This window comes from Pseudomonas sp. HP_12, from assembly GCF_055283955.1.
Map to the genome: position 1 here is coordinate 1 of NZ_JBTOQG010000014.1, position 57,671 is coordinate 57,671.

47 protein-coding genes and 4 pseudogenes (1 of these 51 running past the window's edge) are annotated in these 57,671 nt (G+C 61.2%); 15 read left to right on the forward strand and 36 right to left on the reverse strand.

What is annotated here, in order from left to right:
- Positions 1 to 390 precede the first annotated feature (390 nt).
- The 3 genes from ACYASU_RS12450 to xopAW all read left to right on the forward strand — a co-directional run bounded on the left by ACYASU_RS12450 (position 391) and on the right by xopAW (position 3,310).
- Positions 391 to 1,143: a response regulator gene (locus ACYASU_RS12450; protein ID WP_133771586.1), complete on the forward strand. Its 753-nt coding sequence runs from the start codon at positions 391 to 393 to the stop codon at positions 1,141 to 1,143.
- Positions 1,140 to 2,222: a sensor histidine kinase gene (locus ACYASU_RS12455; RefSeq protein ID WP_463582989.1), complete on the forward strand. Its 1,083-nt coding sequence runs from the start codon at positions 1,140 to 1,142 to the stop codon at positions 2,220 to 2,222. Before ACYASU_RS12450 ends, ACYASU_RS12455 begins: the two co-directional genes overlap by 4 nt.
- 287 nt (positions 2,223 to 2,509) lie before the next feature.
- Positions 2,510 to 3,310, forward strand: coding sequence for a XopAW family type III secretion system calcium-binding effector (gene xopAW, locus ACYASU_RS12460; protein WP_463582990.1), 801 nt, complete (start codon positions 2,510 to 2,512; stop codon positions 3,308 to 3,310).
- A gap of 69 nt (positions 3,311 to 3,379) precedes the next feature.
- Here xopAW and ACYASU_RS12465 read toward each other — a convergent pair whose 3' ends face one another.
- From ACYASU_RS12465 to ACYASU_RS12505, 9 genes and pseudogenes are all read right to left on the reverse strand, one after another.
- Positions 3,380 to 4,432 (reverse strand): AI-2E family transporter, encoded by a 1,053-nt coding sequence (locus ACYASU_RS12465; RefSeq protein WP_192174903.1) that lies wholly within the window; start codon positions 4,430 to 4,432, stop codon positions 3,380 to 3,382.
- 162 nt (positions 4,433 to 4,594) lie between these two features.
- Positions 4,595 to 5,515 (reverse strand): cation diffusion facilitator family transporter, encoded by a 921-nt coding sequence (locus ACYASU_RS12470; protein WP_463582991.1) that lies wholly within the window; start codon positions 5,513 to 5,515, stop codon positions 4,595 to 4,597.
- A 75-nt stretch (positions 5,516 to 5,590) separates the two neighbouring features.
- The gene (locus ACYASU_RS12475) at positions 5,591 to 6,409 is read right to left on the reverse strand and encodes a DUF4892 domain-containing protein (protein WP_346626376.1); all 819 of its coding nucleotides are present in this window, start codon (positions 6,407 to 6,409) and stop codon (positions 5,591 to 5,593) included.
- A gap of 198 nt (positions 6,410 to 6,607) precedes the next feature.
- Positions 6,608 to 7,462 (reverse strand): alpha/beta hydrolase, encoded by an 855-nt coding sequence (locus ACYASU_RS12480; RefSeq protein ID WP_463582992.1) that lies wholly within the window; start codon positions 7,460 to 7,462, stop codon positions 6,608 to 6,610.
- Complete coding sequence (locus ACYASU_RS12485; protein WP_463582993.1) at positions 7,459 to 8,292, reverse strand: alpha/beta fold hydrolase; 834 nt, start codon at positions 8,290 to 8,292, stop codon at positions 7,459 to 7,461. The genes ACYASU_RS12480 and ACYASU_RS12485 overlap by 4 nt, the downstream gene beginning before the upstream one ends.
- A gap of 646 nt (positions 8,293 to 8,938) precedes the next feature.
- Positions 8,939 to 9,382 carry a hotdog fold thioesterase gene (locus tag ACYASU_RS12490; RefSeq protein ID WP_074884934.1) on the reverse strand — a complete coding sequence of 148 codons (444 nt, stop codon included), beginning with the start codon at positions 9,380 to 9,382 and terminating at the stop codon, positions 8,939 to 8,941.
- Between the two features lie 79 nt (positions 9,383 to 9,461).
- On the reverse strand, positions 9,462 to 9,920 hold the full coding sequence (gene sixA, locus ACYASU_RS12495) for a phosphohistidine phosphatase SixA (RefSeq protein WP_463582994.1): 459 nt from the start codon (positions 9,918 to 9,920) through the stop codon (positions 9,462 to 9,464).
- A 224-nt stretch (positions 9,921 to 10,144) separates the two neighbouring features.
- Positions 10,145 to 10,465: pseudogene (locus ACYASU_RS12500) on the reverse strand (DUF4389 domain-containing protein); the annotation flags it as partial.
- 19 nt (positions 10,466 to 10,484) lie between these two features.
- On the reverse strand, positions 10,485 to 11,510 hold the full coding sequence (locus tag ACYASU_RS12505) for an NAD(P)H-dependent glycerol-3-phosphate dehydrogenase (protein WP_463582995.1): 1,026 nt from the start codon (positions 11,508 to 11,510) through the stop codon (positions 10,485 to 10,487).
- Positions 11,511 to 11,823: 313 nt separating this feature from the next.
- Here ACYASU_RS12505 and ACYASU_RS12510 point away from each other — a divergent pair.
- The 4 genes and pseudogenes from ACYASU_RS12510 to fabB all read left to right on the forward strand — a co-directional run.
- Positions 11,824 to 13,312: pseudogene (locus ACYASU_RS12510) on the forward strand (ATP-binding protein); the annotation flags it as partial.
- Positions 13,313 to 13,377: 65 nt separating this feature from the next.
- Positions 13,378 to 13,764: pseudogene (locus ACYASU_RS12515) on the forward strand (response regulator); the annotation flags it as partial.
- Between the two features lie 207 nt (positions 13,765 to 13,971).
- Positions 13,972 to 14,487: a 3-hydroxyacyl-[acyl-carrier-protein] dehydratase FabA gene (gene fabA, locus ACYASU_RS12520; protein WP_192174895.1), complete on the forward strand. Its 516-nt coding sequence runs from the start codon at positions 13,972 to 13,974 to the stop codon at positions 14,485 to 14,487.
- Between the two features lie 10 nt (positions 14,488 to 14,497).
- The gene (gene fabB / locus ACYASU_RS12525) at positions 14,498 to 15,724 is read left to right on the forward strand and encodes a beta-ketoacyl-ACP synthase I (RefSeq protein WP_133771614.1); all 1,227 of its coding nucleotides are present in this window, start codon (positions 14,498 to 14,500) and stop codon (positions 15,722 to 15,724) included.
- Positions 15,725 to 15,843: 119 nt separating this feature from the next.
- Here fabB and ACYASU_RS12530 read toward each other — a convergent pair whose 3' ends face one another.
- Both ACYASU_RS12530 and ACYASU_RS12535 read right to left on the reverse strand, forming a co-directional pair.
- On the reverse strand, positions 15,844 to 16,707 hold the full coding sequence (locus ACYASU_RS12530; RefSeq protein WP_463583019.1) for a methyl-accepting chemotaxis protein: 864 nt from the start codon (positions 16,705 to 16,707) through the stop codon (positions 15,844 to 15,846).
- Positions 16,702 to 17,469 (reverse strand): annotated as a pseudogene (locus tag ACYASU_RS12535) (MCP four helix bundle domain-containing protein); the annotation flags it as partial. The gene ACYASU_RS12530 and the pseudogene ACYASU_RS12535, both read right to left, overlap by 6 nt.
- A gap of 190 nt (positions 17,470 to 17,659) precedes the next feature.
- On the opposite strand from ACYASU_RS12535, the gene ACYASU_RS12540 reads away from it, so the two are divergent.
- On the forward strand, positions 17,660 to 18,532 hold the full coding sequence (locus tag ACYASU_RS12540; protein ID WP_463582996.1) for a pirin family protein: 873 nt from the start codon (positions 17,660 to 17,662) through the stop codon (positions 18,530 to 18,532).
- Between the two features lie 70 nt (positions 18,533 to 18,602).
- On the opposite strand, the gene ACYASU_RS12545 is transcribed toward ACYASU_RS12540, so the two are convergent.
- Complete coding sequence (locus ACYASU_RS12545; protein WP_463582997.1) at positions 18,603 to 19,328, reverse strand: dienelactone hydrolase family protein; 726 nt, start codon at positions 19,326 to 19,328, stop codon at positions 18,603 to 18,605.
- Between the two features lie 78 nt (positions 19,329 to 19,406).
- The gene (gene htpG / locus ACYASU_RS12550) at positions 19,407 to 21,311 is read right to left on the reverse strand and encodes a molecular chaperone HtpG (RefSeq protein WP_463582998.1); all 1,905 of its coding nucleotides are present in this window, start codon (positions 21,309 to 21,311) and stop codon (positions 19,407 to 19,409) included.
- 327 nt (positions 21,312 to 21,638) lie between these two features.
- Here htpG and ACYASU_RS12555 point away from each other — a divergent pair, with 327 nt between their 5' ends.
- Positions 21,639 to 21,890, forward strand: a complete 252-nt coding sequence (locus tag ACYASU_RS12555; RefSeq protein WP_065986299.1) for a hypothetical protein — start codon at positions 21,639 to 21,641, stop codon at positions 21,888 to 21,890.
- Positions 21,891 to 21,991: 101 nt separating this feature from the next.
- Here ACYASU_RS12555 and brnQ read toward each other — a convergent pair whose 3' ends face one another.
- The 10 genes from brnQ to sdhC all read right to left on the reverse strand — a co-directional run bounded on the left by brnQ (position 21,992) and on the right by sdhC (position 35,103).
- Positions 21,992 to 23,305, reverse strand: a complete 1,314-nt coding sequence (gene brnQ / locus ACYASU_RS12560) for a branched-chain amino acid transport system II carrier protein (RefSeq protein ID WP_463582999.1) — start codon at positions 23,303 to 23,305, stop codon at positions 21,992 to 21,994.
- Between the two features lie 313 nt (positions 23,306 to 23,618).
- A complete protein-coding gene (gene sucD / locus ACYASU_RS12565; protein ID WP_037009399.1) occupies positions 23,619 to 24,506 on the reverse strand; it encodes a succinate--CoA ligase subunit alpha in 888 nt (295 codons plus the stop codon).
- Positions 24,506 to 25,672 (reverse strand): ADP-forming succinate--CoA ligase subunit beta, encoded by a 1,167-nt coding sequence (sucC, locus tag ACYASU_RS12570; RefSeq protein WP_004882574.1) that lies wholly within the window; start codon positions 25,670 to 25,672, stop codon positions 24,506 to 24,508. The genes sucD and sucC overlap by 1 nt, the downstream gene beginning before the upstream one ends.
- Positions 25,673 to 25,871: 199 nt before the next feature.
- Complete coding sequence (gene lpdA / locus ACYASU_RS12575; RefSeq protein WP_346626384.1) at positions 25,872 to 27,308, reverse strand: dihydrolipoyl dehydrogenase; 1,437 nt, start codon at positions 27,306 to 27,308, stop codon at positions 25,872 to 25,874.
- 172 nt (positions 27,309 to 27,480) lie between these two features.
- Entirely contained in the window at positions 27,481 to 28,731 is a 1,251-nt protein-coding gene (gene odhB / locus ACYASU_RS12580) for a 2-oxoglutarate dehydrogenase complex dihydrolipoyllysine-residue succinyltransferase (protein WP_282372571.1), read from the reverse strand.
- 42 nt (positions 28,732 to 28,773) lie between these two features.
- Entirely contained in the window at positions 28,774 to 31,605 is a 2,832-nt protein-coding gene (locus ACYASU_RS12585; protein WP_192174890.1) for a 2-oxoglutarate dehydrogenase E1 component, read from the reverse strand.
- A 269-nt stretch (positions 31,606 to 31,874) separates the two neighbouring features.
- On the reverse strand, positions 31,875 to 32,579 hold the full coding sequence (locus ACYASU_RS12590; protein WP_122538402.1) for a succinate dehydrogenase iron-sulfur subunit: 705 nt from the start codon (positions 32,577 to 32,579) through the stop codon (positions 31,875 to 31,877).
- Positions 32,580 to 32,590: 11 nt separating this feature from the next.
- Entirely contained in the window at positions 32,591 to 34,363 is a 1,773-nt protein-coding gene (sdhA, locus tag ACYASU_RS12595; RefSeq protein WP_192174889.1) for a succinate dehydrogenase flavoprotein subunit, read from the reverse strand.
- A 3-nt stretch (positions 34,364 to 34,366) separates the two neighbouring features.
- Complete coding sequence (gene sdhD / locus ACYASU_RS12600; RefSeq protein ID WP_122538398.1) at positions 34,367 to 34,735, reverse strand: succinate dehydrogenase, hydrophobic membrane anchor protein; 369 nt, start codon at positions 34,733 to 34,735, stop codon at positions 34,367 to 34,369.
- Positions 34,729 to 35,103, reverse strand: coding sequence for a succinate dehydrogenase, cytochrome b556 subunit (sdhC, locus tag ACYASU_RS12605; RefSeq protein WP_133771634.1), 375 nt, complete (start codon positions 35,101 to 35,103; stop codon positions 34,729 to 34,731). Before sdhC ends, sdhD begins: the two co-directional genes overlap by 7 nt.
- A gap of 362 nt (positions 35,104 to 35,465) precedes the next feature.
- Here sdhC and gltA point away from each other — a divergent pair, with 362 nt between their 5' ends.
- A complete protein-coding gene (gene gltA, locus ACYASU_RS12610) occupies positions 35,466 to 36,755 on the forward strand; it encodes a citrate synthase (RefSeq protein WP_037009384.1) in 1,290 nt (429 codons plus the stop codon).
- Positions 36,756 to 36,840: 85 nt separating this feature from the next.
- On the opposite strand, the gene ACYASU_RS12615 is transcribed toward gltA, so the two are convergent.
- The 9 genes from ACYASU_RS12615 to ACYASU_RS12655 form a co-directional block, all read right to left on the reverse strand.
- Positions 36,841 to 37,449: an START domain-containing protein gene (locus tag ACYASU_RS12615; protein ID WP_192174887.1), complete on the reverse strand. Its 609-nt coding sequence runs from the start codon at positions 37,447 to 37,449 to the stop codon at positions 36,841 to 36,843.
- A gap of 45 nt (positions 37,450 to 37,494) precedes the next feature.
- Positions 37,495 to 37,752: a YkgJ family cysteine cluster protein gene (locus tag ACYASU_RS12620; RefSeq protein ID WP_346629726.1), complete on the reverse strand. Its 258-nt coding sequence runs from the start codon at positions 37,750 to 37,752 to the stop codon at positions 37,495 to 37,497.
- Positions 37,753 to 37,847: 95 nt separating this feature from the next.
- A complete protein-coding gene (locus tag ACYASU_RS12625; protein ID WP_463583000.1) occupies positions 37,848 to 38,564 on the reverse strand; it encodes a translation initiation factor 2 in 717 nt (238 codons plus the stop codon).
- A gap of 114 nt (positions 38,565 to 38,678) precedes the next feature.
- A complete protein-coding gene (locus ACYASU_RS12630; protein ID WP_463583001.1) occupies positions 38,679 to 40,118 on the reverse strand; it encodes an aminotransferase-like domain-containing protein in 1,440 nt (479 codons plus the stop codon).
- 151 nt (positions 40,119 to 40,269) lie between these two features.
- Positions 40,270 to 41,085, reverse strand: a complete 816-nt coding sequence (locus ACYASU_RS12635; protein WP_346629724.1) for an OmpA family protein — start codon at positions 41,083 to 41,085, stop codon at positions 40,270 to 40,272.
- Positions 41,082 to 41,435, reverse strand: coding sequence for a DUF4398 domain-containing protein (locus ACYASU_RS12640; RefSeq protein WP_192174908.1), 354 nt, complete (start codon positions 41,433 to 41,435; stop codon positions 41,082 to 41,084). The genes ACYASU_RS12635 and ACYASU_RS12640 overlap by 4 nt, the downstream gene beginning before the upstream one ends.
- Before the next feature lie 21 nt (positions 41,436 to 41,456).
- On the reverse strand, positions 41,457 to 42,278 hold the full coding sequence (locus ACYASU_RS12645; protein ID WP_463583020.1) for a substrate-binding periplasmic protein: 822 nt from the start codon (positions 42,276 to 42,278) through the stop codon (positions 41,457 to 41,459).
- A gap of 128 nt (positions 42,279 to 42,406) precedes the next feature.
- Positions 42,407 to 43,336, reverse strand: a complete 930-nt coding sequence (locus ACYASU_RS12650; protein WP_192174882.1) for an electron transfer flavoprotein subunit alpha/FixB family protein — start codon at positions 43,334 to 43,336, stop codon at positions 42,407 to 42,409.
- On the reverse strand, positions 43,336 to 44,085 hold the full coding sequence (locus ACYASU_RS12655) for an electron transfer flavoprotein subunit beta/FixA family protein (protein ID WP_282372558.1): 750 nt from the start codon (positions 44,083 to 44,085) through the stop codon (positions 43,336 to 43,338). Before ACYASU_RS12655 ends, ACYASU_RS12650 begins: the two co-directional genes overlap by 1 nt.
- On the opposite strand from ACYASU_RS12655, the gene ACYASU_RS12660 reads away from it, so the two are divergent.
- Positions 44,084 to 44,380, forward strand: coding sequence for a hypothetical protein (locus ACYASU_RS12660; RefSeq protein WP_463583002.1), 297 nt, complete (start codon positions 44,084 to 44,086; stop codon positions 44,378 to 44,380). The two genes, ACYASU_RS12655 and ACYASU_RS12660, sit on opposite strands and share 2 nt — an antisense overlap.
- Positions 44,381 to 44,632: 252 nt before the next feature.
- On the forward strand, positions 44,633 to 46,297 hold the full coding sequence (locus ACYASU_RS12665) for a 4Fe-4S dicluster domain-containing protein (RefSeq protein ID WP_192174880.1): 1,665 nt from the start codon (positions 44,633 to 44,635) through the stop codon (positions 46,295 to 46,297).
- Between the two features lie 169 nt (positions 46,298 to 46,466).
- Here the strand turns inward: ACYASU_RS12665 and ACYASU_RS12670 are convergent, their stop codons facing one another.
- Positions 46,467 to 47,372 carry an AraC family transcriptional regulator gene (locus tag ACYASU_RS12670; RefSeq protein ID WP_192174879.1) on the reverse strand — a complete coding sequence of 302 codons (906 nt, stop codon included), beginning with the start codon at positions 47,370 to 47,372 and terminating at the stop codon, positions 46,467 to 46,469.
- 178 nt (positions 47,373 to 47,550) lie between these two features.
- Here ACYASU_RS12670 and ACYASU_RS12675 point away from each other — a divergent pair, with 178 nt between their 5' ends.
- The gene (locus ACYASU_RS12675; protein WP_463583003.1) at positions 47,551 to 48,603 is read left to right on the forward strand and encodes an NAD(P)-dependent alcohol dehydrogenase; all 1,053 of its coding nucleotides are present in this window, start codon (positions 47,551 to 47,553) and stop codon (positions 48,601 to 48,603) included.
- 43 nt (positions 48,604 to 48,646) lie between these two features.
- Here ACYASU_RS12675 and ACYASU_RS12680 read toward each other — a convergent pair whose 3' ends face one another.
- Both ACYASU_RS12680 and ACYASU_RS12685 read right to left on the reverse strand, forming a co-directional pair.
- Positions 48,647 to 49,333: an AlgP family protein gene (locus tag ACYASU_RS12680; protein WP_463583004.1), complete on the reverse strand. Its 687-nt coding sequence runs from the start codon at positions 49,331 to 49,333 to the stop codon at positions 48,647 to 48,649.
- Between the two features lie 217 nt (positions 49,334 to 49,550).
- Positions 49,551 to 50,354, reverse strand: a complete 804-nt coding sequence (locus ACYASU_RS12685) for an IclR family transcriptional regulator (RefSeq protein WP_463583005.1) — start codon at positions 50,352 to 50,354, stop codon at positions 49,551 to 49,553.
- Positions 50,355 to 50,872: 518 nt separating this feature from the next.
- Between ACYASU_RS12685 and eprS the strand changes: the two genes are divergently transcribed.
- The gene (gene eprS / locus ACYASU_RS12690) at positions 50,873 to 53,875 is read left to right on the forward strand and encodes an autotransporter serine peptidase EprS (protein WP_463583006.1); all 3,003 of its coding nucleotides are present in this window, start codon (positions 50,873 to 50,875) and stop codon (positions 53,873 to 53,875) included.
- Between the two features lie 151 nt (positions 53,876 to 54,026).
- Positions 54,027 to 57,137, forward strand: coding sequence for an autotransporter domain-containing protein (locus ACYASU_RS12695; protein WP_463583007.1), 3,111 nt, complete (start codon positions 54,027 to 54,029; stop codon positions 57,135 to 57,137).
- 263 nt (positions 57,138 to 57,400) lie between these two features.
- On the opposite strand, the gene ACYASU_RS12700 is transcribed toward ACYASU_RS12695, so the two are convergent.
- Positions 57,401 to 57,671 carry the 3' end of an MFS transporter gene (locus ACYASU_RS12700; RefSeq protein ID WP_463583021.1) on the reverse strand. 977 nt of this gene lie beyond the right edge of the window, so 271 of the gene's 1,248 nt are visible here — the last part of the coding sequence; its start codon lies off the right edge, out of view — the gene reads right to left on this strand; the stop codon is at positions 57,401 to 57,403.

Here is a 57,671-nt window from a genome sequence, read left to right on the forward strand (position 1 = left end):
CAGGTCTCGCGGAGTGGGCCGAGCCGCATGGATGCGGCGAGAGCGCCGTCAGGGCATGGATGCCCGTTCGGCGCGGGCCCACGGAGCGAGACCGGAGTGAAGGAACCCTGAGGAACGAAGGGCCCAACCAGGAGCAAGCACCCTTGGTTACTTGGGGTGCTTTTCCAAGTAACTCGCCGAAGGCGAAACAGTCTGCCCCCAGGCAGACGCCCTTGATCTTGATCTTGATACGAAGCACGGCAGGTCAGCCGTGTACCGACCTTGATACATTCAAGACAATCCACCGACACCTGCCCCCCTCACCCTTCCGCCCCGCTCGCCAGCGAAGTAGCATGGCAGCGTCGACTCCTACCCGCGGCCCACTCGGCAGCACCACACGGCGGCAGCACCATGCAGACAACACCCGACAGCACCACCGCCACCGCGCCGAGCGAAGAGCGCCGCTGGAACACCCGCGCCCTCATCGTCGACGACGACATCCCCATCCGCGAACTGCTCTGCGACTACCTCGCCCGCTTCAACATCCACAGCACCGGCGTCACCGACGGCAACGCCATGCGCCTGGCCCTCACCGAAGACACCTACGACGTCGTCGTCCTCGACCTCATGCTCCCCGGCGAAGACGGCCTCTCCCTCTGCCGCTGGCTGCGCAGCACCTCCGACATCCCCATCCTCATGCTCACCGCCCGCTGCGAACCCACCGACCGCATCATCGGCCTGGAACTGGGCGCCGATGACTACATGGCCAAACCCTTCGAGCCCCGCGAACTCGTCGCGCGGATCCAGACCATCCTGCGCCGCGTCCGCGATGACCGCACCGAAGAACGCACCACCCTGCGCTTCGACAACTGGCGCCTGAACAGCGTCCTGCGCCAACTCACCGCGCCGGACGGCCTCGTCGTGCCCTTGTCCAACGCCGAATTCCGCCTGCTGCGGGTCTTCCTCGAACGGCCGCGTCGCGTGCTCAACCGCGAACAACTGCTCGACGCCGCCCGGGGCCGCTCCATCGAAGCGTTCGATCGCAGCATCGACCTCCTCGTCTCGCGCCTGCGGCAGAAGCTCGGCGATGACCCGAAATCACCGCAACTGATCAAAACCGTGCGCGGCGAAGGCTACATGTTCGACGCCCGGGAGATTGGTTGATCCGCTCGGCCGATACCCTGTTTGCCCGGCTGTTTGGCGGGGCAATGCTGGCGATCGTCCTGGCGCACCTGCTCGCATTCGTCTGGTTTCACCACTACGGCCCCAGAATGCCGCCCCCGCCCGGTTGCGATCGGCCGATGGCAAGCCAGATGCAACCGCCACCCGAACGCGACGCTGCAACGGACGACGACCTTCAGCGCCCTCCTCCACCGCAAGGATGCCGCCCACCGATGCTCGGCATTCCGCTGGTGCCCTTGCTGTTCCAGCTGATCAGCCTGGTGCTCGCCGCCTGGTTCGGCGCCAAGGCCCTGAGCCGGCCGATCCGCCGACTGAGCGAAGCGGCCGAGCGCCTCAGCGAAAACCTCGACAGCCCGCCCCTGGCCGCCAATGGCCCTCGCGAGGCACGTCAGGCGGCGCAGGCGTTCAACCTGATGCAGGAGCGCATTCGCGAACAGGTGCAACAGCGCGGGCGCATGCTCGCCGCCGTGTCCCATGACCTGCGCACGCCGCTGGCGCGTCTGAAACTGCGGGTCGAGCAGATCGACGAGCCGCGGCTGCACGGGCAGATGAGCCAGGACCTCAACGACATGATCGGCATGCTCGACGCGACCCTGACCTACCTCAACGAACAGCGCACCAGCGAAGCGCTGCAGTATTTCGACGTGCAGGCGCTGATTGAATCCCTCGCCGAAAACGCCCAAGACAACGGTGACGACATTCAGGCGAGCGGCACATGCCGGCCACTGAAATCCCAGCCCATGGCCCTGCGTTCGTGCCTGAACAACCTCATCGACAACGCCCTGCGTTACGCCGGGCACGCGCGGGTGGAGATCGAAGACGCCAGCGATCGCCTGCGGGTCAGCGTCATCGATCACGGCCCCGGCATTCCTGAAGACCTGCGTGAAGTGGTGTTCGAGCCCTTCTATCGCGTCGAGAGCTCGCGCAATCGCAACTCGGGCGGCGTCGGCATCGGCATGACCATCGCCCGGGAAGCCGCGCGCCGAATGGGCGGCGACCTGCGCCTCGAAAAAACCCGCGGCGGCGGCCTGACCGCCGTGCTGGATCTGCCGCGAATCTGACCCGGAGCCATCAGCAGGATGGGACCGGGTGAGTTCGGTGGTACTGGCGATGGAGCCCATTGTGGGACCGGCTTTAGCCGGGAATTCGTCAGGCGTCACACCCTAAATCTGACGGTGTTCTGACTGGCCTCTTCCCGGCTAAAGCCGGTCCCACTGAGCGAAGCCTGACGCAAGCGCTCAGGTAACTCCGCCGGTACAAACCCAACACACCCACGACACGCCTTGCCCTGACGCTGCATAAGCCGGAGCACCGCCCGGCATTATCCATCTGATGGGGAGTCAGTCCGATGATCACAGGCGTCAGCGGCAGCAGCAGTTATTCCAGCTACACCAGTGCCAGCACGAGCAGCACCACCAGCACAGCCAACAGCAAGAAGTTCGCCGACGAATTATTGAAGAAACTCGACGCGAACGGCGACGGCAGCATCGACAAGGACGAGCTGAGCTCGTCGCTTTCCTCGGATTCCAAAGACGGCATTACCGTCAGCTTGAGCAAGGCGTTCGGCGATCTCGACAGCAATGACGACGACAGCCTCGACGCCGACGAACTGGCTGCGTTGACGCCTCCGCCGCCACCGCCGATGCAGATGGACGCCGCGTCCTCCGAAGACGAAGCGCAAAACCTGCTCAGTGCGCTGGACAGCGACGGCGACGGGACGGTCAGCAGCGCTGAACTGACCACAGCGTTGAGCAGTTCGGACAGCAGCGCCGACAGCAGTAAGGTGTTCGACGCCCTCGACACCAACAAGGACGGCACCGTCAGCCTCGACGAACTGACCGCCAGCCTGCAGGCCCAACAACCGCCGCCTCCGACCCCTGCTGAAGACGCCAGTGACCTGTTCAGCAGCCTGGACAGCGACAGTGACGGCAGCATCACCGCGGCCGAACTGACCAGCGCGTTGCAGGGCACGACGAATTCCGCCAGCACCTCGTCCTCCAGCAACCAGACCGCCGCTAGCCAAACAGCCACTTCGCAAACCACCACACAGGCCACCGAAGCCTTGAACCGCATGGTCGCGGCCCTCAGTGACCGTTACAACCTCAACAGCAACGCCACGTCCGGCAAATACGTCAGCACCTCGGCCTGACGAAAAAAAACCGCCGCCGGGCTGAGCTCGGCGGCGGTTTTTTATGCCCGTGCTTTTTACGGGTGTGAATTACTTGACCGGCTGCCGCGCGCGGCTGTCGCCGACCCAGTCCAGCAGCAAGCTGTAGGCCACCGCCAGCAAGGTCGGGCCGATGAACAGGCCGATGAAGCCGAACGCCAGCAACCCGCCAAACACCCCGAGCAAGACAATCACCAACGGCAGGTTGCCGCCCCGACTGATCAGGTACGGCTTGAGCACGTTATCGACGCCACTGACGATGAAGGTGCCCCACAAGCCGAGAAAAATCGCCATGCCGTAATCGCCTCTCCAGGCCAGCCACGCCGTGGCGGGTATCCAGATCAGCGGCGGGCCCATGGGCACCAGGCTCAGCAGGAAGGTGCCGATGCCCAGCACCAGAGCGCCCGGCACGCCGGCAATCAGGAAACCGATCAGGGCCAGCACCGCTTGCGCCGCAGCCGTGCCGATCACACCGTTGACCACCCGTTGCACCGTGCCGGCCACCAGATCGAGGTAGTACTGCGCGCGATCGCCGATCAGCCGTTCCAGCAGACTCAGCACGAACGCCGCCACCCGCGGCCCGTCGCGGTAGAAAAAGAACACGAAGACGATACTCAGGGTCAGCTCAAGAATGCCGCCGCCGATCTGCGCACTGCGCGCCAGCAGCCAGTTGCCTACTTGCCCGAGGTAAGGCCGGACGCTGACCAGCAGCGCCGCGCCTTGTTGGTCGATGGTGTTCCAGTAACCCACCAACCGCTCGCCCACCAGCGGAACGCCCGCCAGCCAAGTGGGTGGATCCGGCAGGCCGTCCACTTGCACGTCCTTGACGAACGCCGTTGCGTCGCGCACGTGGTCCGCCAGATTGAAACCCAGCCAGACCAGCGGCGCGAGCACCAGCACCATCCACCCCAGCGTCAGAATCGCCGCCGCGAGGGACTCACGCCCCTTGAGCGCGCGGGTCAACAGACGCATCAGCGGCCAACTGGCAAACGCCAGCACCGCACCCCAGAACAGCGCCGACCAGAACGGCACCATCACCCACAGGCAGGCGCCGAGCAGCGCGAGCAGGAGAATCTGCACCAACAGGCGATCGTTATTGAACATCGTTCATTCCGCAAAAGAGGGGGGTTAATCCGAGCAGCATACCGTCTAACCACGCAGCCCGCCGCGCGCTCACACCCACGCCAGCCTTCAGGACGGAACCGAGACGGGTCTATGCGTGCTTAAGACCTGTCCACCGGTGTTTGCGAGCGAATTGACCTTCTATCACTCAGCCCATTCTTTATTAACGGTAAAAGCGATTGTCAGCCAACGATCAGGGCCGGTACCTCCGACCTCTTCGCCAATTTCATCCCGGATCAGATCCCATGCCTCCAGGGAGCGTGGCGGCAAGCCCGGTGGAACGATGAAGTAAATCTCGATCTGCCTCCCGCGCCCCACCCGGGCCACATAGGCACGGTAGGAAAGGAAGCCATGTCGCTGGACAGCATCGCTGGCAACGTCATCGACTCTTTTCTTCATTTCTGGCGGGGTCACCAGCAGAACATCTGCGAGAGCGTCACGAATCGTCGGCAGAGGCAAGGGTAAAACGATGAGGCAGACAAGCGCCAACACCGCTGGATCTATGTAAGGCGATAACCATTCCAGCTCTGTGCCCCTGATAATCGAGCCGGTCAGGAACGCGACTAACAGAGCGCCGGTCATTGCAGCGGAGATTGTCCAGGCTTTTATGTCCAGGGCGATGAAGCTTGAATTGAGGCGTTTGTTTGCTCGTCGGCCATAGATGATCATTCCGACCGCGCTGACAAGGGCCACAAAAGCAAAAATGAGCGCGAGATCGAAGTCCAGGTGTCGCCCGCCCGCCATCAGGCTGCCGACGGCCATGATCAGGCCATAGCCAGCGGTGCCAACCAATAAAGTCCCGGACAAACCAAGCACAATGGGCTCAAGGTGCCAGAACCCCATCGTGAAATTCTTGGTCAGCCGGGCGCGACCGACATCGTTGTGAGAGAAGGCAATCAGCTTGGCAACGACCAGTGCAAAGCTCGTCATGATTGCGTCGATAAGGGTGTATACGCCGTCAAAAATAATCGACGCAGACCCGGTCAGCAGACCGAACACCACCCCAAAAATAGCCAGAGCAAACGTCACAATAATGGAAAGGCGAAGCACGCTTGGCTCTGTCATCTGACTCACGGGTACGATTGGAGGGCTGCATTGTAAACACACGGTGAAGTCAGACCAAACCTGGCTCTGCGGTCTTCAGCGGATGAGTTCGAGGGTCAGGCCGGGATTTTTCCGGTCGCCCGCTTCCATTCGTGCAGCGCGTACGCCTTTGGCCACCAGCGCCTGACGCCACGCTTCGCGCTGATCCCCGGAAAGCGTAACCCGCAAGGTGCTGTCCAGATTCAGGCCACGGGACAGCAAGGTGATCCACGGCTCCTGCGGCTCAGCGGTCAGCATCGGCAGTTCGAGCTCGCCGGTGCTTTTCAGCTCGCGCAACAGGGTCGCGGAAGTCGGCAGCAAGTCCCCCAACGGCGTGCTCGACTGAAACTGCTCGACGTGAAGGAAAGCCCGGCGGTTGCCCCGGGTGATGCCGTACAACGCCACGAGTGTGTTGTCCGCCGGCGCGGCCAGGCGCAGCAGCAAGTAGGACTGACCGTTGTCGGCGCCATACAGCTTGGCATTGCCGAACACCTCGTTGGCCCACAGGCTGCTTTCGCCGCAATCCCGCGCCTGGCACCAGAACAACAGCTGCGCGCCCTGCTGCTGTAGCGCTTCGCGGGCGGCGGTGAACGCTTCGTCGGCGCTGTGCTCGACCGGCAATTGGTAGGTGATGGCGGTGACGTTGCCGCGCCCGGACACTTGCCCGTCGAAGCGCAACTGGCCGCTGATCTTGCGAATCGAGCCCAGCGGGTAAATGCGTTCCAGCTCAACGGCAGGCCGATAATCAACGATTTCCGCGTCTGTCAGTCGCGGCAGATTGGGCAAATCCTGACTGCCGGGAACGTCGGCCGCCTGGATGGCGGCGCTGAAGCCGGTCAGCAGCAGCGTCAGCGCGAGCGTGCGGGTGAACGTCATGGAGGCGCTCATGGCAGGGCAATCGGCGAGGCGGCGGCGAATGCAGCAGGCAAAGCACCCGTGGACGTAATCGGCAGGCAAAACAAAGCCGCGACAACGCGCGGCGAGCATGAAAATAAAACGGTGCGGCGTGGGCAGTGGTCCATCGTGCAGTCTCCTGTTTCAACTGCCCCAGCCTCGGCAGTTGCAGGTCGCAAGTCAAGGCACGGCGAAGAAGCGATTGAAACAGTCTGCAACAGAGCGCGCCCCCGCCTCGTCGTTGAGGTGCAGATGGTGCCCGCCCGGCAAGGACGTCACCGTAAAAGGAACGCTGGCGAGCAGCTCCCGGTTCTGCGCAAGCATGCCCTCCTCGGCCACGATCAACTGTGCCGGACAGCGCACCGCCGTGACGAAAGCCAGCGCCTGCGCTCGCGTCAGACGAATCGACGAGGGCAAGGTCAGTCGGCTGTCGCTGCGCCAGGTGTAACCACCCGGCACCGGCATCAAGCCACGCAGGGCCAACAGCTCGGCGGCCTCACGACTGACCGCGACCATGCCTTTCATCCGCGCCTCCACCGCCCGGTCCATGTCCGGGTAGACGGGCTTACGCTTGCTCTGCTGGGTCAATTGCGCCTGCAGCGCCGCGCCCATGCGCTCGACCACAGACTCGGGCTCGCCCACCGGCGGAACCAACCCGTCGATCAAGGCCAGACGATTAACTCGTTCGGGGACCGCCGCCGCGACGATCACCGAAATAATTGCCCCGAGGGAATGCCCCAGCAGAGAAAACCGCTCCCAGCCCATCTGCCCCGCCACCTGCAACACGTCGTGGGCGTAGTCCGGCAAACCGTACGCCGAACCCGGCGGGCGGTGGTCGGAGTGGCCATGCCCGGCCATGTCCAGTGCCAGGATCCGCAGCCCTTCAAGCTTGGGCGCCAGCCGCGCGAAGCTGTTGGCGTTGTCCAGCCAGCCATGCAGAGCGATTACCGGAATGCCGTCCTGGGGACCGAACAGATGAGCGGCCAGCTCGATATGGGGCAGGCTCAGGCGGATCTCTTCCACCGAGCAGGTCATGCACGGGCTCGTTGCAGGGCGGCGTCAGTGGTTGCGCCTTCAGCTCTGGCCGTCCAGCGGGAAAACAGCGTTTTGAGCATGTGGGCGGTGTCCTCGGGATGTTCAAGCGGGAACATATGCCCGCCGGGCACGGAAAGATACTCGCCTTCGCGCATGCTTTTGACCGACAGCGCATGGTGGCGCCGCACCACATCGCTGCTCTCGCCGCGCACCATCGCCAACGGTACTCGCAACTGACGGGCCAGACCGGGGCTGGTGTGGGGCACGCTGCGGTAGATGCTGATTTCGGTGGCAGGGTCGAAACGCAAGCGCAGCCCGTCGCCATCGGCTTGCAGCCCGTGAAGCAGATACGCCTCGAAACACTCGGGATCGAAACGCCGGAACAGCGACTTGCCGGCAAAGTAATCCCGCGCCGACTCGACGCTGCTGAACACCTCACGACGCCCCAATGTCCGGCCGGCAGGCGTGATGCGGTCGATAAACCCGAAGCGCTTGGCCGCCCGAATCATCCACTGATCGAACCGGGTCAGCACCGGTGAATCCAGCATCACAACGCCGCGGTACAACTCAGGATGACGCAGCGCCGCGTGGTAATGCAGCACACCACCCAGCGAATGGCCTACGCCCCACACCGGTTGCGCCTGCTCGCGCAGATGATGAATCAACTCATCCACCAGCTCCGGCCAGTTGTCCGTCACCGGAAATTGCGGGTCATGGGCATGCTGCTCCAGATGACGAATCTCGAACTCAGGCCCAAGCGCCGCGAACAACTTGCCGTACGTACCCGACGGAAAGCCATTGGCGTGAGCGAAAAACAGAAGTTGAGACATGCCGACACACCCAGAGCAACCAGAACAAGCCGCGATTGTGCGCACCGCCCGCCAAGCGCGGCAATGACCGGAACTGCCATCGATGAGGCCACTCCGGTCATGGGGAGGTTTATCTGGGTGGGTGTGAGCGCCACGGCAGAGACGCAGAGCGTCTGAGGCGGCATTACCACGCGGAGCGTGGGAACGATCGAGCGCTGGACCGTAAGATTGATGGTGCCCAATCCTGCCTCTTCCCGGCTAAAGCCGGTCCTACTCACAGCAGCGCGTGCAGCCAGTGGGAGTAGCGACAACTCCGACCGTAGGACCGGCTTCAGCCGGGAAGCTTTTGATCTGGGCAAACGCGCTTTTGATCTTCGTACGCAAATGGCTCAAACACCGCCAATCGCGACTTGGGTGCAGGCTGAACGCAGGTCTCGCGCAGTGGGCCGAGCGGCATGGATGCCGCGAGAGCCGCCCCCCGCCATGGATGGCGGATGGCGGCGGGCCCACGGAGCGAGACCGGAGTGAAGGAACCCTGAGGAACGAAGGGCCCAACCAGGAGCAGGCACCTTTGGTTACTTGGGGTGCTTTTCCAAGTAACTCGCCGAAGGCGAAACCCGAGGCCGTTAGGCCGACGCCCTTGATCTTGGCGTCAAGCGCCCAACCATCAGCGAGACGGAGGCTGCTCACCATGGGGCACCACCGCCACCGTCAACCGGGAAATACAACAGGCCTTGCCGTCCTCCGTCGTCAGACGAATATCCCAGACATGGGTCGTGCGCCCGATATGCACCGGGTGCGCCACCGCCGTTACCCGCCCACTGCGCACCCCGCGCAAATGGTTCGCGTTGACCTCAATCCCGACACAAAAAAACCGATCGGTATCAATCACCAGATAACTGGCCGTAGACCCCACCGTCTCCGCCAGCACCACCGACGCGCCGCCGTGCAACAAACCGTAAGGCTGATGAGTGCGCTCATCCACCGCCATGCTCGCCGTCAGAGACCGATCGTCGACCGCTTCAAACCGAATATCCAGCACCTCACCGATGGTGTTCTTCTGCTTCGCATTAAGCGCGTCAAGGTCCGGAGGGCTACGCCATACACTCATGGTTCTTCCTTGTTATTAGAGAGTCATCAATACATATCAAAGGCAACAGGGCGAGCTGAGCAAACTGCTTACCGCCCCATCATTCAGCGTGCCGAACAACCACCAGTTCCATCGCACCGGCAAGGGGCAAATCCGCCTCAAGCCGAGCAAGACTGGCGGTGTGCATCGGTTGCGCCTGCTGCAAAGAGCCATGCACCGCCAGCCCGATCAACGTGCCCACCAAGGGTTGATGGCTGACCAGCAACACATTCTCCGCGCTGTACGCATCCAGTTGCTCGAGCACCTTGTGCGGATTGCAGTCTGGCGTCAGCCACGGCACGGTCACGATGGCATCGGTGAACCCGAGGGCCTGACGGACCAGCTCGGCGGTCTGCTGAGCACGCACATAGGGGCTGGCGATAATCCGCTGCAGCGGCTGACCCATCAGGTGAGCGGCGCTGCGCAACACCTCTTCGCGGCCCTTGGCCGTCAGCTCTCGCTCGGCATCCGTACGGGCCTGAGGTTTCGCCTCGCCGTGTCGCAGAATCCAGAGCTTCACGGTTTCGGCTCTTCGTCGGGCTTAACCGGCGGAGTAACCGACGGGCCAACCGGCGGAGTAACCGACGGGCCAACCGGCGCAGAGGACGATGCATCGGCAACAGGGGGCGACGTGTCGACCACCACCTGCGGGGTTTCGGAAACCACCGGCGGCGTGGCGGGAACCGGGTGCGGAGTCACTGGCACCGGTTGAGGCGTGACGGGCGTCGGCTCAGCCGCGGCAGGCGCCGGTTGCGGCTTGACAACCACCACATGCGGCGCCTCGCCCTCAGGAGCACGCGGCGCAGGCCAGTCAGCAAACGGCCATGGCTTCTGGTCGGTGTGGAAGGTGCCAAAGCGACCGATCTGCGCCAGATACTGGCTCAGGCTGTCGCCGAACGACATGACGCTGAGGCTCGGCGCGCCATTGAACAGGCGGTAAACCAGCTGCACCAGGACAGCCACCCCCAGCACCACCTCCGCCACTTGCCAGACCAGCACAAACAGCACCATCCACAAGATGCGCAGCAGGATCGATTCGTGTTGCTTGAGTTTTGATTCGTTCAAGAGCTTCTCCGTGTGGGGATCAGTTGAAACCACTGGTTGAAATGAAATCGACGTCGGTTTTGGGCTCGGCGCGCATCAGCAGCTCGATGACCTGCTCCAGCGTGCGGCCCTCGAAAAGAATGGCGTGAAGCCCTGCCACCAGCGGCATGTAGACCTGCAGTTCCTGCGCCTTGGCCTTGAGCACCTTGAGGGTGTTGACGCCCTCCGCGACCTCGCCCAGTCGGGTCACCGCTTCGTCCAGGCTCAGGCCCTGCCCCAGGGCAAAACCGACCTGATAATTACGGCTCTTCGGCGACGAACAGGTGACGATCAGATCGCCGACACCGGCCAGCCCAAGGAAGGTCATCGGGTTGGCACCCTGACTGACCGCAAAGCGGGTCATCTCCGCCAGCGCGCGGGTGATCAGCATGCTCTTGGTGTTCTCGCCCATGTTCAGCGCCACCGCCATGCCGGCGATGATGGCGTAAACGTTTTTCAGCGCGCCGCCCAGCTCCACGCCAAAACGGTCGGCGCTGGCGTACACGCGGAAGGTACGACCGTGCAGCGCGGCCTGAACCTGCTGACAGAGGTCTTCATCTTCGCTGGCAACCACAGTCGCAGTCAGGGCGTATTCGGCGATTTCCCGGGCCAGATTGGGCCCGGACAGCACGCCAATCCGCGCAGCGGGGGCGATATCCTGGAGGATCTCGCTCATGAGTTTGAAGGTGTCGGCCTCGATGCCCTTGGTCAGGCTGACCAGCATCTTGCCGGCGAGCAGATCGACATGCGGGGTCAGTACGCCACGCAGCGCACTGGACGGCAGCGCCACGAACACCAGTTGACTGTCTTGCAAAGTGGCGTGCAGGTCGGTGACCGGCTCGACGCCGTCGAGCACCTTGATGCCCTTGAGGTAGCGCGGGTTCTCGCGGTTCGTCCGGATCGCCTCGGCCTGCTCCGGATCGCGCATCCACTGCGTCACCCGATGACCGTTGCCGGCCAACAGATTGGCCACTGCGGTCCCGAAGCTGCCGCCGCCAAGGACCGCTATTGGTTGCTGCTGGGTCATAAAACAATCCATTCAGGGCCATCACATCTGGCGATGCGGGCATTATACGGAGCGTTAGTCTCGGGGCCAGCGGCAAAAGGTGCCCCCACGAACTTATAGCCGATCCCCCACTCTTGCCGAGGAAATTGCCCACAGCTCGGTTAAGATGCGCCCCCGAGATGAAAATTCCTCAGCGACGCCGATGAGCTATCGTCAGGTCGTTCCCGAAGAGATCAGTGACATGACACCAAGCGTTCACTTCCCGTGCCCCGTCAGGCGTTGCCATGCCTGACCCTCGGTACATCCTGCGAATCCGGCCAGCTGGAATCGCGTCGTGACGGCTCAGCGCGGCTGGAACATCAGCACCCGGACGCAGATCCTCAGCCTGGGCCCCGCGTTATTGCTGACCCTCCTGCTAATCAGCTTCTTTACTGTGGTGCGAATTCAGGACCTGCGACAGGAACTCAATCACACCGGGCAACTCATCGCCAACCAGTTGGCGCCCGCGTCGGAATATGGGGTCATCGTCGGCAATAACGCCGTCCTGGAAAACCTCATGAACGCCACGATGAACACGCCCCACGTGCGTTTTCTCGAAGTGCGCAACAGTGCCGGCAAGGTGCTGGTTCATGTCGAACCCGCCGAGGAACAAGGGCATTCGCGGCAGATGGAAGTGTTCCAGGCGCCTATCCGCCTGCAGCCGGACAGGTCCGCGCAGCCGTTCGAAAGTGCCAACGAAGCCGGTTCCGGTGACGACCCCAGCGTGCCGGTGGAAGGCTATCTGGGACGGGTGCTGGTGGGCATGTCCAGCGATGCCTTTAACCAGCGCGAGCAGGAGATATTGCTGAAGGCCGGTGTACTGGCGATGTTCGCCCTTCTCTTTACTTACATGCTGGCCAGACGCCTGTCGCTGAGCCTGTCCCAGCCGATCAGCGCCATGAGCGCGGCGGTGAAAGCCATCCAGCAGGGCGATTACTCGGCCCCGCTGCCGGTTGCCGACGATGCCGAGCTGGGCGATCTGGCCAGACACATCAACAATCTGGCCCTGGGCCTTGAGAAGGCCAGCCGCGAGCAAAAGCAGGCAATGGACGAGCTCATCCGCACCCGCGAAGAAGCCGAACGTGCCAACAACGCGAAGTCCGAATTCCTCGCCATGATGAGCCACGAACTGCGCACGCCCATGAATGGCGTACTGGGCATGCTGCAGTTGATGGAAACCACGAAGATGACCGATGAGCAGGCTGAATACGCCGCGTTGGCCATGGAATCCACCGAGCACCTGCTGCGGGTCATCAACGACATTCTGGATTTCTCCCGCTTCGAACGCGATGCGCTGGAACTGGAAAGCATTTCGTTCAACCTCGCCGACCTCATCAGCACCTCGGTTCAGGCATTTGCCCACAACGCACAGCAGCGCGGTCTGGCACTGGAACTGGAACTGCCGCCGTCGATGGAGGCGCTACAAGTCAAGGGCGACCCGACGCGCATCCGGCAGATTCTGGTCAACCTGATCGGCAATGCGCTGAAATTCACCGAGTTCGGCAGCGTGCGCGTCGAAGCGGACTTCACCCTCGCCAACCCGCAGCACATTTTGTTCACCTGCGCGGTGCGCGACAGCGGCATCGGCATTTCTCCGGACCTGCTGGAATCGATGTTCGACGCGTTTCAGCAAGCGGACAACTCCATCTCCCGTCGCTATGGCGGCACCGGCCTGGGCCTGCCCATTGCGCGCAACCTGGCCGAACGCATGGGCGGGTCACTGCAGGCCCAGAGCAGTGAAGGACTCGGCTCGGTGTTTCAGTTAAAAATCCCGTTGCAGCGGGTTCAGCCGCCAGTGATAGAACCCACGTCCGGCGGCGTCGGCGAAATGCCCCAGAGCCGCGACGCCTGTGTGCTGCTGGTCGAGGACAACCCGGTCAATCGCACCGTGGTCGAGGCGATGCTACGCAGCCTGGGTTTGCAGGTGAGCGTGGCGGCGGATGGCGTTGAAGCGGTGAACATGGCCAGCCGGGAAAGCTTTGCGCTGATTTTGATGGACTGCCGACTGCCGGTCATGGACGGCTACGAAGCCACGCGCCGAATCAGAATGCTGCCGGGGCTGGCGACGTTGCCCATTATTGCCCTGACCGCCAACGCCCAGCACGGCGACCGGGACATCTGTCTGCAAGCCGGAATGAACGATTACCTGGCCAAGCCATTCAAACGTACTGATTTACAGCAGGTTTTGCAGCGATGGTTGACCATTAAGGCATCTGCGACTGGCGGTAAAGGATAAATTCCGGCAGTCTTGTGTGCCGATTCGACCCACGCCCACGCGCGGTCGAAAAATTTCAGTGCACAGGTGTACTTTCATTTCACCCGTGCTGTGACTTTCACTACAACGCAATAGTCTATGAGTAGGCTGCCAGCAGAGGGATGACCCGCTGGCCAGACTGGGTAAGTAACGCCACACCCTGCCGCACAGGATTATCGAGGAGTTCGCATGACCAAACAAAACGCCTTTACCCGGGAAGATCTGCTGCGCTGCAGTCGCGGCGAGCTGTTCGGCCCAGGTAATGCGCAATTGCCCGCCCCCAACATGCTGATGGTCGATCGCATCACCCACATCAGCGAAGAAGGCGGCAAGTACGGAAAAGGTGAATTGGTCGCCGAACTCGATATCAACCCGGACCTGTGGTTCTTCGCCTGTCACTTCGAAGGTGATCCGGTGATGCCGGGCTGCCTGGGCCTCGATGCCATGTGGCAGCTGGTCGGTTTCTTCCTCGGCTGGCAAGGCCTGCCGGGCCGCGGTCGCGCACTGGGCTCGGGCGAAGTGAAATTCTTCGGTCAGGTCCTGCCGACCGCCAAGAAAGTCACCTACAACATTCACATCAAGCGCGTCCTCAAAGGCAAGCTGAACCTGGCGATCGCCGACGGTTCGGTCAGCGTGGACGGCCGTGAAATCTATACCGCCGAAGGCCTGCGCGTCGGTGTCTTCACTTCCACTGAAAATTTCTAAGGGTATTCGCATGCGCCGCGTCGTTATCACTGGTCTGGGCATTGTTTCCTGCTTGGGCAATGACAAAGACACCGTCTCCGCCAACTTGCGTGCAAGTCGCCCTGGCATCCGTTTCAACCCGGAATACGCCGAAATGGGTCTGCGCAGCCAGGTATCGGGTTCCATCGATCCAAACCTGCCGCTCAAGGAACTGGTCGACCGCAAAACCCTGCGCTTCGTTGGTCAGGCGGCGGCTTATGCCTACGTGGCCATGAAGAGCGCCGTGGAAGACTCCGGCCTGACCGAAGAGATGGTATCCAACCCGCGTACCGGTCTGATTGCCGGCTCTGGCGGTGCTTCGACCCTGAACCAGATGGAAGCGCTGGACATCCTGCGCGAGAAAGGCATCAAAAAGGTTCTCCCGTATTACGTCACCCGGACCATGAGCAGCACGGTTTCAGCCTGTCTGGCAACGCCATTCAAGATCAAGGGCCTGAACTACTCCATCGCTTCTGCCTGCGCCACCAGTGCTCACTGCATCGGTACCGCCATGGAGCAGATTCAGATGGGCAAGCAGGACATCGTGTTTGCCGGCGGTGGCGAAGAGGAGCACTGGAGCCAGTCGTTCCTGTTCGACGCCATGGGTGCACTGTCCAGCAAACGCAACGACACGCCTGAACAGGCTTCCCGTGCCTACGATGCTGACCGCGACGGTTTCGTCATCGCCGGCGGCGGCGGCATGGTGGTGGTCGAGGAACTGGAGCACGCTCTGGCCCGTGGCGCGAAGATCTACGCAGAGCTGGTAGGCTACGGCGCCACTTCCGACGGTTATGACATGGTCGCTCCAAGCGGCGAAGGCGCCATCCGCTGCATGCAGCAGGCGTTGTCCACCGTTGATGGCACCATCGACTACCTGAACACCCACGGCACCTCCACTCCGGTCGGCGACGTCAAGGAAATGGAAGGCGTGCGTGAGGTGTTTGGCGACAAGGCGCCTGCCATCAGCTCAACCAAGAGCCTGTCGGGTCACTCCCTGGGCGCCGCCGGCGTTCACGAAGCGATCTACTGCATGCTGATGATGGAAGGCAACTTCATGGCCGGTTCGGCGAACATCGACGAGCTGGACCCAGCCGTTGCCGACATGCCGATCCTGACCAAGACCCGCGAAAACACCGAGCTGAATCTGGTGATGAGCAACAGCTTCGGCTTCGGCGGCACCAACGCCACGCTGGTGATGAAGCGCTGGACTGGCAAGTAATAGAGTCAGTTGCAGATAAGAAAGGCGCCCCTCGGGGCGCCTTTTTTATTGCCAGCACAAATGCACTGCGTGGGGCCTTCTTTTTGTGGGACCGGCTTTAGCCGGGAAGACTCAAGGTGTCACACTGAGAATGCTGCAACCATGCCATTAAGGTCTGTCGCCAGTCGCGACAGTTCGTGGCTGGCAGCGCTGGTCTGGTTGGCGCCGGCCGAGCTCTGCAGGGAGATGTCGCGGATGTTGGTGAGGTTGCGGTCGACCTCCCGCGCGACCTGTGCCTGTTCCTCTGACGCACTGGCGATGACCTCGTTGCGTTCGGTAATGAGTGTGATCGCCGCAGCGATGTCGTCCAGCGCCACCCCGGCGGATTGTGCCAGCTCAAGGGTGGTCTGCGCGCGGCTGTTGCTGCCTTGCATGGCGGCCACGGCCTGATCGGTGCCCTGACGGATGTCGCCCACCAGTTGTTCGATTTCCTGGGTCGATGACTGAGTCCGATGGGCCAAAGCACGCACCTCATCCGCCACCACCGCGAAGCCTCGTCCCGCCTCTCCAGCCCGCGCTGCTTCAATAGCCGCGTTCAACGCCAGCAGATTGGTCTGCTCGGCAACCGAGCGAATCACGTCCAGCACCTTGCTGATGCCATACACCTTCTGGGCCAGGGTCTGCACCTGCTCGCCGGCGTCGGTCACGTCTTCGGCCAGATGGGCGATGGACGCCACCGTCTGCTTGACCTGCTGCCGGCCATGTTGAGCAATCCGGTCAGACTCACCGGACGCTTCGGACGTGGCCACGGCATTGCGTGCCACTTCCTCGACCGCCGCGGTCATCTCGTTGACCGCCGTCGCCGCCTGATCAATCTCAAGGCTCTGCTGGTGAAGGCCGCGGGTGGCATCCTCGGTGACGGTGCTGAGTTCTTCGGAAGCCGACGCCAGCTGGTTCGAGGAGTCGGCGATGCGCATGATCGTGCTGCGCAAATTCTGTTGCATGGTCTTGAGGGCTTCCAGCAACCGGGCGGGCTCATCACGGCCCTCCACGACGATCGGTGCGGTGAGGTCACCCGCTGCAACCACCTGAGCAATGCCCAACGCCTGGGCGATCGGTCTGACGATGCTGCGGGTCAACCCCCACGCCAGCAACAGCGTGATCAGCGCCGTCAGCAGCATCATGCCGGCGACCCAGCCGACCGCACTCGAGAACACCACCCGCGCCAGATCGCTTGCCTGCCCGGCGCCCTGCTTATTCAACGAAGTCAGCTCGGTCAACGCGAGGGTCATCTTGTCGGCGAATTGATTCATTTCACCATTGACCAGCTGCATCGCGTCCTGCACCTGGTTGGCGGCGGACAGCTCCATCACCCGGTTCTGGCGCTGGAAATAGGCCTCTTGGGCGGCTGCAAAGGTTTGGTACAACTCACGCTCGCGAGGCGATCCGATCAAGGTGGCATAGTTCTGCTGGGTGGTCTGCAGTCCCGCCTTGAGCTGATCAAGCTTGGCGGTATTGTCACGCAGGGCATCCAGGCTGCGGTTGAGCATCAGACGCAGCGTCAGGGTGCGGATCCGCATGAGGTCCTGGCCCATGGTGCCCAGCTCCATCACGCTGGGCAGCCACTTGTATTCGACTTCGTCCGACTGCTTGCGCATGTTCGACATCTGCACCAATGCGAATGCACCCAGACCGAACACCAGCAAGGCGAGCATGCCGAAACCGAGGGCGGCCCGGGGCGCGATGTTCATGTTTCTCACGGTCATATCCGATCCCTTCCCAAGACGCTGCTCCGGAGAGAGCAGTAGCCTGTGATGTCGGCTTACCTATGACGCTCTGTAGGACAATTCCCTGAGTACTTCGTAATAATTCATTACGGAGCGCGTGGCACTACCGTTCCAGCCACGTGCGCGGGGGATCTGTATCCTGTGTGCCATGTCCAGAGAGAGCGCCATCATGCTGACCATCATTCCCCGCGCCGAAGACGTCGAAGGCCAACCGATCCTGCGCCCCCTCCCCGCTGCGCAATGCCGAAGCGTAGGGCCTTTCGTTTTTTTCGATCACATGCTGGAGACCACCTACGCGCCCGGCACCGGCATGGACATCCGCCAGCATCCGCACATCGGCCTGTCGACGCTGACCTACCTGTTTGAAGGCGAAATCCGACACAAGGACAGCCTCGGCAGCGATCAGCACGTAAGGCCCGGCGAGGTCAGCTGGATGACCGCCGGAAGCGCCATCGCCCACATTGAACGCACACCCGAGGACTTGCACGCCAGTGGCTCTCGCCTGCATGGCCTGCAAGTCTGGCTGGCCTCGCCCAAATCCCATGAGCAAGGCGAAGGTCATTACAGCCATCACCCCGCCGCCACACTGCCGGTCAGCGACGCCATGGGTATTCGTATCCGCTTGATCGCGGGCGAAGGCTTTTGCCTGAAGTCGCCGGTGCCGGTGCTGTCACCCACGCTTTACGCCGAACTGAACCTGCAGACGGCGACGACGCTGTGTGTGCCCCACGACCACGAACAGCGCGCGCTGTATGTTATCGAAGGCGACTTGCTACTGGATGGCGAGCGGGTGCAGCCGCGCAGTCTGGTGGTGCTGGACGCAGGCAGCGAGCCGACGCTTTGCGCGGAAAGCGAATGCCATGCGGTGCTGATCGGCGGTGCGCCCCTGGATGGGCCGAGAAAGATGAACTGGAATTTCGTCGCCAGTGACCCGGCGCTGATTGAACAGGCCAGGGCGAAATGGGCGGCCGGGGACTGGCCGACCGTGCCGGGGGAAGTAGAGCGGATTGAATTGCCGGTAGGCAGCAGGCCGAAGCGCTGATTGGCCGCGGCCTGCCCGGACGCTGTGGGAGTGACCGGAGGGGCACTCCCACAACAGTTAAAACATCACATTAGCCCGCGAACACTTCGTCCAGCAGGTTGTGCATCGAGGTAAACGCGCGCTTCGAAACGGTCGGGTTGTACATCTGTACGCCCGGATTGTTGGCGTGTGGGTCGGTGAACGAATGGAACGCCCCGCCGTAGCTCAAGAGTTGCCAGTCGACGTTGGCAGCGTTCATCTCGGCTTCAAATGCCGGCAGCTGCTCTTTTGGCACCAGAGGGTCGGACGCGCCGTGCATCACCAGCACTTTGCCCTTGATGTTGTTGGCGTCAGCCGGGTTCGGCGTGTCGAGCGTGCCATGGAAGGAGACCGCAGCCTTCAACGGCGCACCGGTGCGCGCCAGTTCCAGTGCGCAGCAACCGCCGAAGCAGAAGCCGAACGCCGCCAGCCGGGACGTGTCGACGGCCGCAATGGTCTGTGCAGTCAATTGATCCAGGGCGGCCTTCATGCGTTTGTTCAACAGCACGCGATCATTCTTCAACGGCATCATGGCAGCCGCCGCTTCATCACCATTGGTCGGGCGTACTTGCTGGCCGTAAAGATCCGCCAGCAAGACCACATAGCCCTTCGCCGCCACGTCTTTGGCAATCTGCTCGGCGTCTTCGCTGACGCCCATCCAGTTAGGCGCCATCACCAGACCCGGTGCGGCCTGAGCACCTTCGCTGAAGGCCAGACGACTCTCGTAGCTCACGCCGTCGATGTCATATACGACGGACTGCACGGTCACATTGCTCATAGCGAACTCCTGCTGGTAAGGATGGAGGGAGATTAAATGACAAAACCCGCCGGAGCGGGTTCTGCCGTGACGCGGATGTTAAACCGAGAGCTCGACCAACAACTTGTTCAAACGGCGCACGTAGGCAGCCGGATCTTTCAAGCTGTCGCCGGCTGCCAGCGCAGCTTGGTCGAACAGGATGTGGGACAGATCGCCGAAGCGGTCTTCATTCTGCTCGTTGTCCAGCTTGCCAATCAGCGGGTGCGACGGGTTGAATTCGAAGATCGGCTTGGAGTCCGGCACCTTCTGACCACTCGCTTCCAGAATCTGACGCATCTGCAGACCAAGGTCCTGCTCGCCGATCGCCAGGATCGCCGGCGAATCGGTCAGACGGTGGGAAACACGCACTTCACTGACGGCATCACCCAGCGCAGTTTTCAGGCGCTCGATCAGGCCTTCCTTGTCCTTGGCGACTTCTTCCTGAGCTTTCTTGTCCTCTTCGGAATCAAGCTTGCCCAGGTCCAGGTCACCGCGTGCCACGTCGACAAAACCCTTGCCGTCAAAGTCGCTCAGGTAGCTCATCAGCCACTCGTCGATACGGTCGGTCAGCAGCAGCACTTCAATGCCTTTCTTGCGGAAGACTTCGAGGTGCGGACTGTTCTTGACCTGCGCGTAGCTTTCGCCGGTGAGGAAGTAGATCTTGTCCTGACCTTCCTTGGCGCGCGACAGATAGTCGGCCAACGAAACGCTCTGCTCGCCGCTGTCGTCGGAGGTCGATGCGAAGCGCAGCAGGCCGGCGATCTTCTCCTTGTTGGCGAAGTCTTCGGCCGGGCCTTCCTTCAGCACCTGACCGAAGTTTTTCCAGAAGCCCTTGTAGTCTTCCGGCTGGTTTTTCGCCAGCTTCTCCAGCATGTCCAGCACACGCTTGGTCAGCGCCGACTTCATCGAATCGATGATCGGGTCTTTCTGCAGGATTTCACGGGACACGTTCAGGGACAGGTCGTTGGAATCGACCACGCCCTTGATGAAGCGCAGGTACAGCGGCAGGAACGATTCGGCCTGATCCATGACGAACACGCGCTGCACATACAGCTTCAGGCCGCGCGGTGCTTCACGCTGGTACAGATCGAATGGCGCGCGGGCCGGCACGTACAGCAGCGAGCTGTATTCCAGCTTGCCTTCGACCTTGTTGTGGCTCCAGCTCAGCGGGTTCTCGAAATCGTGGGCGATGTGCTTGTAGAACTCCTGGTATTCCTCGTCCTTGACCTCGGTACGTGGACGGGTCCACAGCGCGCTGGCACGGTTGACGGTTTCCCACTCTTCAACAGGCTCGGCGTCGCCTTCGACCGGCGCCTGCTCTTTCGGCAACTGGATCGGCAGGGCGATGTGGTCGGAGTACTTCTTGATAATGTTGCGCAGACGGAAGCCGTCAGCGAACTCGTCTTCGGCGCTCTTGAGGTGCAGCACGATGCGCGTACCGCGATCGGCTTTCTCGATCGTGGCGACTTCGAACTCGCCCTCGCCTTTCGACGACCAGTGCACACCTTCGCTGGCGGACAGGCCGGCGCGACGGGTGAACACTTCGACCTGGTCGGCCACGATGAACGCGGAGTAGAAACCGACACCGAACTGACCGATCAGGTGAGAATCTTTCTTCTGATCACCGGACAGGTTCTTCATGAAGTCGGCGGTGCCAGACTTGGCGATGGTGCCCAGATGAGTAATGACATCCTCGCGGCTCATGCCGATGCCGTTGTCTTCCAGAGTGACCGTCTTCGCGTCCTTGTCGTAGCTGACACGGATCTTCAGCTCGGCGCCGCCTTCCAGCAGCTCAGGCTTGGACAGTGCCTCGAAGCGCAGCTTGTCCACCGCGTCGGACGCGTTGGAGATCAGCTCGCGAAGGAAGATTTCCTTGTTCGAGTACAGCGAATGGATCATGAGGTGCAGCAGCTGCTTCACCTCGGTCTGGAAGCCCAGGGTTTCCTTTTGAGTTTCCACACTCATGGTCATCAAACTCCAATCAGTCCACACAAATAGGGGTAGCTGCGCGAAACGCCGAGGGCGGCTCCGAGCAGCGGGTTGTCATCAAGGTGGGGGCTGGGGAGACGATTTCAAGGGCAGGCGTGCTGTCAGCGAAGAATCTTCACCCGCCGAAAACCTCCGGGCTGCAGATCTGTCGACTGAACACCGGACATAAACCACTAACCGCCTGTGATCAGCCGAGTTGTTACACCGCTGAGACGCTTATGTATTTATCCCGCCGGAACATGGAACTAACCTTATAAGCGAATGCTCGAAGGCACGTTGATGACCAATAAGGAGAAACACCCCATGCGTAAATCTTTAGCTATTGCCCTCATGCTTTCTGCCACTCTGGGCCTCGCCGCCTGTGACAAAAAATCCGAAGATAAACAGCAAGATGCAAACAAGGCTGCCGAGCAGTCCCAAGAATCGATGCAAAAAGCGCAAGACAAAGTGAACGACGCTGCCAAAGAAAGTCAGGAAGCCGCTCAAAAGAACGCTGAAGCCGCTCAAGAGCGCGCGAAAGAAGCGAACCAGGCTGCACCTGCAACTAAGCAGTAAGTTTCCAGAGTTTCAAAAAACAAAGCCCGCATTTAGCGGGCTTTGTTTTGTCTGCTTGAAAAGATCGGCGTGTTTATTCTGCGAAGCGCCGACCTTCCCCCTCAGGCCAGCGCTTCGCTGCGCTTGCCCAGCATGCGATCCACCACGAACGCGATGAACAGCGTGATCAGCGACGGGATCAGCCAGGCCAGGCCTTGCTCGCTCAACGGCAGATGGGCCAGCGCGTCCGGCAGGTACACACCCAGCGCAGAACCCTTGACCGCATCCACCGCACCGATCAGGAACGCCACCAGCATGACCGGCGCGACGATCCGACCCTGCGCATGCCAGAAGTCCTTGCAGAAGCTCAACGCCACCAGCGCAATGCACGGCGGGTAGATGGCGGTCAGCACCGGGATCGAGAACTGGATCAGCTTGGTCAGACCAAGGTTGGACACCAGCAGCGAAAACGCCGCCAGCAAGATCACCAGTGCCTTGTAAGACAGCGGCAGCACGCGGCTGAAGTAATCGGCGCAAGCGCAGGTCAGGCCAACCGCAGTGACAAGACACGCCAGCGAGATCAGAACGGCGAGGAAGCTGCTGCCCAGGGTGCCGAAGGTGTGCTGAACGTAAGCATGCAACACCGCAGCGCCATTGGTGGCACCGGCGGCGATGGCATGGCTGTCCGAGCCCAGGCGGAACAGGCTGATGTAGACCAGGGCCAGACCGACACCGGCAATCAGGCCGGCGATGATGGCGTAGCGGGTGATCAGCCGAGGCGACTCGACACCGCGGGAGCGAATCGCATTGACGATGACGATGCCGAAAACCAGCGCGCCCAGGGTGTCCATGGTCAGGTAGCCATTGATGAACCCTTGGGAAAACGGCGCCGCAACGTAGGCAGGTTCGGCAACGCCCACCTCCCCCGCTGGCAGGAGAAACGCGGCGATGCCGAGGATGGCCAGGGCGATGATCTTCAGCGGCGCGAGGAAACGCCCCACGGTGTCGAGCAATCGACCCGGATAAAGGGAGATCCAGAACACCAGCACGAAATAAACCAGGCTGTAGAGAAACAGTGCGAGGGGGCTTTCACCGGTCAACGGCGCCAGGCCGACCTCAAACGACACCGTGGCCGTGCGCGGGGTGGCGAACAACGGCCCCACGGACAGGTAGCAGACGGCGGCGAGAATGGTCCCGGCGACCTTGCCGATCGGGCTGCTCAACGCGTCCATAGCGCCGCCAACTTTGGCGAGCGCGATGACAGTCACCACCGGAAGGCCGACGGCCGTGACCAGAAAGCCCAAAGCGGCCATCCATACGTTGGGGCCGGCCTGGAGGCCTACGATCGGGGGGAAGATGATATTGCCAGCGCCGACGAACAGCGCAAACGTCATGAAACCCAGTGCCAGAATGTCCTGGCCTTTCAACACTTTCATTAAGGAAACCACACTGCTGAATCGGAATTAAGAAGAGGATTTCCCTGAGGGTGGGGGAAATGCTGCCCGCCCTTTTAAGACAGACCCTGAGCGCGCCGCCGCTCCTTGTGGGAGCCGACTGCACAAAACGGCGGCTAGCCTACCCTATTTGGCGCACCGATACAGGGCGGTGCGACCGCTGAATGCACATTCGTGTCGCATATCAGAAATGTCTGACAGGATTGGGCCAAGAGCACGAGGCAAATCGAAACGCCGGAAACGCAAAAGCCACCCGAAGGTGGCTTTTGTTGATCAAGCAGTGAGACGAGGGCGATTAAGCCTTCTTCACTTCCCAACCGGTCAGCTCAGCCAGGGCTTTGCCGATGTCAGCCAGCGAACGCACGGTTTTCACGCCTGCGTCCTGCAGTGCAGCGAATTTCTCGTCTGCAGTGCCTTTGCCGCCGGAGATGATCGCGCCCGCATGGCCCATGCGCTTGCCCGGAGGAGCAGTCACACCCGCGATGTAGGAAACGACTGGCTTGGTCACGTGTGCCTTGATGTAGGCAGCCGCTTCTTCTTCAGCCGAACCGCCGATCTCGCCGATCATGACGATCGCTTCGGTCTTCGGGTCTTCCTGGAACAGCTTCAGGATGTCGATGAAGTTCGAACCCGGGATCGGGTCACCGCCGATACCGACGCAGGTCGACTGACCGAAACCGGCGTCAGTGGTCTGCTTCACAGCTTCGTAAGTCAGGGTGCCGGAACGCGACACGATACCGACTTTACCTGGCAAGTGAATGTGACCTGGCATGATGCCGATCTTGCACTCGCCCGGGGTGATGACGCCTGGGCAGTTAGGGCCGATCAGGACCACGCCCAGTTCGTCGCACTTGACCTTGGCTTCGAGCATGTCGATGGTCGGGATGCCTTCGGTGATGCAGACGATCAGCTTGATGCCGCCGAACGCTGCTTCAAGGATGGAATCCTTGCAGAACGGAGCCGGAACGTAGATGACCGAAGCGGTTGCGCCGGTTTTTTCTACTGCTTCGGACACCGTGTTGAACACGGGCAGGTTCAGGTGCGTGGTGCCGCCCTTGCCTGGGGTCACGCCGCCAACCATTTTGGTGCCGTAGGCAATGGCTTGCTCGGAGTGGAAGGTACCCTGGGAGCCGGTGAAGCCCTGGCAGATAACCTTGGTGTCTTTATTGATCAGGACGCTCATTATTTGCCCTCCGCAGCTTTGACGACTTGTTGAGCAGCGTCGGTCAGGCTGGTAGCTGCGATGATGTTCAAGCCGCTTTCTGCCAGTACTTTAGCGCCCAGCTCAGCGTTGTTGCCTTCAAGGCGAACAACCACCGGGATTTTCACGCCGACTTCTTTCACGGCGCCAATGATGCCTTCGGCAATCATGTCGCAGCGAACGATGCCGCCGAAGATGTTGACCAGTACTGCAGCGACGTTGGTGTCGGACAGAATGATCTTGAACGCTTCGGTAACGCGTTCCTTGGTTGCGCCGCCGCCTACGTCGAGGAAGTTGGCTGGCTTGCCGCCATGCAGGTTGACGATGTCCATGGTGCCCATGGCCAGACCGGCACCGTTGACCATGCAGCCGATGTTGCCTTCCAGTGCCACGTAGTTCAGTTCAAACTTGGCAGCGTGGGCTTCACGTGGGTCATCTTGCGATGGGTCGTGGAAAGCCTTCAGCTTTGGCTGACGGTACATGGCGTTGGCGTCGATGTTGATCTTGGCGTCGAGGCAATGCAGATCGCCGTCAGCCTTGATCACCAGCGGGTTCACTTCCAGCAGGGCCAGATCGTGGTCCTGGAACAGCTTGGCCAGACCGGTGAAGATCTTGGCGAACTGGGTGACCTGCTTGCCTTCCAGACCCAGCTGGAATGCCAGATCGCGACCCTGGAATGGCTGAGCGCCAACCAGTGGATCGATGGTCGCTTTGAGAATCTTCTCAGGCGTGTCGTGAGCGATCTTCTCGATGTCCACGCCACCTTCGGTGGAAGCCATGAACACGATACGACGGCTCGAACGATCGACTACAGCGCCCAGGTACAGCTCTTTGGCGATGTCAGTGCACGATTCAACCAGGATCTTGGTGACTGGCTGACCGTTGGCATCAGTCTGGTAAGTGACCAGACGCTTGCCCAGCCACTGTTGAGCGAACGCAGCGGCGTCTTCCTTGCTGCGAACCAGCTTGACGCCGCCCGCTTTACCGCGACCGCCTGCGTGAACCTGGGCTTTGACTACCCACTCGGTTCCGCCGATCTTGTCGCACGCTTCTGCTGCTGCTTCCGGGGTGTCTACTGCATAGCCCTTGGATACTGGCAGGCCGTATTCAGCAAACAGCTGCTTACCCTGATACTCGTGAAGATTCATGCTTATTACCGTCTTCGTTAGGTACTGCGCATTCGGTGCTGCTCGTCAAAGCGTGCCGCACCACCTGTGACCGCTTCTCCCGGAGAACGCCGGTCAGGCATCAAGCCCGCCCTTAGCTGCCGAGAGTTCGAGTCCAACGGACCTTCCGCGGTAAGCCCTGCGAGCAGGGCCTACGACGGGCGGACCGTCGTGGTTATTTTCAGCGTTTTTTCTTGTTCTGGATGTGGATGGCGCCGCCATTCACAGCCAGTGCCGCTTCGTGCAGCGCTTCGGACAGCGTCGGGTGGGAGAAGACCATCATGCCGATGTCTTCGGCACTGGTGCCGAACTCCATGCCGATCGCGCCCTGCTGTACCAGCTCTGCAGCGCCAGGACCAATGACGTGTACACCCAGTACACGGTCGGTCTTGGCATCAGCGATGACCTTGACGAAACCGCCGGTGTCATTCGCTGCCATTGCACGGCCGCTGGCCGCGAACGGGAACTGACCGACGTTGACTTCCACGCCTTCGGCCTTCAGCGTCTGCTCGGTTTTACCGACCCATGCGATTTCCGGGTGGGTATAGATAACCGAAGGAATCAGGTCGTAGTTCATCTGGGTCTTGTGACCCTTGATGCGCTCGACAACCATGATGCCTTCTTCGGACGCCTTGTGCGCCAGCATCAGACCACGAACCACGTCACCGATCGCGTACACGCCAGGAACGCTGGTCTCGCACTGCTCGTTGACGAAGATGAAACCGCGCTCGTCGATGTCGACGCCGCTATCGGCAGCCAGCAGTTCGGTGGTTACCGGGCGACGGCCCACGGCCACGATCACGCGGTCGAAGGTGATGTTCTGCTCGCCGTCCTTGTCGGTGTAGGTCACGACGACTTCGTCGCCATTGACCTTGGAACCGGTGACGCGTGCGCCCAGCTTGATGTCCAGACCCTGCTTGGTGAAGGTCTTCTGCGCTTCTTTGGCAACAGCTTCGTCAGCGGCCGGCAGGAATTTCTCCAGGGCCTCGAGCACCGTCACTTTGGCACCCAGGCGAGCCCAGACCGAACCCAGCTCCAAGCCGATTACACCGGCACCGATGACGCACAGGCGCTCAGGCACAGCCGGGAATTCCAGGGCGCCTGTCGAATCGACGATGGTGACCTGATTGACCGGAGCCGGCGGAATGTCGATCGGACGCGAACCGGAGGCCAGAATGATGTTCTCGGCTTCGATGACTTCGGTGGTACCGTCAGGCTTGGTCAGCTCGACTTTCTTGCCGGCCAGCAGCTTGCCGTGGCCTTGCAGGGAAGTGACGCCGTTGGCCTTGAACAGGCTGGCAACGCCGCCGGTCAGGCCTTTGACGATCTGGGCCTTGCGGCCAATCATGGCAGCAATGTCCATTTTCAGGTCGTTGAGCGAGATACCGTGAACACCGAACTGGTTCTTGGCTTCGTAGAATTTCCAGGAGCTGTCCAGCAGCGCCTTGGAAGGGATGCAGCCCACGTTCAGGCAGGTCCCGCCGAGGGCCAGCTTGCCCTCTTTATCCTGATACTTCTCGATGCAGGCAGTCGTGAGACCGAGTTGCGCGGCCTTGATAGCAGCCACGTAGCCGCCAGGGCCAGCGCCAATCACTACCACGTCGAATTTCTGGGACATAGAAAAGAGTTCCTCTTTAGCTGCGAGCTTTAAGCTGCAAGCTACAAGCTGACCTGCGATGAACTGCAGGATCGGCTTGCGACTTATTCATTGATACCAACCGCGAGTGACAAGCTGCATACCGTACCGCTTCTGACTTGAAGCATTCGGCTTGCAGCTTGACGCTGCTTCGTTAGATGTCCAGCAACAGACGCGCCGGGTCTTCCAGCAGGTTCTTGATGGTCACCAGGAACGTCACGGCTTCTTTACCGTCGATCAGGCGGTGATCGTAGGACAGCGCCAGATACATCATCGGACGGATGACGACCTGACCGTTGATCGCCATAGGACGCTGCAGAATGTTGTGCATGCCCAGGATGGCCGCTTGCGGCGGGTTGACGATCGGGGTCGACATCATCGAACCGAAAGTACCACCGTTGGTGATGGTGAAGGTACCGCCAGTCATCTCGTCGATGGACAGTTTGCCGTCACGGGCTTTCTTGCCGAAGGTGGCGATGCCGCCTTCGATTTCAGCCAGGCTCATCTGCTCGGCGTTGCGCAGCACCGGAACCACCAGGCCACGATCGCTCGACACGGCAACGCCGACGTCGGCATAACCGTGGTAGACGATGTCGGTGCCGTCGATCGAAGCGTTGACCGCAGGGTAGCGTTTCAGCGCTTCGGTCGCTGCCTTGACGAAGAACGACATGAAGCCCAGGCGTACGCCGTTGTGGGACTTCTCGAACAGGTCCTTGTACTTCGAACGCAGGGCCATGACTTCGGTCATGTCGACTTCGTTGAAGGTGGTCAGCATCGCCATGTTGGACTGAGCTTCAACCAGACGCTCGGCAACCTTGGCGCGCAGACGGGTCATCGGCACGCGCTTCTCGGTGCGGTCGCCAACGGCGGTCACAGGAGCAGCGGCTGCAGCAGCAGGCTTGGCGGCAGGCGCAGCGGCCGGAGCGGATTTCTTCGCTTCGATGGCAGCGACGACGTCTTCCTTGGTCACGCGGCCGTCTTTGCCGGTGCCTTTGACGCTGGACAGGTTGATTCCGTTTTCTTCGGCCAGCTTGCGGGCAGCCGGAGCGCCGATCGCGTCTTCATCACCGGAAGCAGCGGCTGGGGCAGCGGCAGCCTGGGCAGGCGCAGCAGCAGGAGCCGATGCAGCGGCGGCTGGAGCGGCCGCAGCTGGAGCGGCAGCGGCGCCGCCCTCTTCGATCGAGCCCAGCAACTGGTTCGACAGGACAGTGGCGCCCTCTTCGGCAACGATTGCGCCCAGTACGCCGTCAGCTTCGGCCAAGACTTCCAGAACGACCTTGTCGGTTTCGATATCAACGATCAGGTCGTCACGCTTGACGGCGTCGCCCGGTTTTTTGTGCCAGGTGGCAACGGTGCCGTCGGCAACGGATTCCGGGAAAGAGGGGGCTTTGATCTCAATAGCCATTATCTGTAATTCCTTTAATTCGGTTTCTAGTGCGCGAAGGCGTTAAACGGAGAACGCGTCTTTCAGCAGTTTTTCCTGCTGTTCGGCGTGCATCGAAGCGTATCCACAAGCGGGAGCAGCGGAAGCATCACGGCCGGCATACTCGAGAACGAGGTTGCGGTTGTGATTGCCGATGCTGCGGCGCAGGTGGTGCTGACTGCTGTACCAGGCGCCCTGATTCATCGGTTCTTCCTGACACCAGACCACGTTGGTCAGATTGGTGTAAGGCGCGATGGCCTCCATCAGGTCGTCTTCCGGGAACGGATAGAGCTGCTCGAGACGCACGATGGCGATGTCTTCGCGGCCTTCGGCACGGCGTTTTTCCAGCAGGTCGTAGTAGACCTTGCCGCTGCACAGCACCAGACGCGTCACTTTCGCGGCATCGAGGGTGTCGATTTCCGGGATGACGGTCTGGAACGAGCCATGGGCCAGATCTTCCAGGGTCGACACGGCCAGCTTGTGGCGCAGCAACGACTTCGGCGTCAACACGATCAGCGGCTTGCGCAGCGGACGGATCACCTGACGGCGCAGCAGATGGTAAATCTGAGCCGGGGTGGTCGGTACGCAGACCTGAATGTTGTGCTCGGCGCACAATTGCAGGTAACGCTCAAGACGTGCCGATGAGTGCTCCGGGCCCTGCCCTTCGTAGCCATGGGGCAACAGCATGGTCAGACCGCACAGACGGCCCCACTTGTGCTCGCCGCTGGTGATGAACTGGTCGATCACGACCTGGGCACCGTTGGCAAAGTCACCGAACTGGGCTTCCCAAATCACCAGCGCATTCGGCTGAGTGGTCGAGTAACCGTATTCGAACGCCAGCACGGCTTCTTCCGACAGGAACGAGTCGTACAGGTCGAAACGAGGCTGACCGGCGTACAGGTTCTGCAGAGGCACGTAGGTCGCGCCGTCTTTCTGGTTGTGCAGCACGGCGTGACGGTGCGAGAACGTACCGCGACCGACGTCCTGGCCGGTGATGCGCACCTGATGGCCTTCGAATGCCAGCGTGGCGTAAGCCATGGTTTCGGCGTAACCCCAGTTGATCGGAAGGCCACCGACTTGCATCTTCTGGCGGTCTTCATAGATTTTCTGGACCTGACGCTGAACCACGAAACCTTCTGGCACTTCCATCAGCTTGGCTGACAGTTCCTGCAGGGTCTTGAGGTCGAAACTGGTGTCGTGACGTGCGGTCCACGCGTGACCCAGGTATGGACGCCAGTCGACGAACAATTCCTTGTTCGGCTCTTTGACCAGGCTTTTGACCACATGCATGCCGTTGTCCAGCGCGTTGCGGTACTCATCGACCTTGGCCTGAGCGGCTTCGGCGTTGAGGATGCCTGCGGCGGCCAGAGAATCGGCGTACAGCTCACGGGTGGTTCGCTGCTTGGCGATCTGCTGATACATCAGCGGCTGGGTGCCGCTCGGTTCGTCGGCTTCGTTGTGGCCGCGACGACGGTAGCAGACCAGGTCGATGACCACGTCACGCTTGAACTGCATGCGGTAGTCGATCGCCAGTTGGGTCACGAACAGCACGGCTTCCGGATCATCGCCATTCACATGGAGGATCGGCGCCTGAATCATCTTGGCAACGTCGGTCGCGTACTCGGTAGAGCGCGAGTCTTCCTGCTTGCTGATGGTGAAGCCGACCTGGTTGTTGATCACGATGTGGATCGTGCCGCCCGTCTTGAAGCCACGGGTCTGCGACATCTGGAAGGTTTCCAGCACCACACCCTGGCCAGCGAACGCAGCGTCACCGTGGATCGAGATCGGCAGCACTTTCTCGCCAGTGGCGTCGTTGCGACGGTCCTGACGGGCACGCACCGAACCTTCGACCACAGGGGAAACGATTTCCAGGTGGGACGGGTTGAACGCCATCGCCAGGTGGACTTCGCCGCCGGTGGTCATCACGTTGGACGAGAAGCCCTGGTGGTACTTGACGTCACCGGAGCCCAGTTCGACCTTCTTCTTGCCTTCGAACTCGTCGAACAGGTCGCGCGGGTTCTTGCCGAAGGTGTTAACCAGCACGTTGAGACGGCCACGGTGGGCCATGCCGATGACGACTTCCTTGGTGCCGTAGGAACCGGAGCGCTGAATCAGCTCGTCGAGCATCGGGATCAGGCTTTCGCCGCCTTCCAGACCGAAACGCTTGGTGCCCGGGTACTTGGTGCCCAGGTACTTCTCCAGACCCTCGCCCGCGGTGACTCGCTCGAGCAGGTGGCTCTTGATGTCGGCGGAATAGGCAGGACGGCCACGCACGCTTTCGAGGCGCTGCATGAACCAGTTACGCTGGTTGGAATCGACGATGTGCGTGAACTCGGCGCCGATGGTGCGGCAATATGTCTGCTGCAACGCTTCGACGATTTCGCGTAGGCTCGCTTCTTCCTTGCCGATGAACAGGTCGCCGGCACGGAATGTGGTATCGAGGTCAGCGTTGGTCAAACCGTAATGGTTGATCGACAGGTCAGCTGGCGCAGTACGCTTCCACAGACCCAGAGGATCGAGTTGCGCACCCTGATGGCCGCGCATACGGAATGCCTGGATAAGTCGCAGCACTTCAACTTGCTTCTTTTCATGCTCGCTGCTCACGCTGCCGGCAGAGACCGGTTGGGCGCGGCGCTGGTTTTTCCCCAGCAACACAAAATGATCGCGAACCGTAGAGTGCGATACATCGGTGGCAGTGCTGCCGTCAGCCGGCAACGTCTGAAAATAGGTGCGCCACTCTTCTGGCACAGCGTTAGGGTCGTGCAGGTAGAGCTCGTAGAGCTCTTCCACATAGGCAGCGTTACCACCGGAAAGGTGGGCGCTGTTCCACATGCGCTGCATCACGCTTTCTTGCATGCTTGGTCACCCTCGATTAGGGGACACCATCGGCGTCGATGCCAGCGCAAACTTGAAAAGTCCATGTGCAGCGACTTCAAGTCACTAGGGATCACGCAGATAGTCCGGGTACCAGCCCGGATGCCCCTGCTGGTTTCATTTCTTCAAAATAAGAGCTGAAGCCATACGACAACTGCTCAGGTTAAAACTACGGCGCCGGTTGAAGCCTGCGCCGCAGCGTTTACGGGTGCTGCAGTAGCGGGTGCTGCGATGTTACAGGTGTGGCGAACTCAGACACCGCTTTTGAGCAGCATGTTGCGCACGTGACCGATAGCCTTGGTTGGATTAAGGCCTTTCGGACAAACATTGACGCAGTTCATGATGCCGCGGCAGCGGAACACACTGAACGGATCGTCCATGGACGCCAGACGCTCTTGCGTCCGGGTGTCGCGGCTGTCAGCCAGGAAACGATAGGCTTGCAGGATCGCAGCAGGACCCAGGAACTTGTCGGGGTTCCACCAGAAGGACGGGCAGGACGTCGAGCAGCAAGCGCACAGAATGCACTCGTACAGGCCGTCGAGTTTTTCCCGCTCTTCCGGGGTCTGCAGGCGCTCGATGGACGGAGCCGGCGTGTCGTTCTGCAGGAATGGCTTCACCTTCTCGTATTGCTTGTAGAAGATGCTCATGTCGACAGCGAGGTCACGGATGACCGGCAGACCAGGCAGTGGGCGAACCACCAGCTTGTTGCCCTTGACCACAGCCGACAGCGGCGTGATGCAGGCCAGGCCATTCTTGCCGTTGATGTTCATGCCGTCGGAACCGCACACGCCTTCGCGGCACGAACGACGGTACGAGAAGCCTTCGTCCTGCTCTTTGACCAGAGCCAGCACGTCCAACACCATCAGGTCCTTGCCACCGGTGTCGACCTGGAAATCCTGCATGAACGGCGCGGCGTCCTGATCAGGGTTGTAGCGATAAACACTGACTTGCAACATGGCGGTCACCCTTAATAAGTCCGAATCTTAGGTTCAAAAGTCGGAACAGTTTTCGGCGAGAAGTTCACGGCACGCTTGGCTACGCGTTTTTCACCCGGGAAGTACAGGGTGTGGCACAGCCAGTTCTCGTCGTCGCGATCTTCGAAGTCTTCACGGGCGTGAGCGCCACGGGACTCCTTGCGATGCTCTGCGGCGATCGCCGTTGCTTCAGCGACTTCCAGCAGGTTCTGCAGCTCCAGCGCTTCGATCCGGGCAGTGTTGAACGCCTGGCTCTTGTCGTTGATCTTGACGTTGGCGATACGCGTGCGCAGGTCAGCCAGCTGGGCAATACCCTTCTGCATGTATTCGCCGGTACGGAACACACCGAAGTAGTTCTGCATGCAGCTCTGCAGCTCTTTGCGCAGGGTCGCGACGTCTTCGCCATCGGTACGCGAGTTCAGGCCGTTGAGGCGAGCCAGCGCGACGTCGATGTCGGTTTCGGAAGCGCGACGGTAGTCGACGCCCTCGTTGAGCGCCTGCTCCAGGTGCAGACCCGCAGCACGACCGAAGACCACCAGGTCGAGCAGCGAGTTGCCGCCCAGACGGTTGGCGCCGTGAACCGATACGCACGCCACTTCACCGACCGCGAACAGGCCCGGGATGATGGTGTCGACGCCGGCGGCATCCTGGGTGATCGCCTGACCATGAATGTTGGTGGCAACGCCGCCCATCATGTAGTGGCAGGTCGGTACGACAGGGATTGGCGCCACGGCTGGATCGACGTGTGCGAAGGTCTTGGACAGTTCCATGATCCCTGGCAGACGGCTGTGCAGCACTTCTTCACCGAGGTGATCAAGCTTGAGCATTACGTGGTCGCCGTCAGGACCGCAACCGTTGCCGGCGATGATCTCTTTAACCATCGAGCGAGCCACCACGTCACGACCGGCAAGGTCCTTGGCGTTTGGCGCGTAGCGTTCCATGAAACGCTCGCCGTGCTTGTTGATCAGGTAACCGCCTTCACCACGGCAGCCTTCGGTGACCAGTACACCTGCGCCGGCGATGCCGGTCGGGTGGAACTGCCACATTTCGATGTCCTGCACCGGTACACCGGCACGCAACGCCATGCCCACGCCGTCGCCGGTGTTGATCAGGGCGTTGGTGGTGGAGGAATAGATGCGGCCGGCACCGCCGGTGGCCAGTACAGTCGCGTCGGCGCGAATGTAGGAGGTTTCACCGGTTTCGATGCAGATGGCGATGATGCCGACGAACGCGCCGTCCTGGTTCTTCACCAGATCAACTGCGTAGTACTCGTTCAGGAATACGGTGCCGGCTTTCAGGTTGGCCTGATACAGGGTGTGCAGCAGGGCGTGACCGGTACGGTCGGCAGCGGCACAGGTGCGTGCAGCCTGACCGCCCTTGCCAAAGTCCTTCGACTGACCGCCGAACGGACGCTGATAGATGCGGCCCTGCTCGGTACGGGAGAACGGCAGACCCATGTGCTCGAGCTCGAACACGGCCTCCGGGCCAACGGAACACATGTATTCGATAGCGTCCTGGTCACCGATGTAGTCGGAGCCCTTGACGGTGTCGTACATGTGCCAGCGCCAGTCATCGTTCGGGTCGGCCGAAGCGATTGCGCAGGTGATGCCACCCTGGGCGGAAACGGTGTGGGAGCGAGTCGGGAAGACCTTGGTGACGACAGCGGTCTTGTGGCCGCCCTGAGCCAGCTGCAATGCGGCACGCATGCCCGCACCGCCGCCGCCAATGATAATGGCGTCGAATGAAAGCGTATTAATGTTAGCCATGAATCAGATACCCCAAAGAATCTGCACACCCCAGACGAAGTAAGCGAACATCGCAATGCCGCACACCGCCTGAAAAAGGAAACGCACCACTGTCGCGGACTTGCCCAGCGCCATCGGCGTCAGGTAGTCGGTCGCGATGGTCCACATGCCAACCCAGGTGTGAGCCGCCAGGGCTACAAGGGCCAGCAGGCTGAAGATGCGCATTGCGTTATGGGAGAAGAGCGCGTGCCACGTGGCGTATTCGATGCCAGGGTGAGCGATCAGGTACCCGATCAGGAAAATGAAATAAGCCGCGAGTACGACGGCGGAGACGCGTTGCGCCATCCAGTCATACAGGCCCGAACGAGAAAGGTTGGTGACGTTGGTTACCATATCCACACTCCTGCCAGAACGATCACCACCACAGACACGGCGATAACGATTTTAGAGCCCAGCTTGCCGCCTTCCAGCGTCTCGCCGATGCCCGAGTCCATGATGAGATGACGGACGCCCGCCACCAGGTGATACAGCAGTGCGGACAGAAGAGCCCAGATCACGAACTTGGCCAGCGGACTGGTCAGCCCCGCTTTCACCGACGCGAAGCCTTCCTCGGAGTCGAGCGACAGGTCCAATGCATAAAGCATGATGGCAATGCCGACGAAGAGGATGACACCGGAGATACGGTGAAGGATGGACGTGTAAGCAGTGATAGGGAGTTTGATGGTCCTTAGGTCTAGGTTTACAGGTCGTTGGCTTTTCACGGCTTTTTTTCACACTGAAGAGCCCTAACACTCAGGGCAAGTTGTTGGGAAGTGTACTGGTCAGGTACCCACTACCCAGGAAGTGACCAACCCCGTTGAATCGGGCCTGAAAGCCCCTGGCGGTCGGACGCCGAGTATAGACAGTTAGCCAACTAATGACAACGCGCAGACCCTGTCCCAAGGGTGGATTGCTTTAGCCCGATAATTGGCGTAAATGGCCCGTAATTTCGACGAAAACCCTGCGTTAAAGCCTTCTGCTACAAGACTTTTGGCAAATTGACTTTAGAATTTATCTCACTATAGTGATGCGGGCCCTGCGTGGGGGGTCTGTCTGATGATTTGAAGCATAATTAGGAGGCCACATGGCTGATAAAAAAGCGCAGTTGATCATCGAGGGCGCAGCCCCCGTCGAGCTGCCCATTCTGACCGGCACCGTTGGTCCCGATGTTATCGACGTACGCGGCCTGACTGCCACCGGACGCTTCACATTTGACCCTGGCTTCATGTCCACCGCCTCATGCGAATCCAAGATCACCTACATCGATGGTGACAACGGCATTCTTCTGCATCGCGGCTATCCGATCGAACAGCTGGCCGAGCAATCGGACTACCTGGAAACCTGCTACCTGCTGCTCAACGGCGAACTGCCAACCGCCGAGCAAAAAGCCGAATTCGTCGTCACCGTGAAGAATCACACCATGGTGCACGAGCAACTCAAGACCTTCTTCAACGGTTTCCGTCGCGACGCCCACCCGATGGCGGTCATGTGCGGTGTGGTCGGTGCCCTCTCGGCGTTCTACCACGACTCACTGGACATCAATAATCCGCAGCACCGCGAAATCTCCGCGATCCGTCTGGTCGCCAAGATGCCGACCCTGGCGGCCATGGTTTACAAGTACTCCATGGGTCAACCCATGATGTACCCGCGCAACGACCTCAGCTACGCGGAAAACTTCCTGCACATGATGTTCAACACGCCGTGCGAGATCAAACCGATCAGCCCGACGCTGGCCAAGGCCATGGACCGGATTTTCATCCTCCACGCCGACCACGAACAGAACGCCTCGACGTCCACCGTGCGCATGGCAGGCTCGTCGGGCGCCAACCCGTTTGCCTGTATCGCCGCCGGTATCGCCGCACTCTGGGGCCCCGCCCACGGTGGCGCGAACGAAGCCGTGCTGACCATGCTCGATGAGATCGGCGATGTGTCCAACATCGACACCTACATCGCCAAGGCCAAGGACAAGAACGACCCGTTCAAGCTGATGGGCTTCGGTCACCGGGTTTACAAGAACCGCGACCCGCGCGCCACTGTGATGAAACAGACCTGCGACGAAGTCCTGCGCGAACTGGGCATCACCAATGACCCGCAGCTCGAGCTGGCCATGCGTCTTGAAGAGATCGCCCTGACCGACCCGTACTTCATCGAACGCTCGCTGTACCCGAACGTCGACTTCTACTCGGGCATCATCCTCAAGGCCATCGGCATCCCGACCAGTATGTTCACCGTGATTTTCGCCCTGGCGCGAACTGTCGGCTGGATCTCTCACTGGAAAGAAATGCTCTCCAGCCCGTACAAAATCGGCCGTCCACGCCAGCTGTACACCGGCGAAGTGTCGCGCGACATCGTTCCGCTGGCCGAGCGCAAGTAACTCGACAGCAAACACGAAGACGCAAAAAAAGGCTGCCCTCGGGCAGCCTTTTTAGTGTGTGGCTTTAGCGTCGCGAGCGAACCGATCAGTTCTTCTCGGCTCGGTCCTTCAGCGCTTTCAGGGTGTTGAACGGCGCATCCACCACGAACTTGTTCGCCAGCCAGGACGGCACGCTGCCGCCAGGCTCGGTGTGCACCTGATAGGTCACCTCGGTCAGGTTGTCGCCCTTGGGCACGAACTTCCAGAACCCCTCAACCTGCGCCACCCGCACAAAGCCCTTCTCTTCCGGGATGTACTTGGGCTCGCCTTCCAGCTCACGGGTCACGCTGCCATCGGCGCCTTCCACCGTCGTCACTTTCAGCACCGAATCCCGCGGCGTGACCGGCCACGGTGTATTGAACTGGGAGTAGGTCCAGGTCTTGTCGCCGTCGTGCTTGAGGATCTTCTGCAGCTTGCACTCGTGAATCCACGCGCAGGCAGCGGCTACGTCTTCCTGCAACGCTCTGAGCTTGCCGATGCCCGCCTTGATGGTGGTCACGCCTTGATAAGCCTTGTACTGCGATCCGGGAACTTCGCTGAGGGAGACCTTGATGCCCTCCTCGTTCTTCGCGACTTTCCACTCTTCAGCCTGCGCTGAAGCAGCCACCCATACAGTCAGTCCCAAGCCGAAAGCAATGCGGTACAGCGAACTCATATGGTGTTCCTTATTGTTGAAGTTCAGTCGCGCCTCGGGTGCGCTTCACGCCACCGATGTCATCTTTTCCCACCAGCCGATCAGACGGATTGCGTCCTCGGGGCCGGTGCCACACACCTCAGGGTCCGCCGCAAACTGACTACACACCGCCGGCCTGCCCGGCTGTCCAAAAATGCCGCAGAGCATATCCAGCGACAAGTGCAGACAGCGCATGCCCGCAGGCTTGCCGTTGGGCATCCCGGGAATCGGTGAGGTAATGGACGGCGCGATGCAGCACGCGCCGCAGCCTGGACGGCATTCCATGAAAAGAACCTGTGTGGCAGTGAGAACGATGGCCTGATCTTACGCGCTAAAACACACGTTTGAAAATCGAGCGCTCTGACAGCGTCATGGGTTCATCACTTTTTGAAGGTGAAATCCAGCGCGGCGCCTTCCACGTCCTTGCGCGCCTCATTGCGCAACTGCAGGTCCATTTCGTTGCTCAGCAGACGGCCTTGCATCTGGAAGTCCGGGTCAGCGTTCGCATCAGGAAACATCTTCGGAAGCAGCGGCTTGGCGCCGGCTGACGGGGCTTTGGCCTTCGACGCGGCAGTGATCACGTTGGACGGCGGGGTCAACTGTTTGACCATCTCGGGCGGCAGGCTCAGGTCCAGCGGGACTTTGTTGAGCTTGGTTTCCTTGACCACTTGAGACGCCGATTTGCTCTTGCTGGCAACCGGGGCGCGCCGCGCCACTTCGGCGTTATCCGCTTTAACCTTGGCGGATTTGGCGTTGGGGCCCGCCGCCTTATCGTCAGCTGTTTTGGCGTTGGTGACTGTTCGCGGCGCTTCAGCCGATGACTTGCCGGATGCGACTACAGGCACGGTCGTGATATTTGGCGCAAGGGTATGGACCGCTGGCGCGTCAGCCACAGACTTGTCCGGCAACGCAGGCGAAGGCTCAGGTCCGGAAGCAGGCTTCGCTGGTTCGGGAGACACGGGCGCCACAGCGGGCGCATCGGCAGGCGCGGCAGGCGCCGAGGCGGTGGCTTTCGCCGGTGGCGTGGGCGCTTTATCGGCATCACAGGCGCTCAGCAACACCAACAACATCACACTTATACAACGCAGTGATTTCATAGTCTGAACGGCAGTAAGTAAGACAGGGGCCATATGCTGGCCCTTTGCACGGCGGCTGACAAGTTGCCTTGTTCGCCTCCCCCGATAGTATGGAAAGCTGGCAACCCTACGAGTTCACCAGGATTGCCCGGCATCCTGGCACAACTGCTTGGCCAGCATGCCCACCGTCATCAGCGCCCTCTCTGCTTCCCGGTTCCACGGCAACCCGCAGTTCAGGCGAATGCAATGGTTGAACTGCTCCGTGTTACTGAAAATCAGTCCCGGCGCAATGCTGATGCCCTGCTCCAGCGCGCGCACGTGCAACTCCTGAGTGTTCACCCGCCCCGGCAGACTGATCCAGAGAATGAACCCGCCCGCAGGCCGGCTGATCTGCGTGCCTTCGGGAAACATCTGCTGCACCGCCAGCTGAAACGCGCTGAGATTTTTGCGGTGCTCCTGGCGGATAAAGCGTAGGTGCCGGTCGTACCCGCCGTTTTCCAGGTAGGACGCCACCGCCATCTGCGTCACGCTGCACGCTGAATGGGTGCTGAAGGTTTGCAGGCGCTGGATTTCCGTCTGATATTTCCCGGCGATCATCCAGCCGATTCGCACCCCCGGCGAAAGGGTCTTGGAAAAGCTCGAACAGTAGATGACATGGCCCAGCCGGTCGAAGGCCTTCAACGCCTTGGTCTTGTTCTGCTCGTACATTAACTCGCCGTAGATATCGTCTTCGATGATTTGAATGTCGAAGTCCGAGGCCAGGCGCAGCAGGTGTTTCTGCCGCTCTTCCGGCATGGTGCTGCCCAAGGGATTGCTCAGCCGCGACGTCATCACCAGGGCCTTGATCGACCACTGATTGGCCGCCAATTGCAGCGCTTCCAGGCTGATCCCGGTGTTCGGGTCGCTGGGTATTTCGATGACTTTCAGGCCAAGCAGATCGGCCAGTTGCAGCAAGCCGTAGTACGTCGGAGATTCTGCGGCGATCAGGTCGCCCGGGCTGGTCAGCACCCGCAGCGACATCTGCAGCGCATCGACACAGCCATGGGTGATCACCACTTCCGAGGGATCGATCACCACGCCGGCGTCGCGCATGCGAATTGCCACCTGACGGCGCAGCGGTTCGAAGCCAGGGCTGAACATGTAATTGAACGCCCGAGGGCTCTGAAAGCGGGTGACCTTGGCCAGTTGCTGATGCAACGCGCGCAGGGGCAAGTAATCGATGTGAGGGACAGCAGCGCCAAACGCGAACACCCCTTCCCGCCTCGCTTCGACCAGCACCTGTTGAATGATGCTGGCGCGGGTGACCAGACCGGGTCGCTCGACTCGCGCGATATCGGGGGTCGCCGCCGTGAGGGCCGGGGTTTGATGCACGTAGTAACCGGACTGCGGCCGCGCACGGATGAGGCCCTGGTCTTCGAGATTGGCGTAGGCCTGGAGGACGGTGGCATGACTGACATTGAGCTGGGAGCTCATCTTGCGCACCGAGGGCACGCGTTCGCCGGGCTGATACACACCCCGGCGAATGTCTTCGGCCAGCTGTTGGGCAATACGTTGGTACAGCAACAGACTGGTCATTTCGCGTCCCTCGATCCCGTGCTTTGATCATGCGTGCGGCGATCGAAACGAAAGGATCACCGGAACAGTTCGGAAGTGTACGGTGACAGTTCCTGTTCCGGCTAGAGGGCGCGGTGTTTGAATCACCCGGATTCTGACAATCCCGTGATCCTTAACGAGGCGCGCTCAGATGGCCCTTGTCGTCTGAGAACACAATTTCCACACGGCGATTCTGCGCACGACCGCTTTCGGAGGTGTTTGCATCCACCGGGTACTGATCACCGTAACCCTCGACCTGAATCCGGTCTTCCTCAATGCCCAGATCAGACAGCACGTCAGCCACGGCCTGTGCCCGGTCTTTCGACAGCGCGAGGTTTTCCTGAGCGTCGCCGGTGCTGTCGGTGTAGCCCTCGATGCGCACCACGCGCTTGGGATTGAATTGCAGGAACTGCACGACCTTCAGCACCGTGCGATTGGCCGAGCTTTTCAGTTCGGCGCGGCCGGTGTCAAACAGCATGTCGCCCAGCGTCATCACCAGCCCGCGCTCGTTCTGCTGTGTCGACAGGCTGATCACCTGATCTTCGGCCCACTTGCCCTGCTGCTGTGCGCCGGCCAGCTTGGCTTCACGCAGCGCCAGTTGCAGACGCTGACGTTCCAGCTCCAGCCGCGCGAGCTTTTCCTGATTCAACAGCAGCTTGCTGTGCTCCCGGGCGATCGCGCTGTAACGGCTGCTCAGGTAGGCGTAATGACTGACGTCGTCAGCGCTGCCGATGTAGCTCGACAGGCGCTCGGCCCTGCCCAGCAACTCGCCGGCGCGGATGACGTCCTTCGGCGCGCTGCGCAGAACGTTGGTGTCTTCCTTGACCTTCTGGTAATCGGCAATGGCGCCCTGCAGCGCCTGCTCACTGTTCTGGTGGCCGGCACAGCCGGCAAGACCGGCACTGGCCAGCAAGAGGCCGAGACTGAGGCTTCGCGCAACGGCATTCATTGGCCAGCCCCCAACTGCTTGCGCAGACGCTCGAGGCGGATATTGACCTGGGCCACCTGCGCTTCGCTCTTCTGCGTCAGCACTCGGGCCTCGGCCAGACGCGCGTCCAGCTCGGCCTGTTCGGCCTGCATGCGAGCGTCCTTGTAGGACTTGTCCGCGATGTCGGCGCGAGCCTGGGCCAGCTTCGCCTGCGCTGTCACCAGGTCTGGTTCGTCATCCGTAGCACCGACCGCAGTGGCCTGGGCGACGGCCTGTTCGGTGAGCTTGAGTTGTTCGGTGGGCGCCGGGTCATTGGCACAGCCCACGAGGGCGGCGAGCACGACGGCGGCGAATACAGGCTGGATTTTCAAAAGAAAGCTCAAAACACATTCCTACTGATGGAGGGCGCTGCCGGACTGCTGCAATTGAATTTTCCACAGGTCCAGATTGCGCGTGACGGCTTCACTGGAGCGACCGGAAGCCGCCAATTCTGTCATTTTTTTCGCCAGCTGTCCGCGCAGCCATGGATCGTTGCAGGCGGAGTTGAACGACAGCGCCAGATAGAACCCCGGCCGATCGAGGGGCATTGGCTGGGTTTGCAGGTCTTTGGCGATGTCCAGCGCCTGGGTCACGGCCATACTGGCATAGCGGCCGGCGAGGACAAACTCGACCTGCCCCGCCGCCAGTTTCTGAAAGGCCTTGGGGAGGCTGGGCTGCTTCTCGAGTGTCAGGTGCGCCTTGATCGCCTCATCGAATCCGGCGGTCACGCGGGTCTTTTCGGACATGGCGCCGGGATGGCCCTGTAGATCGGCCAGGGAATTGAACGGCTGCTCATGACCGTTGCGGGTCCAGACCATGATTTCGTTCTGGGCAATGGGCGGGTGGATGAAGTCCAGGGATTCCAACTCGGCGCTGTTGAGCGGCGTGTCGGCGAGCAGGTCCATGCGCCCGGTGCGCACCTCTTCCAGGGCCTGGCTGCGCTTGCCGCCATACAGCAGCTCGACCTTGACGCCGATCTGCTGCGCCACCTCCTTGAGCAGGTCGGCATTGGCGCCCATCAGGTGCTTGGGGTCCTGCGGGTCGCGCCACAGGTACGGCGGGGCGTCAGGGCTGCCGGTGACGATCAGCCGGTCACACTTGCCCGCCGACCAGGCCAGCGACGGCAGCAACAGCAACCCACCCAGCAGTGAAGCCAGCGTCTGCTTTGGCGACAACATGACAACGTCCTTTTTTGAGCCCATAAAAAAACCCGTCAGCTCCGACTGCCTGAGCGCTGGTTCATAGTGAACACGCTTGCGGCAGCCCGAACGAACGGGTTCTCTTTATAAGTCAGGGAAGTGGATTAAACCAGCTTCTCCAACTCGGGGATCGCTTCGAACAGATCCGCCACGAGGCCATAATCGGCCACCTGGAAGATCGGCGCTTCTTCGTCCTTGTTGATCGCGACAATCACTTTGGAGTCTTTCATGCCGGCCAAGTGCTGGATCGCGCCGGAGATGCCGACCGCGATGTACAGCTGCGGCGCGACGATCTTGCCGGTCTGGCCGACCTGCATGTCGTTGGGCACGAAGCCTGCGTCGACGGCCGCGCGGGAAGCGCCGACCGCTGCACCCAGCTTGTCAGCCAGGGTGTACAGGTGCTTGAAGTTGTCACCGTTCTGCATGCCGCGGCCGCCGGAAACGACGATCTTGGCAGCGGTCAGTTCCGGACGATCGGACTTGGCCAGTTCTTCGCTGACGAAGGACGACTTGCCGGCATCGTGGGCTGCGCTCACGGCTTCAACCGAAGCAGAACCGCCCTCGGCTGCCACTGCATCGAAGCCGGTGGCGCGAACGGTGATGACTTTCACGGCTGCCGACGACTGAACGGTCGAAATAGCGTTACCGGCATAGATCGGGCGCTTGAAGGTGTCAGCGCTTTCGACCGAGATGATCTCGGAGATCTGATCGACGTCCAGGTGCGCTGCGACGCGAGGCAGGATGTTCTTGCCGTTGGAAGTTGCGGCAGCCAGCACGTGGCTGTAAGCCGAAGCCAGCTCGACCACCAGCGGGGCGACGTTTTCCGGCAGTTGGTGCTCGTAGGCGGCGTTGTCAGCCACGAGGACCTTGGACACACCGGCGATTTTTGCAGCAGCTTCGCCGACGGCAGCGACGTTCAGGCCGGCGACCAGAACGTGGATGTCACCACCGATTTTGGTGGCTGCGGCAACGGTATTCAGGGTGGCGGGAGCGATTGCGCCGTTTTCGTGCTCAGCGATAACCAGGGTCGTCATCAGATCACCTTCGCTTCGTTTTTCAGTTTATCAACCAGTTCAGCAACCGACTTGACCTTGATGCCTGCGCTGCGGGCAGCCGGGGCTTCAACTTTCAGGGTCTTGTTGGTGGACGCAGTCGAAACACCCAACGCATCAGGCGTCAGCACTTCGAGGGGCTTCTTCTTGGCTTTCATGATGTTTGGCAGCGACGCGTAGCGCGGCTCGTTCAAACGCAGGTCGGTGGTGACAATGGCTGGCAGCTTGAGCGATACGGTCTGCGCGCCGGCGTCGATTTCACGGGTGACGTTGACGCTGTCGCCGGACACTTCGACTTTGGAGGCGAAGGTGCCTTGGGCATAACCGCTCAGCGCAGCCAGCATCTGGCCGGTCTGGTTGTTGTCGCTGTCGATCGCCTGCTTGCCGAGAATGACCAGTTGCGGCTGCTCCTTGTCGACAACGGCCTTGAGCAACTTGGCCACGGCCAGGGAGGTCAGTTCGTCCGCGGATTCCACGAGGATGGCGCGATCGGCACCCAGTGCCAGCGCGGTACGCAGTTGCTCCTGAGCGGTGGTCGGGCCGATGGAAACGACGACGATCTCGGTCGCAACGCCCTTCTCTTTCAGGCGCACGGCTTCTTCTACAGCGATTTCGCAGAAGGGGTTCATCGACATTTTAACGTTGGCGAGATCGACGCCGGAGTTGTCCGCTTTGACGCGAACCTTGACGTTGTAGTCGACCACTCGTTTGACAGCTACAAGAACCTTCATGGATTCCTCGTTTCTCTCCGGTGAAAAGAAATCGCCAGGCCAGGCCCGGCGATGGGTATTCGTCAGTGTAAGGAACACCTGTGAAAACAACGTATTCACGGTTGCTGAATGCGGATGTCAGCAAAAGCGGTCACGCTACGGCGGCAATCCAAGCCAGACGCCGATCGCCCGTGTAAACTGCAGCGCCGCCGGCCTGAGGCTGACGGTTGCGCGGGGCGATGCTCACGTTGCTTTTACCGGTGTTCTGCTACCGACGGTTCGTACGCAATCATCAGGGCTGACAGCCAACCCGTAGCCAGCGCAAAACCGCCCGTATCTTGACCGCAACGTCTAGTCGGGTCAATACGACATAAACGCCAGTCACAAGCCGTCTCACCATGATTTATCAGGGTTTCGGCCGATTCAAACAAACGTTTGTATTGGACCTGTGAGGTGGTGTAGATATAATGCGCGCCTTTGAGATGACACCCGGGCCAACGACCTTCCCGGTGTCGGTTTAGCCATCAATAAAAAAATACGCCGTTGAGCCTTGAGTAGGAGATAGCCTGTGGAACGCGAATTTATGGAGTTCGACGTCGTCATCGTCGGAGCCGGGCCCGCCGGGCTGTCTGCCGCTTGCCGCCTGAAACAGAGAGCCGCTGACGCCGGTCAGGAAATCAGCGTCTGCGTGGTGGAAAAAGGCTCCGAAGTCGGTGCCCACATCCTCTCCGGTGCGGTGTTCGAACCCCGCGCCCTCAACGAGTTGTTCCCTGACTGGAAAGCCCTCGGCGCCCCGCTCAACACACCGGTCAAAAGTGACGACATCTATGTGCTGACCGGTGCCGACGCCAGTCAGAAAGTCCCGGGCGCATTCGTGCCCAAGACCATGCACAACGAAGGCAACTACATCATCTCCTTGGGCAACCTGTGCCGCTGGATGGCGCAGCAGGCCGAGAACCTGGGCGTAGAGATCTACCCGGGCTTTGCGGCTCAGGAAGCGCTGATCGATGAAAACGGCGTGGTCCGCGGGATTCTCACCGGCGATCTGGGCGTGGACCGTGAAGGCAATCCGAAAGAAGGCCTGTACACCCCTGGCATGGAACTGCGCGGCAAGTACACGCTGTTCGCCGAAGGCTGCCGTGGTCACATCGGCAAGCAACTGATCAACCGCTTCAACCTAGACAGCGAAGCCGACGCCCAGCATTACGGCATCGGCCTGAAGGAAATCTGGGAAGTCGATCCGGCCAAACATCAGCCAGGCCTGGTGGTGCACACCGCCGGCTGGCCGCTGGACATCATGGGCACCGAAAACACCGGCGGCTCGTTCCTTTACCACCTGGAAAACAATCAGGTCGTGGTCGGGCTGATCGTCGACCTGTCCTATGCCAACCCGTACCTGTCGCCGTTCGATGAGTTCCAGCGCCTCAAGCACCATCCGGTCCTCAAACAGTATCTGGAAGGCGGCAAGCGCATCAGCTACGGCGCGCGGGCCATCTGCAAGGGCGGCCTGAATTCGCTGCCGAAGATGGTCTTCCCCGGCGGCGCGCTGATCGGCTGCGACTTGGGCACGCTGAACTTCGCCAAGATCAAGGGCAGCCACACCGCCATGAAGTCCGGCATGCTCGCCGCTGAAGCGGTGGCGGATGCGCTGTTCGCCGGCAACGAGGGTGGCGACGCGCTCAACGGCTACGTCGAGGGCTTCAAGGCCAGCTGGCTGCATGAAGAGCTGTTCGCCAGCCGCAACTTCGGCCCGGCGGTGCACAAGTTCGGCGCGATCTTCGGTGGCGCGTTCAACTTCATCGACCAGAACCTGTTCGGCGGCAAGATCCCCTTCACCCTGCACGACACCAAGCCGGACTACGCGTGCATGAAGCTGGCGGCCGATTCGAAGAAGATCGATTACCCGAAACCCGACGGCAAGCTGAGCTTCGACAAATTAAGCTCGGTGTTCATCTCCGGCACCAACCACGAAGAAGAGCAGCCGTGCCACCTGAAGCTGAAGGATCCGAGCATCCCGATCAGCGTCAACCTGCCCAAGTGGGATGAGCCTGCTCAGCGGTACTGCCCGGCGGGGGTGTACGAGGTAGTGACCCAGGAAGACGGCGCGAAGCGCTTCCAGATCAACGCGCAGAACTGCGTCCACTGTAAAACCTGTGACATCAAGGATCCGTCGCAGAACATTACCTGGGTAGCACCGGAAGGCGCAGGCGGCCCGACCTATCCCAATATGTAATGGATTCTGAGTAGGACCGGCTTAGCCGGGAAGGCGTCAGCGGCCACATCGCACAATTGATGTTGCGCACACTGGCCTCTTCCCGGCTGAAGCCGGTCCCACAAAGACACCGCGTAACCTCCGTAGGACCGGCTTTAGCCGGGAAGCTTTCGAGGTTCGGCATCACCCCTCACGCTGATATCTTCAGCCGCTCGCCCTCTTCCCCCGGATTGCGCTCGAAGTAGCGTTTGTACTCGCGACTGAATTGCGACGTGCTCTGATACCCGACCTTGTGCGCGACCTGCGCCACCCCCATGCCCTCGCCGATGAGCATCTGCTGAGCCTTGAGCAGCCGCACGCGTTTCAGGTACTGAACGGGCGACAACAGCGTGCTGCGCTTGAAATGCTCATGAAAGGTCGAGGCGCTCATGTTTGCGCAGCGGGCCAGATCCTCGACGCTCAGGGCCTGATCGTAATGGTCGCGCAGGTATTGCAGCGACGCCGCAATGCGCGCGAAATGGCCGGTCTGTTCGACCAATGCCCGCAGCACTCCGGCTTGGGGACCGCGCAACGCGGCGTACACCACTTCCCTGACACGGGCCTGCCCCATCACTTGCGCGTCCAGCGGATCGTGCAGGCAGCGCAGCAACCGCTCGACGCTTTCGCGCATCGGCGCATCCAGCTCGGCGGAGGTCATGGACTCCGGCGTCTGCGCCCTGACCTTCACGTTCGGCGCCTCGCCCATGGTCTGCACCAGCTCGCCCAGCAGCGCGCGATCGATTGATACGGCGACGCCATACATGGGCGCTTCGGCCGTGGCGAAGGTCTCGCACATGAACGGCACCGACAACGCCTGCACCAGATAATGACCGGCGCCGTATTCCAGCGTTCGCGGGCCGAGGCGCGCGAGTTTGCTGCCCTGGGCGATGATCACCAGGCTGGGTTCATAGATCTGCGGGCTGCTGGCGACGTAGTAATCCCAGGACATCGCCTGCACGCCCGGCACGAGGGTATCGACGAAACCCGGGCGCGGCGCCAGGGGCTTGATGAGAGAGACCAACTCGGCGTTGGCGTCGGAATGAGAAACAGGAGACATGGGCAGCCATACGGAGGATTTGACACCGCCATCATCGCAGATCAGCCCCGCGCCGCGTGAATCGATGTGTCAGGTTCGGAGGATCAGGCATGACAGGCGGAGGAATGACCATGGCCGGCGACGTCCCGGCTGCGGACAATGCACCGCCTCAACCGTCATCGTTTTTGCGAGGTTCTTCATGTACACAGCCATCGGTTACGCCGCCCAGTCCGCCACCGCTCCCCTCGCCCCCATGACGTTCAGCCGCCGCAGCCCGCGGCCGGACGACGTGGCCATCGAGATCCTCTACTGCGGCGTCTGCCACTCCGACATCCACCAGGCACGCAACGAGTGGGGCATCGCCGTGTACCCGCTGATGCCGGGCCACGAGATCGTCGGCAAGGTCACCGAAGTCGGCGCCAACGTCAGCAAGCACAAAGTCGGCGATCTGGTCGGCGTCGGCTGCATGGTCGATTCCTGCCGTCAGTGCGAAGCCTGCGCGCAGGACCTCGAGCAATATTGCCTCGAAGGTCCAACCATGACCTACGCCACTCCGGACCGCGTCGACGGCAGCAACACCATGGGCGGCTATTCCAACAGCATCGTGGTCAGCGAGCACTTCGTCGTGCGTATCCCGGAGAAACTCGACCTGGCCGCTGCGGCGCCAATCCTGTGTGCGGGCATCACCACCTACTCGCCGCTCAAGCATTACGGCGTCAAGGCCGGCGACAAAGTGGGCGTGCTGGGCATGGGCGGCCTGGGCCACATGGGCATCAAGTTCGCCAAGGCCATGGGCGCGGAAGTGACGCTGTTCACCCGCTCGGCGAGCAAGGCTGAAGAAGGTCGTCGTCAGGGCGCCGATCACGTCATCGTCTCGACGGATGCCGAGCAGATGAAAGCCGCTGCCGGTCATTTCGACTTCCTGCTGGACACCATTCCGGTGCAGCACGACTTGAACCCCTACCTGGAAACCCTGCGTTTTGACGGCGTGCACATTCTCGTCGGCCTGATCGAACCCGTCGATCCGGCGCTGCATGCGGCCAATCTGGTGATGAAGCGTCGTGTGCTGGCGGGTTCACTGATCGGGGGCATCGCCGAAACCCAGGAGGTGCTGGATTTCTGCGCCGAGCATGGCATCACCTGCGACATCGAGATGCTCGACATCAAGAACATCAACGAGGCCTACAGCCGCATGATCGCCGGTGACGTGAAATACCGTTTCGTGATTGACATGGCCACGTTGAAGGCCTGATCCACCGGTCGCCCCGCGCAATGCGGGGCGACCGGCGACCCCCCTACAGCGAGCGCTCGAGCCACTCCGGCCGGAGCGCGGATTCAGCATGAGGCGCCTCATCCGGCTCGGGCGCAGCGCTGGCCTCGGCGACCCCGTGGGCCAATGGTGCAACCTCGCTGGGTGCATGCTTTCGTCCCTTGACCACCGTCACTGTGGGCTTGGCGACCACCGCATTAGCAATCGCTTTCAGTGCTGTGGCCTGCTTTTCAGCGCGCAGGGTTGCGGGCGAAGGCTTCACAGCAGACTTGGCGGCCACTTCCGTTTGTGCGGCTGGCGAGCTGCCTCCGCCTTCGCGCTGGCGCAGCATTTCACTGGCGGCTTCACGCACCTTGCCCACGCCCTGCACCAACGTGAGACTTACGTGGATGTCGTGCTTCAAGTGGCTGATGTATTGCCGGGTCTCATCGATCTGAAGTTGCAACTCAACCAAAGCGGCCTCAAGCAGTGAGAGAGTGGCTCGCAACTTCGTCTGCTTTTTTCGTTTTGCGGTAGGCGTGGAGTCGAGACGGTCCCGCTGCTTGCCACGCTTTTTTTCCACCTTGCTGTGCTTCTTTTCGAACTTGGAAAGCTTCTTCTCAGCGTCAGCGAGGGCTTGTCCGCAGGCCTGCTCAAAATGCTCCAGCAAAAGGGTGGTGAGTTCCTGAAGCAGCAGCAGCGGTGTGAGCTGTATTTTTTTTCTACTCGCCATAACATCCCTCCTTCCCGAATCACGCGTGCCTTGGCCGGACGGCCGCTGGCCTCTGAACAATTAGGACCGCGGGTCGGGGTTATGGTTGGGTCAATCGCAAAGCCATTTCTCGATCTCGTCAGCTGCAGGCACTTTCCGGGCTTCAACAGCGTGTGATTGCCGCCCGCTGCGTCAACGTTTCGCCCGTTCACCCCTTCCTGCTCTGCGCAGCGACACGCTAGCCGCCCAACTCGGCCGACAGCCGTGCCGCCGCGTCCTTGATCACCGGCACCAGGTCGGCCATTTTTTCCAGCGGCATGTACGGCACCGTGCTGGCGATGCTGATGCCAGCGACGATCTGTTTGCTGGCGTCACGCACCGGCGCGGCCACGCAGCGAATGGACGGCTCGTTGTCTTCCAGATCGAATGCATAACCGCCCCGCACGTACTCGTGCATGCGCGCCTGCACCTGCTCCCAGGTCTGTTCTTCATGGGCCGGCCACAGCGGGTTTTTGCCGGTGGTCGGCACGCTGATTTCGTACAGCCGTTGCCATTCGCTTTCCGGGCTGTCCAGCAGCAACGCCTTGCCGATGCCGGTGCGGGCCAGCGGCATGCGATGGCCCACCCGCGAACGCATTTCCGGGCCATTGCGCCCGGGATTTTTATGCAGGTACAAGACCTCGTCACCGTCGCGCATCGCCAGGTGCACGGTGTCGCCGGTGAGCGCCGACAGTTCGTCAAGAAAGGGTCTGGCGAGCACCAGCAGCGGCACTTCTTCCTGGGCCTGGAATCCCAGCTCGATCAACCTTGGCCCCAGCACATAACCCGTTTGCGGCAACACCCGCAGGTAACGCTCCTCCACCAGGCAACTGGCAAGCCGGTGGGTGGTGCTGCGCGTGGTGCCGATCAGGCGGGCGATTTCCTTGAGGTCGCGAGCGCCTCTGGCGACCGCCTGAATCACGCCCAGGCCGCGAATCAGCGTTTGCGTGCCGGTGGGTGCAGGGTCTTTGCCAGTGACGGCGGTGTCGGATGCATCTTGCATGGCGCGCCTTATCGAATCAGAAAACCGGCGTCATTATCGTCGCCAGCCTTGAAGCCTGCCAGCGCTGCAGAGCATCTTACTTACGAAGCATCGCCTACCGTTGCCAGCACTGCGGTAAGTTGCGCAAACATAGTAATTGCGCCAGCGGCCCCTTCGGTACTCGTGTACTTAACGCTTATTACGGTTGATTTCCGCTATTTATGACTTGAATAAATCCTTGCTACGCATCCCGTATAGAACTCGTGACTGTGGAAGGTTCGCCAAGACGCACGCCAGATCAACTAAAAACGCGCTACCTTTCGACAATGCAACTAAAAGGCCACTATCCGCAATACTTTTTAGTTGTGCCTGGGCCTTCTAGCTTCCGCATCACAGCGCCTTTTGCCAAATTACCTGCATATTTTCTAGCCACTGGCTTTGTATCAAAATTGAAACAAATGAGTTGCCATACCCTGCGGAGCGGACTATTTTCTTACAGCGCTCACTAGGGAGCTAATAAATACAAAAGGTGTGCAGGGATGCGAAGGTTCAAGCCGTCCAATGCTGTCCGTTATTCCATTAAACCCGCAACCACGACCGCACTTTGCGCGTTGTCTTTTACCTTTGGCTGTTCGGCGTATGCCGACTATGCAGAACAGGGCAAGTTAGGCGACGCGGCCAGTTGGCGCTCGGAAGAATTTCAGAGCGACTGGGGATTGGGCCGTATCCAGGCTGATCAGGCCTATGCTGCCGGTATCACCGGCAACGGCGTAAAAATCGGCGCGATGGACTCGGGATTCGACCCCTCTCATCCCGAAGCCAGCCCATCCCGCTACCATGCGGTAACGGCCAGCGGCACCTACGTAAACGGTTCGCCCTTTAGCGTCACGGGTGCCATCAACCCTAATAACGATACCCACGGCACACACGTGACCGGGACCATGGGCGCGGCGCGCGATGGCGTCGGCATGCATGGCGTGGCGTACAACGCGCAAATCTATGTGGCCAACACCAACCAGAGCGATAGCTTCTTGTTTGGCCCGAGCCCAGACCCGCAGTACTTCAAGGCGGCCTATGGCGCGCTGGCCGATGCCGGTGTGCGGGCGATTAACAACAGTTGGGGTAGCCAGCCGCCGGATGTGACCTACGCGACACTGGAAGGCGTGCAGGCCGCTTATGCCCAGCATTACAACCGGGGCACCTGGCTGGATGAAGCGGCTAACGTCTCGCGCAAGGGCGTGATTAACGTCTTCAGTGCTGGCAATACTGGCTATGCGAACGCCAGTGTGCGTTCTGCGCTGCCGTATTTCGAGCCCGACCTAGAAGGCCACTGGCTGGCGGTGTCTGGCCTGGATAGCGCCAATGCCCAGCGCTACAACCAGTGCGGCATTGCCAAATATTGGTGCATCACCACACCGGGGAGGCTGATCAACAGCACCGTGCCGGGCGGCGGTTATGCGCTCAAGTCCGGTACGTCCATGGCCGCGCCCCATGCCACCGGCGCACTGGCGCTGGTGATGGAGCGCTACCCTTACATGAACAACGAACAGGCCTTGCAGGTGCTGCTCACCACCGCGACCCAGCTCGATGGTTCGGTCACCCAGGCGCCTAATGGCACTGTGGGCTGGGGCGTGGTCAACCTGGAGCGGGCCATGCGTGGGCCAGGCCAGTTGCTGGGCACCTTCGATGCCACCTTGGGCGCCGGCCGAACCGATGTCTGGAGTAACGATATTTCTGATCAGGCGTTGATCCAGCGTCAGGCCGAGGACACTGCCGAACAGGCCGCCTGGCGGCAAACCCTGGTCAACAGAGGCTGGCAGAACGGCGTGGCCAGCAGTGCCAGCCAACAGGACCAGACCGACTACGCCGTGGGCACCGCCCGTGCTGCGGCCGCGGCTCAGCGCCAGTACCAAGGGAGCCTGATCAAGTCCGGCGCGGGCCGATTGATCCTTGAAGGGAACAATACCTATCGCGGCGATACCCAGGTCAACGGTGGTGTGCTGTCGGTCAATGGCTCCCTTGCGTCCGCCGTGCAGGTCAATGCGGGTGGCACCTTGGGCGGCAATGGGCAGGTCGGTAACCTCACCGCGTTGAGCGGCGGGCAGGTGGCGCCGGGTAACTCCATCGGCACCTTGCGAGTGAACGGTGACTTAACCTTCGCGCCAGGCTCAACCTACGCGGTGGAGCTTTCGCCAACGGCCAGTGACCGCATTGTGGCCACCGGCAGTGCCACGGTGTCGGGGGCCAACATGACCCTGGCCCTGGACCCAACACCGCTGGCCTTGAATGCCACGCCTGGCCAGACCCTGCTTGGCCGCCAGTACAGCGTGTTGCAGGCCGCCAATGGTGTGAACGGGCAGTTCGCAGCGGTCACCTCCCACTACGCTTTCCTCGGCGGCCGGTTGGACTACGCCGCTAACGGCGTTGCGCTGAATATCGAACGCACGGCGGCTTTCGACAGCGTGGCGCAAACCCCCAACCAGGCAGCCGTGGCTTCGGCCGCCGAGCAATTGGGGGCGGGCAACGCGGTGTATGAAAACCTGCTGCTCGCGCCAAGTGCCGCCTCGGCACAAGAGAGTTTCCAGCAGCTGTCGGGCGAGATCTACCCGGCAGTCGCCACCCAGTTGATCAACGACAGCCGCTATGTGCGTGATGCGGTTGGCGAGCGCCTGGGCGCCAGCGTGTTCGGCGCCGATGCCAATACGGCGGCGCAAGACAATGTCTGGTTCAAGGCCTTGGGCGCGTGGGGCAAAACGGATTCCCGTAGCGATACGGCTGGCTATACCTCGTCCATTGGCGGCGTGCTGGCGGGGGTCGACGGCGACGTAGGTGACGACACGCGCCTTGGCCTGATCGGCGGCTACAGTGACAGCTCGATCAATATGGGCTCGGGTACCCATTCCCGTGCATCAGTGGACAGCTACCATCTGGGCGCCTACCTGGGTCATGAGATCGGCGCCTGGCGCTTGACCCTCGGCGGTGCCTACAGTTGGCACCGGATCGATGGCAAGCGCGATATACAGGTCGGCGGCGCCAGTGGCCGGGAGAAAACCAAGCACGATGCGCAAACCGCACAGGTATTCACCGAAGCGGCGTACCGTATTCAGTTGCAGCCCGCAGTGCTTGAGCCCTTCGCTAACCTGGCCTATGTACACCTTGGCACTGACAGCTTCAGCGAGAAGGGAGATGCCGCAGCACTTGCATCCGGCAGCGATACCCGTGAAGCCGTGCTCGGCACGCTGGGTGTACGGGCGCTTAAAACCATCGCAATCAATGATCATCAGAAGCTGGACCTCTCCGGCAGCCTGGGCTGGCAGCACAACCTGAGCGACACCGATTCAGAGCAGCACATGGCCTTTGCGGCAGGCGGCAGCAGCTTTGGCATCGAAAGTTCGCCCCTGGTGCGTGACGCGGCCCTGGTGGGTGCCCATGCCCGCATGGCGCTGAGCCGTGAGGCCAGCGTTAGCCTGGACTACAACGGCCAATTGGCCAGCCGTGAAAAAAGCCACGGCATCGGCTTGAGCCTTAACTGGCAGTTCTAAACGCAAAGCGGCGGGGCGAGCCAGGCCGTTGCCCACCGCTTGCATAAAGCTGAATGTTTCAACCTACCCATTGCTGGAAAAAGAACGACGCGGATGCCAAGACGGCATTCGCGCGGGGTTTTGTGTGCGCTAACTAAGGACAGTTATATCTATGAAAGAGCTATTCACCACTCGACAGGTTGCTGTCAGCTCCATTCGGCACGCTATTCGGCAAGCCAATCGCGCTTCTTGCGGCGCCCTCGGCTGTTACCTGGCCATCCTCGGTGTAGCCCATGCTGCGCCTTACGTAGAAGCCGGCCAGACCGGGAATGTCGCCAGTTGGCGCAGCCCGGAGTTCACGGCCCAATGGGGGCTGGGCGCGATCAACGCCGACCAGGCCTACGCGGCCGGTTACACCGGCAAGGGCGTGAAGTTGGGGATTTTCGATCAGCCGGTGTACGCACCGCACCCGGAATTCGCCAGCCCGGATAAGGTGATCAATCTGGTTACCAGTGGCATTCGCGAGTACACCGACCCCTATATTCCGGTAAAGGCCGGCGACGCCTTCCGTTACGACGGCGCCCCTACCCCTGACTCCAACGGCCGGCTGGGTAACCACGGCACCCACGTAGGTGGCATCGCTGGCGGCAACCGAGACGGCGGGCCCATGCACGGCGTGGCCTTCAACGCCCAGATCATCAGCGCCGACAACGGCGACCCAGGCCCGGAAGACGGGATTGTGCTGGGCAACGACGGCGCGGTTTACCAGGCTGGCTGGAACGCATTGGTCAGCAGTGGCGCGCGCATCATCAATAACAGCTGGGGCATCGGCATTACCGACCGCTTCGACCAGGGCGGTCGCGACCCGGCCTTTCCGCACTTCACCGTGCAGGATGCGCAGCTGCAGTTCGATCAGATCCGACAGATCCTCGGCACTCGTCCAGGGGGCGCTTATCAGGGCGCCATCGATGCAGCGCGCAGCGGCGTGGTCACCATTTTCGCAGCAGGTAACGACTACAACCTGAACAACCCGGACGCCATGGCCGGACTCGGGTATTTCGTGCCAGAGATCGCCCCCAACTGGCTGACGGTTGCTGCCTTGCAGCAAAACCCGAACGCCGCGGCCGCCGGCACCACGCCTTACACCTTGAGCACCTTTTCTTCTCGCTGCGGTTACACGGCCAGCTTCTGCGTGTCGGCGCCAGGTACGCGGATCTACAGCTCCGTGCTCAACGGCACCAGCTTGGAAGACCTGACCGTGGGCTGGGCCAACAAAAACGGTACCTCCATGGCCGCGCCCCATGTCGCGGGCAGCATGGCGGTACTGATGGAGCGCTTCCCCTACATGACCGGCGCACAGGTGGCCGACGTGTTGAAAACCACCGCCACCGACCTCGGCGCGCCTAGCGTGGACGCACTCTATGGCTGGGGCATGATCAACCTGGGGAAGGCCGTCAACGGCCCGAGCATGTTCGTCACCGAGGCGGATATTCCCGCCGAGTTTCGTATCGGCGGCGCCTATGGCGACAGCCAGTTCGTTGCCAACCTGCCGGGTACCGGCGCGGTGGTCGATGCCGGTAAACCGACCCAGCGCCTCTGCAGCGGGCCACAATGCGGGCGGGACGTGTGGAGCAATGACATAGCCGGGCATGGCGGCTTGACCAAGCTGGGTATCGGTACCTTGGTGCTGACCGGCGCCAACACCTACAGCGGCCCAACCCTGGTCAATGAAGGGCGCCTGGCGGTCAATGGTTCGCTGGCCTCGGCGGTGACCGTCAACGACACCGGCATACTGGGCGGCAACGGCCGGGTCGCGTCCCTTGCCGCCAACCGTGGCGGTACGGTGGCGCCGGGTAATTCCGTGGGTACCTTACACGTGGCGGGCGACCTTAACCTGGCGCCCGGCGCTGTGTATGCGGTGGAGTTGTCGCCCGCTGGCAGCGACCGCATCATCGCCGGCGGACAGGCTACGGTGAGCGGTGCGACCATGGCCCTCTCGCTGGAAAACGGTGCCGGCTTCACCACAGGCGAGGTCAACAGCCTGATCGGCCGGCCGTTCAGCGTGCTGCAAGCCGCTGGCGGCGTGCAGGGCCAGTTTGGGTCGGTGCTGGATAACTACGCTTTCCTGGATGGCAACCTGGCCTACAGCGGTACGGGCGTTGCCCTGGCCCTGGAGCGCAACGGGGACAGCTTCGCCAGCGCCGCGCAAACCGCTAACCAGGCCAACGTAGCGGCGGCCGCCGAGCAATTAGGGGCCGGTAACGCGGTGTACGAAGAGCTGCTGTTGAGCCCTGATGCCGCTACCGCCCGGCGTGCCTACACCCAGTTGTCCGGCGAAGTGCATCCGGCCATCGCCACTCAGCTGATCAACGACAGCCGTCAGGTACGTGATGCCGTAGGTGATCGCCTGCGCGTCGAAGGGCTGTACGACCAGCCTGCGGCGGGCGTTGAAGGCAACAACCTGTGGGTGAAAGGCCTGGGTGCCTGGGGCAAGAACGCCGGCAGCAGCGACAGCGCCAGCTCAACCTCATCCCTGGGCGGCCTGCTCGCCGGTGTGGACGGCCTGGTGGCTGAGCACACCCGGTTGGGCGCCATGGTCGGTTACAGCGATACCTCGTTAGGCATGGGTGACGACACCCATTCCAGCGCCTCCGCCGATAGCTACCACCTGGGTGCGTACATTGGCCACGAGGAAGGGGCGTTGCGCCTGACCGCAGGTGCATCCCATAGCTGGCACCGCATTGACGTCAAGCGAGACCTGCAACTGGGTACTTCGGCCGACCGCCTGAAGGTCAAGCGCGACGCGCAATCGACCCAGGTGTTCACCGAAGCGGCCTATCGCCTCAACCTGCAGCCTTTGGCGCTGGAGCCTTTCGCCAACCTGGCCTACGTTCACTTCGACAGCGACAGCTTTACGGAGAAGGGAGGCGCCACGGCGCTCAAGGGGAATGACGACACCCGCGACACGGTGCTGTCCACACTGGGCGTGCGTGCCGGTAGCCGGTTCAACCTCACCGATACCCAGAAACTGGACGTCTCAGGTACGTTGGGCTGGCAGCATAACCTGAGCGATACCTCGGCCGAGCAGCACCTGGCCTTTGCCAGCGGGGTGAATAGCTTCGCCGTGCAAAGCGTGTCCATGGACCGGGACGCCGCCGTCGTGGGCGCCCGCGCCAGCCTTGCCTTGAACCGGGATGCGCGGATCAACCTGGACTACAACGGCCTGCTGGGCGCCCGGGATAAAACCCACGGCGTAGGGCTGTCGCTGAATTGGGAGTTCTAATTTCAAAAGCTGCCTGAAAGCCTGCGCCAGCTCAGGTGCTCTTGCCTGATACTAAAAACCGTTTGAAGGGTCCACTTCGACCCTTCAAACGGTTCAGTAGCGATCCGGTGAGCGCCTGAGCACCGGCTCGAAATAGTGCTCTCTTTGATCTAGACCACCCTCAAGCCCGGTCTTACCCAGGCATTGACGGCTTCCATGCCTCTCTCAAGCAAACGTCCGTCACCGGGCACGTGATTGACGTCCCTCGTTACGTATCGACAGGGTCATGACAACTCGATGCGTTCCACCTTGCCCACCAACAGGATGTAGGACAACGCCCCAAGCAGCGCCAGAACGGCGATGTAAGTGATCGCCGGCGCAAAGGAATCACCCGACGCCAGGAAGCCGATGACGATCGGTGTGGCAATTGCCGCCAGGTTGCCGATCAGGTTGAAGGTGCCGCCGGTCAGTCCCAACAGCCGCGCCGGGGCGAGGGTCGAAACCAGCGACCAAGTGATCGACGCCAGGCCATTACCGAAGAAGGCCAGAGCCAGG

Excerpts from the sequence above, each read along its gene's own strand:
- ACYASU_RS12450 (WP_133771586.1), top strand. The coding sequence starts at position 391 with ATGCAGACAACACCCGACAGCACCACCGCCACCGCGCCGAGCGAAGAG.
- xopAW (WP_463582990.1), top strand. The coding sequence starts at position 2,510 with ATGATCACAGGCGTCAGCGGCAGCAGCAGTTATTCCAGCTACACCAGT.
- ACYASU_RS12465 (WP_192174903.1), bottom strand. The coding sequence starts at position 4,432 with ATGTTCAATAACGATCGCCTGTTGGTGCAGATTCTCCTGCTCGCGCTG.
- ACYASU_RS12470 (WP_463582991.1), bottom strand. The coding sequence starts at position 5,515 with ATGACAGAGCCAAGCGTGCTTCGCCTTTCCATTATTGTGACGTTTGCT.
- ACYASU_RS12475 (WP_346626376.1), bottom strand. The coding sequence starts at position 6,409 with ATGACGTTCACCCGCACGCTCGCGCTGACGCTGCTGCTGACCGGCTTC.
- ACYASU_RS12480 (WP_463582992.1), bottom strand. The coding sequence starts at position 7,462 with ATGACCTGCTCGGTGGAAGAGATCCGCCTGAGCCTGCCCCATATCGAG.
- ACYASU_RS12485 (WP_463582993.1), bottom strand. The coding sequence starts at position 8,292 with ATGTCTCAACTTCTGTTTTTCGCTCACGCCAATGGCTTTCCGTCGGGT.
- ACYASU_RS12490 (WP_074884934.1), bottom strand. The coding sequence starts at position 9,382 with ATGAGTGTATGGCGTAGCCCTCCGGACCTTGACGCGCTTAATGCGAAG.
- ACYASU_RS12505 (WP_463582995.1), bottom strand. The coding sequence starts at position 11,510 with ATGACCCAGCAGCAACCAATAGCGGTCCTTGGCGGCGGCAGCTTCGGG.
- fabA (WP_192174895.1), top strand. The coding sequence starts at position 13,972 with ATGACCAAACAAAACGCCTTTACCCGGGAAGATCTGCTGCGCTGCAGT.
- fabB (WP_133771614.1), top strand. The coding sequence starts at position 14,498 with ATGCGCCGCGTCGTTATCACTGGTCTGGGCATTGTTTCCTGCTTGGGC.
- ACYASU_RS12530 (WP_463583019.1), bottom strand. The coding sequence starts at position 16,707 with ATGCAACAGAATTTGCGCAGCACGATCATGCGCATCGCCGACTCCTCG.
- ACYASU_RS12540 (WP_463582996.1), top strand. The coding sequence starts at position 17,660 with ATGCTGACCATCATTCCCCGCGCCGAAGACGTCGAAGGCCAACCGATC.
- ACYASU_RS12545 (WP_463582997.1), bottom strand. The coding sequence starts at position 19,328 with ATGAGCAATGTGACCGTGCAGTCCGTCGTATATGACATCGACGGCGTG.
- htpG (WP_463582998.1), bottom strand. The coding sequence starts at position 21,311 with ATGAGTGTGGAAACTCAAAAGGAAACCCTGGGCTTCCAGACCGAGGTG.
- ACYASU_RS12555 (WP_065986299.1), top strand. The coding sequence starts at position 21,639 with ATGCGTAAATCTTTAGCTATTGCCCTCATGCTTTCTGCCACTCTGGGC.
- brnQ (WP_463582999.1), bottom strand. The coding sequence starts at position 23,305 with ATGAAAGTGTTGAAAGGCCAGGACATTCTGGCACTGGGTTTCATGACG.
- sucD (WP_037009399.1), bottom strand. The coding sequence starts at position 24,506 with ATGAGCGTCCTGATCAATAAAGACACCAAGGTTATCTGCCAGGGCTTC.
- sucC (WP_004882574.1), bottom strand. The coding sequence starts at position 25,672 with ATGAATCTTCACGAGTATCAGGGTAAGCAGCTGTTTGCTGAATACGGC.
- lpdA (WP_346626384.1), bottom strand. The coding sequence starts at position 27,308 with ATGTCCCAGAAATTCGACGTGGTAGTGATTGGCGCTGGCCCTGGCGGC.
- odhB (WP_282372571.1), bottom strand. The coding sequence starts at position 28,731 with ATGGCTATTGAGATCAAAGCCCCCTCTTTCCCGGAATCCGTTGCCGAC.
- ACYASU_RS12585 (WP_192174890.1), bottom strand. The coding sequence starts at position 31,605 with ATGCAAGAAAGCGTGATGCAGCGCATGTGGAACAGCGCCCACCTTTCC.
- ACYASU_RS12590 (WP_122538402.1), bottom strand. The coding sequence starts at position 32,579 with ATGTTGCAAGTCAGTGTTTATCGCTACAACCCTGATCAGGACGCCGCG.
- sdhA (WP_192174889.1), bottom strand. The coding sequence starts at position 34,363 with ATGGCTAACATTAATACGCTTTCATTCGACGCCATTATCATTGGCGGC.
- sdhD (WP_122538398.1), bottom strand. The coding sequence starts at position 34,735 with ATGGTAACCAACGTCACCAACCTTTCTCGTTCGGGCCTGTATGACTGG.
- gltA (WP_037009384.1), top strand. The coding sequence starts at position 35,466 with ATGGCTGATAAAAAAGCGCAGTTGATCATCGAGGGCGCAGCCCCCGTC.
- ACYASU_RS12615 (WP_192174887.1), bottom strand. The coding sequence starts at position 37,449 with ATGAGTTCGCTGTACCGCATTGCTTTCGGCTTGGGACTGACTGTATGG.
- ACYASU_RS12620 (WP_346629726.1), bottom strand. The coding sequence starts at position 37,752 with ATGGAATGCCGTCCAGGCTGCGGCGCGTGCTGCATCGCGCCGTCCATT.
- ACYASU_RS12625 (WP_463583000.1), bottom strand. The coding sequence starts at position 38,564 with ATGAAATCACTGCGTTGTATAAGTGTGATGTTGTTGGTGTTGCTGAGC.
- ACYASU_RS12630 (WP_463583001.1), bottom strand. The coding sequence starts at position 40,118 with ATGACCAGTCTGTTGCTGTACCAACGTATTGCCCAACAGCTGGCCGAA.
- ACYASU_RS12635 (WP_346629724.1), bottom strand. The coding sequence starts at position 41,085 with ATGAATGCCGTTGCGCGAAGCCTCAGTCTCGGCCTCTTGCTGGCCAGT.
- ACYASU_RS12650 (WP_192174882.1), bottom strand. The coding sequence starts at position 43,336 with ATGACGACCCTGGTTATCGCTGAGCACGAAAACGGCGCAATCGCTCCC.
- ACYASU_RS12660 (WP_463583002.1), top strand. The coding sequence starts at position 44,084 with ATGGATTCCTCGTTTCTCTCCGGTGAAAAGAAATCGCCAGGCCAGGCC.
- ACYASU_RS12655 (WP_282372558.1), bottom strand. The coding sequence starts at position 44,085 with ATGAAGGTTCTTGTAGCTGTCAAACGAGTGGTCGACTACAACGTCAAG.
- ACYASU_RS12670 (WP_192174879.1), bottom strand. The coding sequence starts at position 47,372 with ATGTCTCCTGTTTCTCATTCCGACGCCAACGCCGAGTTGGTCTCTCTC.
- ACYASU_RS12675 (WP_463583003.1), top strand. The coding sequence starts at position 47,551 with ATGTACACAGCCATCGGTTACGCCGCCCAGTCCGCCACCGCTCCCCTC.
- ACYASU_RS12680 (WP_463583004.1), bottom strand. The coding sequence starts at position 49,333 with ATGGCGAGTAGAAAAAAAATACAGCTCACACCGCTGCTGCTGCTTCAG.
- ACYASU_RS12685 (WP_463583005.1), bottom strand. The coding sequence starts at position 50,354 with ATGCAAGATGCATCCGACACCGCCGTCACTGGCAAAGACCCTGCACCC.
- eprS (WP_463583006.1), top strand. The coding sequence starts at position 50,873 with ATGCGAAGGTTCAAGCCGTCCAATGCTGTCCGTTATTCCATTAAACCC.
- ACYASU_RS12695 (WP_463583007.1), top strand. The coding sequence starts at position 54,027 with ATGAAAGAGCTATTCACCACTCGACAGGTTGCTGTCAGCTCCATTCGG.